Origin of the sequence: Streptomyces uncialis, from assembly GCF_036250755.1 — a bacterium.
In the GTDB taxonomy this organism is placed as follows: Bacteria; Actinomycetota; Actinomycetes; order Streptomycetales; family Streptomycetaceae; genus Streptomyces; species Streptomyces uncialis.
On sequence record NZ_CP109583.1, the window covers coordinates 1,841,523 to 1,898,165 of the forward strand.

The 56,643-nt window shown below is 72.0% G+C and carries 50 protein-coding genes (2 of these 50 running past the window's edge); 13 read left to right on the plus strand and 37 right to left on the minus strand.

The genetic code is table 11. The annotated features are described in order from the left end of the window. From OG711_RS07295 to OG711_RS07305, 3 genes are all read left to right on the plus strand, one after another. Nucleotides 1–360: the 3' portion of a phosphatidylserine decarboxylase gene (locus OG711_RS07295; protein ID WP_266506537.1), read on the plus strand. Its footprint begins 288 nt before the window's first position; only the last 360 of its 648 coding nucleotides appear in the window; its start codon lies beyond the left edge, outside the window; the stop codon is at nt 358–360. A gap of 76 nt (nt 361–436) precedes the next feature. Continuing rightward, nucleotides 437–1,219 (plus strand): CDP-diacylglycerol--serine O-phosphatidyltransferase, encoded by a 783-nt coding sequence (gene pssA, locus OG711_RS07300; protein WP_073790229.1) that lies wholly within the window; start codon nt 437–439, stop codon nt 1,217–1,219. A gap of 654 nt (nt 1,220–1,873) precedes the next feature. Beyond that, nucleotides 1,874–3,586 (plus strand): BCCT family transporter, encoded by a 1,713-nt coding sequence (locus OG711_RS07305; RefSeq protein WP_266506538.1) that lies wholly within the window; start codon nt 1,874–1,876, stop codon nt 3,584–3,586. Between the two features lie 37 nt (nt 3,587–3,623). Here OG711_RS07305 and OG711_RS07310 read toward each other — a convergent pair whose 3' ends face one another. The 14 genes from OG711_RS07310 to OG711_RS07375 form a co-directional block, all read right to left on the minus strand. After that, nucleotides 3,624–4,106, minus strand: coding sequence for a methylated-DNA--[protein]-cysteine S-methyltransferase (locus tag OG711_RS07310; protein WP_073790225.1), 483 nt, complete (start codon nt 4,104–4,106; stop codon nt 3,624–3,626). 48 nt (nt 4,107–4,154) lie between these two features. Next, on the minus strand, nt 4,155–5,642 hold the full coding sequence (locus OG711_RS07315; protein ID WP_073790223.1) for a DNA-3-methyladenine glycosylase 2 family protein: 1,488 nt from the start codon (nt 5,640–5,642) through the stop codon (nt 4,155–4,157). Nucleotides 5,643–5,858: 216 nt separating this feature from the next. Then, a complete protein-coding gene (locus OG711_RS07320; RefSeq protein ID WP_329558794.1) occupies nt 5,859–7,175 on the minus strand; it encodes an MFS transporter in 1,317 nt (438 codons plus the stop codon). 55 nt (nt 7,176–7,230) lie between these two features. Then, nucleotides 7,231–7,743, minus strand: coding sequence for a glycine-rich domain-containing protein (locus OG711_RS07325; RefSeq protein WP_073790219.1), 513 nt, complete (start codon nt 7,741–7,743; stop codon nt 7,231–7,233). Next, entirely contained in the window at nt 7,740–9,002 is a 1,263-nt protein-coding gene (locus OG711_RS07330; protein WP_073790216.1) for a phenylacetate--CoA ligase family protein, read from the minus strand. The genes OG711_RS07325 and OG711_RS07330 overlap by 4 nt, the downstream gene beginning before the upstream one ends. A 139-nt stretch (nt 9,003–9,141) precedes the next feature. Continuing rightward, complete coding sequence (locus tag OG711_RS07335) at nt 9,142–9,297, minus strand: hypothetical protein (protein ID WP_178391063.1); 156 nt, start codon at nt 9,295–9,297, stop codon at nt 9,142–9,144. 627 nt (nt 9,298–9,924) lie between these two features. Then, nucleotides 9,925–11,337: a phytoene desaturase family protein gene (locus OG711_RS07340; RefSeq protein WP_073790538.1), complete on the minus strand. Its 1,413-nt coding sequence runs from the start codon at nt 11,335–11,337 to the stop codon at nt 9,925–9,927. A gap of 98 nt (nt 11,338–11,435) precedes the next feature. After that, entirely contained in the window at nt 11,436–12,263 is an 828-nt protein-coding gene (locus tag OG711_RS07345) for an inositol monophosphatase family protein (protein ID WP_329558795.1), read from the minus strand. 88 nt (nt 12,264–12,351) lie between these two features. Then, on the minus strand, nt 12,352–13,008 hold the full coding sequence (locus OG711_RS07350; protein ID WP_073790211.1) for a DUF4232 domain-containing protein: 657 nt from the start codon (nt 13,006–13,008) through the stop codon (nt 12,352–12,354). 170 nt (nt 13,009–13,178) lie between these two features. Next, entirely contained in the window at nt 13,179–14,177 is a 999-nt protein-coding gene (locus tag OG711_RS07355) for a TIGR03842 family LLM class F420-dependent oxidoreductase (RefSeq protein WP_329558796.1), read from the minus strand. Nucleotides 14,178–14,304: 127 nt separating this feature from the next. After that, nucleotides 14,305–15,708: a dihydropyrimidinase gene (hydA, locus tag OG711_RS07360; RefSeq protein ID WP_073790207.1), complete on the minus strand. Its 1,404-nt coding sequence runs from the start codon at nt 15,706–15,708 to the stop codon at nt 14,305–14,307. Nucleotides 15,709–15,881: 173 nt separating this feature from the next. Further along, nucleotides 15,882–17,165 (minus strand): aspartate aminotransferase family protein, encoded by a 1,284-nt coding sequence (locus OG711_RS07365; RefSeq protein ID WP_073790205.1) that lies wholly within the window; start codon nt 17,163–17,165, stop codon nt 15,882–15,884. Further along, nucleotides 17,162–18,004 (minus strand): nitrilase-related carbon-nitrogen hydrolase, encoded by an 843-nt coding sequence (locus OG711_RS07370; RefSeq protein WP_073790203.1) that lies wholly within the window; start codon nt 18,002–18,004, stop codon nt 17,162–17,164. Before OG711_RS07370 ends, OG711_RS07365 begins: the two co-directional genes overlap by 4 nt. Before the next feature lie 431 nt (nt 18,005–18,435). Then, nucleotides 18,436–19,185: a hypothetical protein gene (locus OG711_RS07375; protein ID WP_329558797.1), complete on the minus strand. Its 750-nt coding sequence runs from the start codon at nt 19,183–19,185 to the stop codon at nt 18,436–18,438. Nucleotides 19,186–20,128: 943 nt separating this feature from the next. On the opposite strand from OG711_RS07375, the gene OG711_RS07380 reads away from it, so the two are divergent. Beyond that, nucleotides 20,129–20,455, plus strand: coding sequence for a hypothetical protein (locus OG711_RS07380; protein WP_329558798.1), 327 nt, complete (start codon nt 20,129–20,131; stop codon nt 20,453–20,455). 601 nt (nt 20,456–21,056) lie between these two features. Here OG711_RS07380 and OG711_RS07385 read toward each other — a convergent pair. Next, nucleotides 21,057–21,308: a helix-turn-helix domain-containing protein gene (locus OG711_RS07385; protein ID WP_073790198.1), complete on the minus strand. Its 252-nt coding sequence runs from the start codon at nt 21,306–21,308 to the stop codon at nt 21,057–21,059. Between the two features lie 51 nt (nt 21,309–21,359). On the opposite strand from OG711_RS07385, the gene map reads away from it, so the two are divergent. Further along, complete coding sequence (gene map / locus OG711_RS07390) at nt 21,360–22,127, plus strand: type I methionyl aminopeptidase (RefSeq protein ID WP_073790196.1); 768 nt, start codon at nt 21,360–21,362, stop codon at nt 22,125–22,127. Between the two features lie 678 nt (nt 22,128–22,805). Here the strand turns inward: map and ggt are convergent. After that, the gene (gene ggt, locus OG711_RS07395; RefSeq protein WP_329558799.1) at nt 22,806–24,632 is read right to left on the minus strand and encodes a gamma-glutamyltransferase; all 1,827 of its coding nucleotides are present in this window, start codon (nt 24,630–24,632) and stop codon (nt 22,806–22,808) included. Nucleotides 24,633–24,799: 167 nt separating this feature from the next. Here ggt and OG711_RS07400 point away from each other — a divergent pair, with 167 nt between their 5' ends. From OG711_RS07400 to OG711_RS07410, 3 genes are all read left to right on the plus strand, one after another. Beyond that, the gene (locus tag OG711_RS07400) at nt 24,800–25,555 is read left to right on the plus strand and encodes a hypothetical protein (protein WP_073790192.1); all 756 of its coding nucleotides are present in this window, start codon (nt 24,800–24,802) and stop codon (nt 25,553–25,555) included. Between the two features lie 149 nt (nt 25,556–25,704). Then, complete coding sequence (locus OG711_RS07405) at nt 25,705–26,943, plus strand: L,D-transpeptidase (RefSeq protein ID WP_079184800.1); 1,239 nt, start codon at nt 25,705–25,707, stop codon at nt 26,941–26,943. 223 nt (nt 26,944–27,166) lie between these two features. After that, nucleotides 27,167–29,800 (plus strand): ATP-dependent Clp protease ATP-binding subunit, encoded by a 2,634-nt coding sequence (locus OG711_RS07410; RefSeq protein WP_329558800.1) that lies wholly within the window; start codon nt 27,167–27,169, stop codon nt 29,798–29,800. Nucleotides 29,801–30,094: 294 nt separating this feature from the next. On the opposite strand, the gene OG711_RS07415 is transcribed toward OG711_RS07410, so the two are convergent. From OG711_RS07415 to OG711_RS07435, 5 genes are all read right to left on the minus strand, one after another. Then, complete coding sequence (locus OG711_RS07415; RefSeq protein WP_385917845.1) at nt 30,095–31,021, minus strand: amino acid ABC transporter permease; 927 nt, start codon at nt 31,019–31,021, stop codon at nt 30,095–30,097. Then, a complete protein-coding gene (locus OG711_RS07420) occupies nt 31,018–31,662 on the minus strand; it encodes an amino acid ABC transporter permease (protein ID WP_073790188.1) in 645 nt (214 codons plus the stop codon). Before OG711_RS07420 ends, OG711_RS07415 begins: the two co-directional genes overlap by 4 nt. A gap of 13 nt (nt 31,663–31,675) precedes the next feature. Further along, on the minus strand, nt 31,676–32,611 hold the full coding sequence (locus tag OG711_RS07425) for a glutamate ABC transporter substrate-binding protein (protein WP_329558801.1): 936 nt from the start codon (nt 32,609–32,611) through the stop codon (nt 31,676–31,678). A gap of 12 nt (nt 32,612–32,623) precedes the next feature. Further along, a complete protein-coding gene (locus OG711_RS07430) occupies nt 32,624–33,367 on the minus strand; it encodes an amino acid ABC transporter ATP-binding protein (RefSeq protein ID WP_073790184.1) in 744 nt (247 codons plus the stop codon). A gap of 202 nt (nt 33,368–33,569) precedes the next feature. Further along, entirely contained in the window at nt 33,570–34,010 is a 441-nt protein-coding gene (locus OG711_RS07435) for a DUF6278 family protein (RefSeq protein WP_073790182.1), read from the minus strand. A gap of 281 nt (nt 34,011–34,291) precedes the next feature. Between OG711_RS07435 and OG711_RS07440 the strand changes: the two genes are divergently transcribed. Continuing rightward, nucleotides 34,292–36,136, plus strand: a complete 1,845-nt coding sequence (locus OG711_RS07440; RefSeq protein WP_329558802.1) for a GDSL-type esterase/lipase family protein — start codon at nt 34,292–34,294, stop codon at nt 36,134–36,136. 64 nt (nt 36,137–36,200) lie between these two features. Here the strand turns inward: OG711_RS07440 and OG711_RS07445 are convergent, their stop codons facing one another. The 11 genes from OG711_RS07445 to OG711_RS07495 all read right to left on the minus strand — a co-directional run bounded on the left by OG711_RS07445 (nt 36,201) and on the right by OG711_RS07495 (nt 46,921). Next, entirely contained in the window at nt 36,201–36,980 is a 780-nt protein-coding gene (locus OG711_RS07445) for an exodeoxyribonuclease III (protein ID WP_329558803.1), read from the minus strand. Nucleotides 36,981–37,038: 58 nt separating this feature from the next. Then, on the minus strand, nt 37,039–37,671 hold the full coding sequence (locus tag OG711_RS07450) for an MBL fold metallo-hydrolase (RefSeq protein ID WP_073790176.1): 633 nt from the start codon (nt 37,669–37,671) through the stop codon (nt 37,039–37,041). A gap of 151 nt (nt 37,672–37,822) precedes the next feature. Beyond that, nucleotides 37,823–39,115, minus strand: a complete 1,293-nt coding sequence (gene pcaDC, locus OG711_RS07455; RefSeq protein WP_329558804.1) for a bifunctional 3-oxoadipate enol-lactonase/4-carboxymuconolactone decarboxylase PcaDC — start codon at nt 39,113–39,115, stop codon at nt 37,823–37,825. Between the two features lie 326 nt (nt 39,116–39,441). Then, complete coding sequence (locus OG711_RS07460; protein WP_329558805.1) at nt 39,442–40,644, minus strand: tyrosine-type recombinase/integrase; 1,203 nt, start codon at nt 40,642–40,644, stop codon at nt 39,442–39,444. Between the two features lie 1,221 nt (nt 40,645–41,865). Next, entirely contained in the window at nt 41,866–43,002 is a 1,137-nt protein-coding gene (locus OG711_RS07465; RefSeq protein WP_329558806.1) for a hypothetical protein, read from the minus strand. A gap of 199 nt (nt 43,003–43,201) precedes the next feature. Beyond that, nucleotides 43,202–43,549 carry a Rossmann-fold NAD(P)-binding domain-containing protein gene (locus tag OG711_RS07470; RefSeq protein WP_329558807.1) on the minus strand — a complete coding sequence of 116 codons (348 nt, stop codon included), beginning with the start codon at nt 43,547–43,549 and terminating at the stop codon, nt 43,202–43,204. Next, nucleotides 43,537–44,076 (minus strand): hypothetical protein, encoded by a 540-nt coding sequence (locus OG711_RS07475; protein ID WP_329558808.1) that lies wholly within the window; start codon nt 44,074–44,076, stop codon nt 43,537–43,539. The genes OG711_RS07470 and OG711_RS07475 overlap by 13 nt, the downstream gene beginning before the upstream one ends. Next, nucleotides 44,076–45,101: an ABC transporter ATP-binding protein gene (locus tag OG711_RS07480; RefSeq protein ID WP_266506582.1), complete on the minus strand. Its 1,026-nt coding sequence runs from the start codon at nt 45,099–45,101 to the stop codon at nt 44,076–44,078. Before OG711_RS07480 ends, OG711_RS07475 begins: the two co-directional genes overlap by 1 nt. After that, nucleotides 45,098–45,529: a hypothetical protein gene (locus tag OG711_RS07485; RefSeq protein WP_266506584.1), complete on the minus strand. Its 432-nt coding sequence runs from the start codon at nt 45,527–45,529 to the stop codon at nt 45,098–45,100. Before OG711_RS07485 ends, OG711_RS07480 begins: the two co-directional genes overlap by 4 nt. Continuing rightward, complete coding sequence (locus OG711_RS07490) at nt 45,522–46,718, minus strand: SPFH domain-containing protein (protein ID WP_266506586.1); 1,197 nt, start codon at nt 46,716–46,718, stop codon at nt 45,522–45,524. Before OG711_RS07490 ends, OG711_RS07485 begins: the two co-directional genes overlap by 8 nt. A 32-nt stretch (nt 46,719–46,750) precedes the next feature. Continuing rightward, nucleotides 46,751–46,921, minus strand: a complete 171-nt coding sequence (locus OG711_RS07495) for a hypothetical protein (RefSeq protein WP_329558809.1) — start codon at nt 46,919–46,921, stop codon at nt 46,751–46,753. A 605-nt stretch (nt 46,922–47,526) separates the two neighbouring features. Here OG711_RS07495 and OG711_RS07500 point away from each other — a divergent pair. Next, the gene (locus OG711_RS07500) at nt 47,527–48,828 is read left to right on the plus strand and encodes a molybdopterin-dependent oxidoreductase (protein WP_405674788.1); all 1,302 of its coding nucleotides are present in this window, start codon (nt 47,527–47,529) and stop codon (nt 48,826–48,828) included. Further along, nucleotides 48,825–49,313 (plus strand): hypothetical protein, encoded by a 489-nt coding sequence (locus tag OG711_RS07505; RefSeq protein ID WP_266506592.1) that lies wholly within the window; start codon nt 48,825–48,827, stop codon nt 49,311–49,313. Before OG711_RS07500 ends, OG711_RS07505 begins: the two co-directional genes overlap by 4 nt. Before the next feature lie 39 nt (nt 49,314–49,352). On the opposite strand, the gene OG711_RS07510 is transcribed toward OG711_RS07505, so the two are convergent. The 5 genes from OG711_RS07510 to OG711_RS07530 all read right to left on the minus strand — a co-directional run bounded on the left by OG711_RS07510 (nt 49,353) and on the right by OG711_RS07530 (nt 54,164). After that, nucleotides 49,353–50,009 (minus strand): class I SAM-dependent methyltransferase, encoded by a 657-nt coding sequence (locus OG711_RS07510; RefSeq protein WP_266506594.1) that lies wholly within the window; start codon nt 50,007–50,009, stop codon nt 49,353–49,355. A 164-nt stretch (nt 50,010–50,173) separates the two neighbouring features. Further along, nucleotides 50,174–51,610 carry a glycosyltransferase family 87 protein gene (locus OG711_RS07515; protein WP_329558810.1) on the minus strand — a complete coding sequence of 479 codons (1,437 nt, stop codon included), beginning with the start codon at nt 51,608–51,610 and terminating at the stop codon, nt 50,174–50,176. 103 nt (nt 51,611–51,713) lie between these two features. After that, a complete protein-coding gene (locus OG711_RS07520; protein WP_266506598.1) occupies nt 51,714–52,352 on the minus strand; it encodes a TIGR04282 family arsenosugar biosynthesis glycosyltransferase in 639 nt (212 codons plus the stop codon). After that, on the minus strand, nt 52,349–53,050 hold the full coding sequence (locus OG711_RS07525) for a glycosyltransferase family 2 protein (RefSeq protein WP_266506600.1): 702 nt from the start codon (nt 53,048–53,050) through the stop codon (nt 52,349–52,351). Before OG711_RS07525 ends, OG711_RS07520 begins: the two co-directional genes overlap by 4 nt. 4 nt (nt 53,051–53,054) lie before the next feature. Next, nucleotides 53,055–54,164 (minus strand): NAD-dependent epimerase/dehydratase family protein, encoded by a 1,110-nt coding sequence (locus tag OG711_RS07530; RefSeq protein WP_266506602.1) that lies wholly within the window; start codon nt 54,162–54,164, stop codon nt 53,055–53,057. Nucleotides 54,165–54,480: 316 nt separating this feature from the next. Here OG711_RS07530 and OG711_RS07535 point away from each other — a divergent pair, with 316 nt between their 5' ends. Together OG711_RS07535 and OG711_RS07540 are read left to right on the plus strand one after the other, a co-directional pair. Then, nucleotides 54,481–54,723: a chaplin gene (locus OG711_RS07535; RefSeq protein WP_266506604.1), complete on the plus strand. Its 243-nt coding sequence runs from the start codon at nt 54,481–54,483 to the stop codon at nt 54,721–54,723. Between the two features lie 671 nt (nt 54,724–55,394). Next, nucleotides 55,395–56,643 carry the 5' portion of a DUF4331 domain-containing protein gene (locus OG711_RS07540; RefSeq protein ID WP_405648144.1) on the plus strand. 254 nt of this gene lie beyond the right edge of the window, so only the first 1,249 of its 1,503 coding nucleotides appear in the window; the start codon lies at nt 55,395–55,397; its stop codon lies off the right edge, out of view.

Below are 56,643 nucleotides of genomic sequence, written 5' to 3' on the forward strand. Positions count from 1 at the left end.
TTCATGAGCCCGCTGAACGTCCACGTCAACCGCGCCCCGCTGGCCGGCACGGTGACCTCCGTCGAGCACATCCCCGGCGGGTTCGTTCCGGCGTTCAACAAGGAGAGCGAGAACAACGAGCGCGTCGTCTGGCACTTCGACACGGAGCTGGGCGACATCGAGATGGTGCAGATCGCCGGAGCGGTCGCCCGCCGTATCGTCCCTTACGTGCCGCAGGGCACGAAGGTCGAGCAGGGCGACCGGATCGGACTGATCCGCTTCGGCTCGCGTGTCGACATCTACCTCCCGGAAGGCGTGGACGTCGCCGTCGAGGTCGGACAGAAGACCACAGCTGGGGTGACTCGCATTGACCGTGATTGAGCCCGAAACCTCACCGCAGACCGGTTGGGCGCCCGAAGCAGAGGGCGCCGACGGTGCGGACGACGACGCGGAGGAAATGCCGCTGTCCCTGAGGTTGTCGATAGCGGACACCCTCACGCTGGGTAACGCCACATGCGGATTCATGGCGGTGTACTTCACCACCACGGGCATCCTCATCCCGCACCTCATGGGCAGCGACGAGTCCGGGATGGCCCGGCACTCCGCCGCCACGGCCGTGATCCTCATGCTCTGCGCGGCCGTCTTCGACCTCTTCGACGGCCTCGTCGCCCGCAAGCTGCGGTCGTCGCCGATGGGGGCGGAGCTCGACAACCTCTCCGACCTCATCAGCTTCGGCCTCGCGCCCGCGTACTTCGTGCTCGTCTACGGCATGGTCGCCCATGACGCGAACGAGCAGGTCGCGGCGGTGGGGGCGATCGTGGTGCTGCTGGCGGTGGTGCTACGGCTGGCCCGGTTCTCGTGCGTGACCCTCCGGGACGGGGTCTTCCAGGGCATGCCGAGCCCCTTCGGGGCGCTCACCGTCGTCTCCATCGTGCTGCTCGGGCTGCCCTTCTTCGCGACGCTGCTCGCGATCGTGGGGACCGCGTGGCTGATGGTGAGCCGGGTCGAGTACCCCAAGCCGCAGGGACGGCTCGCGGTGGCCATGCTGTCGTGGATCGTCCTCAGCATGGGGCTGCTGGCGGCCTGGGCGTTCGACGCGCCCGGGGGGCAGCTGCTCCTCCAGACCGGTTGTGCGCTCCAGGTGGTGCTGGGCGCGGTGATCCCCCTCTTCGCGACGGCCCGCCGGGTGAACAACTTCCGCGACAACCGGCGGGAAGCGCGCGCCGCGCATATGCCCTGACCGGGCGGGTGGCGGTACAGCTCGACGTGGGTCCCAGCCGCGGGTCGGCCGGGGCCCACGGTCATGTCCGGCCCTCGGCCCGGACCCGGCCCCGGCCCCGGCCCCGGCGGTGAGCCTGTGCCTGCGCCTCGCCGTGCGGAATGCTTCGGCCGGGTCGTGCGGTTGCCTGCGGGCCTTGGGTTCCATACCTGGGCGCACTTGTTCCTGTGCGGGTCGTTCGTGGGTGCGCAGTTCCCCGCGCCCCTTTGGTCGCGCTCCTTGCGGTTCCTGTTCGGGTGCGGGTTGCCTGTGGTTGCTCGCGCAGTTCCTCGCGCCCCTTACGGTTCCTGTTCGGCTGCGGGTCCGGCCTCGTCTTTTGCGCAGTTCCCCGCGCCCCTTTGGGGCGCTTCAGCCTCCTGGGGTTGCCCGTCGTCTGCGGAACCACCCTCCTCGCGCACTCGCCGGACTGTCGGATCGAGGACGGAGAATCCCGACCGGTCCCGACCCGAAGAACCGGCGGAAGGCGCCCCCAAGGGGGCGCGGGGAACTGCGCAGCCACGGGCGGCCCGCGCCGGGACGTGTACGGGTACGGGTACCGGGGAGAACCTCGGCGTGAACGACGGTGACGGCGTGCCATGCGTACAAGACGGCACGATCCCCACCATAGTGACCCCGATGAGCGCAGAATCGATTGAGGAGTCAGGCCCCGAGGGGCCGGAGGAACCCCAGGGACCCACCGGACGGGACACCTCCCCCGACGCGGTGGTCGTGGGTGTCGGCGTCACGGTCGTCCTCGCCGTCGTCGCCTGGGCGGCCATCGGCAAGAAGTCCTTCGACAGCGCGTCCAGCAGCGCCCTGGCCTGGGTGCTGGACAACTTCGCCTGGCTGTTCGTGATCGCGGCGGACGCCTTCCTCGTCCTGTGCGTCCTGCTCGCCTTCTCCCGCTACGGCCGGGTCAAGCTCGGCAAGGACGACAGCGAACCCGAGTTCACCAACCTCGCGTGGATCGCGATGATGTTCAGCGCGGGCATGGGCATCGGCCTGATGTTCTACGGCGTCGGTGAACCCCTCACCCACTATCTGGCCCCGCCCCCCGCCAGCGGCGTCGAGCCGCGCACCCCCGCGGCGGCCGGAACCGCGCTGGAGTACTCGTTCTTCCACTGGACCCTGACCCCGTGGGCGATCTACGGGATCGCCGGCCTCGCGCTCGCCTACGCGGGCTTCCGCAAGGGCCGCGGCAACCGTCTCAGTTCGGTGTTCGTCCCGCTGCTCGGGGAACGCCGGGCGAACGGCTGGCCCGGTCGGCTGATCGATCTGCTGGCGGTGTTCGCGACCGTGTTCGGCACCGCGACGAGCCTCGGCGTGGGCACCCTCCAGGTCGCGAAGGGCCTCAACCTCACCGCGGGGGTGGACGACTCGACGACGGTGCAACTGCTCATCGTGGTGGTGCTGTCCGGGGCTTTCGTGGTCTCCGCGTTCACCGGGCTGCACAAGGGCGTGAAATGGCTGAGCACGATGAACATCGTGCTCGCGGCCTGTCTGATGCTGTTCGTGTTCGTGCTCGGGCCGACCGTGTACATCCTGGACGCGATCCCGGCGAGCGTCGGCGGCTATGTCAGCCAGCTTGTCACCATGGCGTCCCGGACCGGCGCCTTCACGGACAGCGCCTGGCTGGGGGCCTGGACGATCTTCTACTGGGCGTGGTGGCTGTCCTGGGCCCCGTTCGTGGGAACGTTCATCGCACGGATCTCCCGGGGCCGGAGCATCCGCGAGTTCCTGATCGGGGTGCTGCTCGTACCGAGCGGGGCCACCGCCGTCTGGTTCTGTGTGATGGGCGGCGCCGGCATCCGGCTGGACTCGACCGGCAAGGTCGACATGGCGGCGAAGCTCAAGGAGGGCGAGGAGGCCTCGCTGTTCGCGATGCTGGACGCGCTGCCGCTCGGCACGGTCACCTCCTGGGTGGCCATGCTGCTGGTGATGACCTACTTCATCACCAGCGCGGACTCCGCGTCGCTGGTGATGGGGTCCCTGACCAGCAGGGGCGCCCTGAACCCCCGGACCTGGCTGGTGGTCGTCTGGGGTGTGCTGATGGCGGCGGTCGCGGCGGTGCTGCTGGTCGCCGGAGGGCTCCAGTCGCTCCAGACGGCGACGATCCTCGTCGCGCTGCCGTTCGTCGTGGTCATGCTGCTGCTGTGCTGGGCGCTGCTGAAGGAACTACGGTCCGACCCCGGCGCGGGTCCCGCGCGGGGCCAGGCGCTGCACGGCGTCCGGGACGCGGTACGGGCGATGGTCGGTGAGGTGATCTCCGAGACGGGCCCCGGACGGCACCAGCGGCTGCGCCGGATCGCCCGGTCCCGCGGCCAGGACAACCCCGAGCGGGACGAGTGAGCCACCCGCCGCGCCCCCTGGGCCGTGGCGCGGCGGCCTAGAACAGGGCGCTGCCCCGTTCGAAGTCGAGCAGCCGCTGCTTGCGGGGCAGTCCGCCGCCGTATCCGGTGAGGTTGCCGTTCGCTCCGATCACCCGGTGGCACGGCACGATCACACTGATCGGGTTCTTGCCGTTGGCGAGCCCCACCGCACGGGACGCGGCGGGATTGCCGAGCGCCTCGGCCAGCTCGCCGTACGTCCGGGTCTCACCGAACGGGATGCGCAGGAGCTGCGCCCAGACGGACCGCTGGAAGGGGGTGCCGTCGAGGGAGAACGGCAGGTCGAAGTCGGTGAGCTCCCCCGCGAAGTACGCGTCGAGCTGGCGTGCCGTCTCGGTGAAGGGGCCGGGGTCGCGGTCCCCGAACGACTCCTCGGGCGGCCGGTGGCGCTGGTCGGTCATATAGACGCCGCAGAGGGTGCCGTCGGTGGCGACGAGGGTGAGCGGGCCGTACGGGCTGTCGATGAGGGTGTGCTGCTTCATGGTGGCGCTCCGGGTGGGGCGGGACGGTCGGACGCACGGCCGGGGAATCTACCCCGGGAGTATGTTGATCGGGTGGTCGTCGGTCGCCCAGAGGTACTGGACGGCGTACGCGCGCCAGGGGCGCCAGGCCGCGGCGCGGGCGGTGAGGGCGGCGGGGGTGGACGGCAGTCCGAGGCCCTGGGCGGCGCGGCGCACCCCGAGGTCGGTGGGCAGGAAGGCGTCCGGGTCGCCCAGCGCCCGCATGGCGACGACCTCCACGGTCCATGGCCCGAAGCCGGGCAGGGCGCGGAGCCGGGCCCGTGCCTCGTTCCAGTCGGACTCGGCGCCGAGCCGCAGGGAGCCGTCCGCGAGCCGCGCCACGAGGGTGGTGAGGGTGGTGCGGCGGCTACGGGGCATCGCCAGGCTCCCGGGGTCCAGTGAGGCGAGGGCCTGCGGGCTGGGGAACAGCCGGGTGAGGCCGCCTTCGGGGTCCTCGACGGATTCGCCGTGGGCGGCGGCCAGCCGGGCCGCGTGGGTGCGGGCGGCGGCGGTCGACACCTGCTGTCCGAGCACGGCCCGTACGGCGAACTCGGCCTCGTCGACGGTCCGCGGCACCCGGCGGCCGGGGGCCTTGTCCACCAGCGGGGCGAGCAGCGGATCACCGCGCAGCTGTTCGTCGACCGCGACGGGGTCGGCGTCCAGGTCCAGCATGCGGCGGCAGCGGCTGATCGCGACGGTGAGATCGCGCAGATCGGTGAGGGTCAGCCGGCAGCCGATGTGGTCGGGCTCGGGGGTGAGGGCGACGATGCCGTGCCCGTAGGGCAGCCGCAGGGTGCGGCGGTACGCGCCGTCGTGCCACTCCTCGACGCCGGGCACCGCCGTGGCGACCAGATGGCCGAAGAGGTTGTCGGGGGTGAGCGGGGCGCGGAACGGCAGCCGCAGACAGAGGGTGCCGGGGGCGGCCGGTGCGGTCCGTCCGGGGTGCGGGCCCCGGGACGCCGCCTTGGTCCGCAGTTCGCTCGGGGACAGCGCGAACACCTCGCGGACGGTGTCGTTGAAGGTGCGGATCGACGCGAAGCCCGCGGCGAAGGCGATCTCCGCCATCGGCAGCGCGGTCGTCTCGATCAGGAGCCGCGCGGTCTGGGCCCGCTGGGCGCGGGCGAGGGCGAGCGGTCCGGCGCCGAGCTCGGCGAGGAGCTGCCGTTCGACCTGGCGGGTGCTGTACCCGAGGTGGTCGGCGAGTCCGGGTACCCCGGCGCGGTCCACGAGTCCGTCCGCGATGAGCCGCATGGCCCGTGCCACGAGGTCGGCGCGCTGGTTCCATTCGGGGGAACCGGGGCTGGTGTCGGGGCGGCAGCGTTTGCAGGCCCGGAACCCGGCCTGCTGGCAGGCCGCGGCGCTGGGGTAGAAGACCATGTTCCGCGGCTTGGGCGGCACCACCGGGCAGCTCGGACGGCAGTAGATCCGGGTGGTGAGCACCGCGGTGTAGAACCATCCGTCGAATCGGCCGTCCTTGGACTGGACGGCTCTCACGCACCGCTCGGTGTCGGAGTGCATCGCGCTTCGCATGACTCCAGCATCGGGGACGCGGGGCCGTCCGGCTGGCGAGAATCCGACATCGAGGTCGTGGTGCGGGGGCGGGTGCCGGGGGCGGGGCATCTGGGACCGGGCGGGGCTCTTCCGGGTACTTCCGGGCTCCCCGGGCTCATGGGTTCCCCGGGCATGCGGGTTCCCCGGGCGCACGGGTTCCGGCGGTCCGGGGCGGTGATCGTGTCAGACGGTGCGGTCCTCGGTCGCCGGGGCGGCGGTGCGCGGCCGGGCGTGGCGGGCGGCGAGGGCGACGGCGGAGACGAGGGCGAGCGCCGCGCCGATACCCGTGAGCAGGCGGAAGCCGCCGGACGCGACGAGCACCCCGGAGGCGAGGCTGCCGCCCGCTCCGGCGATCAGTACACCGACGTCCATGAGCCCCTGGTAGGCGGCGCGGCGGTCGGGGGGCGCGGCGTCGGCGACCATCGTCGTCCCGCTGACGAACCCGAGGTTCCAGCCGATGCCGAGCAGGACGAGGGCCAGGGCCAGGGCGGTGCCGGAAGCGGGCGGCGCGAAGTAGGCGGTGAGGGCGGCGACGGTGAGGACGGCCGCGCCGAGTCCGGCGGTCGGGGTGCGGCCGACGCGGTCGACAAGGTGTCCGGAGAGCGGCGAGGAGAGGTACATGGCGGCCATGTGCAGTCCGATGACGATTCCGGCGGTGCCGGTGCCATGGCCGTGGTCGGTCATATGGATGGGCGTCATGGTCATGATCGCGATCATGACCACCTGGCTGAGCACCATCACGGCGGCACCGGCCGCCATCCGCCGCAGATCCTCCCTCGGCACCCCCTTGAGGCCACCGGCCGCGGGAGCGGGACCGTCGTCGCCGGGGGCCGTGTCCGGTTTCGCGGGGCCGGGCATGTCACGGGCCAGAAGCAGCGGGTCGGGGCGCAGGAACGTGCCCACGAACAGGGAGGCAGACGCGAACGCGGCGAAGGCCAGCAGGAACGGACCGGCGAGCCGGGGGATGTCCCAGGAGTGGGCGAGGTCGCCCATGACCCCGACGAGTCCGGGTCCGGCGACCGCTCCGGCGGCGGTCGCGAACAGGACGGTGCTCACCGCGCGGCCCCGTCGTCCGGGACTGGCGAGGTCGGCCCCGGCATAGCGGGCGAGCATCACGGACGCGGTCCCGGCGCCGTACACGAGCAGCCCGAGGAACAGCAGCGGGACGCTGTCGTACATGGTGGCGGCGACCACGAGAAGGCTGCCGAAGGCCCCTCCCCCGTAGCCGAGGGTGAGGCCGGGCCGTCTGCCCCAGCGCTGACAGGCCCGGCCGATCCCCGCGGCCCCCACTGCCGCGCCTATGGTGAACAGCGCGCTCGGCACCCCGGCGAGGCCGGTGGAACCGAGCATCTCCTCGGCGAGCAGGGCGCCGACGGTGATTCCGGCCGCGAGGGCCGCGCCGCTCAGGATCTGGGTGACGACGAGAACCCGGAGGACCCGCCGCTGCGCGGGGTGTTCCTCGTGGCCCTTCGTGTCGGGTGGTGCGGTACGGGACACCATGCGCTCGCTCCTCGTGGTGCGCGGGGAGGGCGGTGTGCGCCCCGGACGGGGTCGGTTACGCGGCGCGTGCCGAGCGCAGCGCCGCGATGTCCTCCAGGGAGAGGTCCATCCGCTCGTGCAGGAACCGCACGATCGTCCAGTGGGGTACGGCGTCCTCCTCGAAGGGGCCGAACTCCTGGCAGTACAGCGGGATCCAGCGCAGCGCCTCCTCGATGGTCCGCTCGCGTCCGGGTTCCTGCTGGTACTCCTCGTACCCGATGCTGCGGTGCTCGATGAGGACCTTGCCCGGCAGGCGCTCCTCGCACAGGGCCCGGTACTCGCGGGTCTGGAGGATCAGGTAGTGCCAGATCTCGTCGATGTGCTGCTCGACGGGGAGGAAGAGCCCGGCGAGCTGGTCGCGGTGGCGGGAGACGAGGTACAGGTACCGCAGGCATTCGATGACCTGGCGTTCGGCCTCGGGGCCGCTGACGCCGGTGCCGTTCCGCACATACGCGACGACTTCCGCGTACATCTGTTCACCGAGCAGATTCCTGAGATCCTCTTCCGTCGTGAGCTGCTGCGTCTTCATCGTTCTCCATACCGGGGTGTGGGAGTTTCCTTCACGAGCCAGGCGTGTTTTCCGGAGGCGCCTACCGGGATATGGGTCCGGTGTTCGGTGACGCAGCGCAGCCCGGTGAGGTCGCCGACGAGTTTGGTGAGAGCGGAATTCTCGGCCGGTTCGAGCGGGACATCGTCGAAGGTCGTGCAGAGCAGCCGGATTTCCTGAGGACCCGCGGTCCGCAATTGGTACAGGAAGACACGGGGCGAGGCGGCGGCCACGCATTCATCGAGGTCGCCCTGGGAAACGGCGCCGGCCGGGGTGTGCAGGAGTTCCTTCTCCCGGCCGCAGAAGCGGGCGACCTTCGACGGGTCCGGTGTGCCGTCGAGCGTGCGCACACAGTCACCGGACCGGTAGCGGATGAGCGGCATATACGGATTACGCACGCTCGTGACGATCAGACTGAAGAGGGAACTTCCCGGGGTGACGGGGAGGAGTTCCAGGCTCATCCGGTCGAGATAAGGGTGATAGCGGCCGTTTCGGTCGCTGTAGTACAGATACCCGAGTTCGGTGCTGCCGAAGAGGTCGATGACCGGGCGCCCGAGGCGTTCCTCCAGGAACCGGCGGACGTTCAGCGGGGTGTACTCGTACGCCGTGATGACGCTGGCGGGCAGCGGGAAGGAGTCCCAAAGGCCCCACTCGGCCGCTTTGCGCACCAGTTGGGCGAGGTGGTAGCCGGAGCAGTCGAGGTGGTACCAGCCCTGGGGATGGGCCCGCTGCTCGCTCCGGATCTCCTCGGTCATGCGCTCGACGTCGGCGCGTTCCCACAGACCGGGGTCGAGGCCGAGGTTGAGGTAGACCGTGCGGTCGTCCAGCCTGCGGTCCTCCAGCGCCGGCACCGCGTCGGGGGTGGTGCCGCGCTTCTTGGCGTTGACGCGGGCCACGTGTTCGGTGGCGAGCACGGTCGTCAGGGACACCCGGCGGCATCCCGCGTGCCAGGTCTCCGCGATGTCGGGGTGCTCGCTCCACAGCCGGTAGTAGCTCTTCAGCAGGAAGTACGGCGGCCGGATGATCTGCATACGGGCGTGGTTCGTCCCCGTCGAGAGGACGAATTCCGCTTCCCCGGTCTCCAGTGCGGCGGCCAGCCGGGGAGTCATCCAGTTGTCCGGGAATCCGCGGGCCGTATCCGGTTTCTCCAGAATCGGGAAATGACCCTGCTCGATCGATTCCCGGTACAGGGGTATGTCCCTGATCTGGCCGACGACATCGTCGGTGGGCTGGCTTTCCATGTTCACCTTCGGGGCTGCGGAAGCAGGAGAACAACTCGGGACGAACAGTGACGGGGAGGGGAGGGTGGCGTGCGGGCCGGAAATGTCCGGGCGGCGGCCGGCTGTCGCCGCCCGGCAGGTTCACCGGGTCAGCAGCGGGTCAGGAAATACAGCCGGTCTTCGGCGCGGAGCTGACACAGCCGCTCTTGGGCGCCGAGCTGACGCAACCGGTCTTGTCACCGGCACTCGCGGAGTTGAGAGAGTTCCACGCCTGCCAGTTGGCGTCCTGGGCCATCTTCTTGATGAGCTGCTCCATTACGACCTCCGTGGGGGTTGGAGCACGGCATTCACCGCGCTTTCGCTGACTGGAAGCTAGGAGTCCGTGCCTATGCGTGTCAATGGAAGCAGGAATGAGAAAACGTTCATGGAAAGCGGGTTTGCGCGGCGGGAGGCGCACGGCGGGAATGGTTCTCCGGTTGACCGGTTCTCGCCGCACGGTTGCCACACGGGAGAGGACCGGAGGCGATATCCGCATATGTGGGCGGGCTTGGGGCCGGACCGGTGCCGATACCTGCGCGGGTTCGGTGTCGACGCCGGTGCCGGTGGGTAGGGAGTGGCGGGACCGCATGGCAGTGGGTGCGGCCCGGCCGGCCGCATGGCAGTGGGTGCGGCCCGGCCGGCCGCATGGCAGTGGGTGCGGCCCGGCCGGCCGCATGGCAGTGGGTGCGGCCCGGCGCTCAGGCGAGGGTTCCGGCGCGGGGGTGACGGCTCACTCGCGGGTGGCCGGACCCAGGGCGGTGCGGTACGCGGCGGTGGCGCACACGGCGAACCCGGCCCCGCCGACGGCGCGCGCCCATACGGCTGCGGCTACGGTCGGCCGTCGGGGTCGGCGGGCGTGCGACGGGGTCGGCCGGGGTCCGCCGGGCGGTCGTCCGCGGGCCGGTCAGTCCGTGGCGCGCAGCCTGCGCCAGACGGCCTTGGCCGCGTTGTGGCCCGACATACCGTGGACACCGGGTCCGGGCGGGGTCGCGGACGAGCACAGGAACACCGCGGGGTGCGGTGTGCGGTAGGGACGGAGTGTCAGCCGGGGGCGCAACAGCAGTTGGAGCCCCGCGGCGGCGCCGCAGGCGATGTCCCCGCCGACGTAGTTGGCGTTGCGGGCGGCGAGCTCCGGGGGGCCGGCGGTGGCCCGGGCGAGGACCCGGTCGCGGAAGCCGGGGGCGAAGCGTTCGAGCTGGCGCTCGACGGCGTCCGTGAGGTCACCGTCCCAGCCGTTCGGCACATGGCCGTAGGCCCAGAACACATGCTTGCCCTCGGGGGCGCGTGAGGGGTCGACGACGCTGGGCTGCACCGTGATCAGGAACGGCGGGTCGGGGGCGCGGCCCTCACGGGAGACGGCGTTCAGGGCGGCGCCGATCTCCTGGCTGCTCGCGGCGACCTGTACGGTCCCGGCGCGGCGGGCCTCCTCGGCGGTCCAGGGCACGGGGCCGTCGAGGGCGTAGTCGACCTTGAAGACGGAGGCGCCGTAGCGGTAGCGCTCGTAATAGCGCCCCAGGCCCGCGATCCGCGCGAGGGCGTGCGGTGAGGTGTCGAAGACGTACGCGCGGGCGGGCGGCAGATCGTCCAGCCGTTTGACCTCGAAGCCGGTGTGGACGGCGCCGCCGAGGTCCCGGAGGTACGCGGTGAGGGCGTCGGAGACGGACTGGGAGCCGCCGCGGGCGACGGGCCAGCCGCGGGCGTGGGCGGCGAGGGCGAAGACCAGGCCGACGGCGCCGGTGGCGATCCCGCCGAGCGGGGCGATCACATGGGCGACGAGTCCGGCGAACAGCGCCTTGGCCCGGTCGTCGTGGAAGCGGCGGGTCAGCCAGGTCGACGGGGGCAGCCCGGTGAGGCCGAACCGCGCGAGGGTCACCGGGTCGCGCGGCAGCGCGGTCAGCGGCAGGGCCATGAAATCGCGGACGAGGGCGTCCCAGCGGGGGGTGAAGGGGGCGACCAGCCGCCGGTAGGCGCCCGCGTCACGGGGGCCGAACGACGCGGCGGTCTCGGCGACGGAGCGGGACAGCACGGCCGCGCTGCCGTCGAGGAAGGGATGGGCCATGGGCAGCGGGGCGTTCAGCCACTCCAGGCCGTACCGCTCCAGGGGCATCGCGTTGAACGCCGGGGAATTGACACCCAGCGGATGGGCCGCCGCACACGGGTCGTGGCGGAAGCCGGGGAGCGTCAGCTCCTCGGTGCGCGCTCCGCCGCCCACGGTGTCCCGGGCCTCGAAGACGGCCACGGAGAAGCCTCTGCGGGCCAGCTCGACGGCGGCCGTCAGTCCGTTCGGTCCCGCGCCCACCACCACAGCATCGAGCATCGACGGCACCTTCGGACTCCTTCGTCAGCCGATGGCCAGGGGCTTCAGGATATGCCCGGCGGGGCGGCGGCGGGGCTGCGGCCCCGGGCGGGGCGGGGCTACGGCCCCGGGCGCAGCAGGCCGAGGACCCGCTCGACGGTGGCGCTGTCGCGGCCCGCGCTGAAGGGCATGGCGTTGCCCCCGGGGAGCGTGAAGGGGGTGCCGTCGAGGGTGGCGTGCGTACCGCCGGCCTCGGCGACGAGCAGCAGGCCCGCGGCGTGGTCCCACGCGCTCTCCCAGGAGAACGCGATGGCGTCCAGCGCGCCCCTGGCTATGGCGAGGTACTCCAGCCCGGCGGAGCCGCAGGGCCGGGCGGCGACGCCCTCGCTGTCGAGGCCGAGCAGGGCCCGCTTCTGGTCGGGCGTGGTGTAGTCGGGGTGGGACATGGCGACCCGCAGGTCCGTGCCGGGGGCGGGCGATCCGGCGGTGAGCCGGGTGCCGTCGAGGAAGGCGCCGCCGCCGCGCACCGCGACGGCCATCTCGCCTAGCACGGGGGCGTACGTCCATGAGGCGAGCAGTTCGCCGTGGCGGGCGAGGGCCACGAGGGTGCAGAACCCGGGGTCGCCGTGGACGAACTGCCGGGTGCCGTCGACCGGGTCGACGATCCAGACGGGGGCGTCACCGGCGAGCGCGCCGTACGTCGACGGGTCGGCGTGGACGGCTTCCTCGCCGACGACGACCGAGCCGGGCAGCAGCGCGGTCAGCGCGCCGGTCAGATGCTTCTCGGCGAGCTGGTCGGCGATGGTCACCAGATCGTGGGGGCCGGTCTTCTGGACGATCTCGTCCACGGCGAGCTGCCGGAACCGCGGCGTGATCTCGGCCGCGGCGGCCTGGCGGACCGCTTCTTCGACATCGGTCAGGTGATGGGCGAGAAAGTCATCGATCATGCCTCCATCGAAGCACGGGCCTCTGACATTCCGTGCCCGGGTGGTGCAGGGTGGGTGGAATCCGTGTGAACGCGGCCCCCGGCGCCGGTCAGCGCGGGCGCCAGGGCGAGGTGCCGACGACATTGCGGGGGCCGACGTCGAGGTGTTCGTCGGGGGTGACGGTGACGCGCGGGGCGCCCGGCCGTGCGGTGACGTGCAGCGCGGTCGACGGCTCGGTGTTCACGCGCCACATCAGGTCGGCCACGGCGGACTGCCGGGGGGCCACGGTGAACGAGGTGGGATCGGCGGCGGGCGGGGCCTGGAACACGTCGTCGAGACCGCGGACCGCGCGGACACCGGGGAGCGGTGCGCCGTCCTCGCCGAGGACGCGGATCACCGGGTAGCCGTCGAGCACGTACGGCTTCTCGCCGCAGTTGGTGAGGGTCAGCGTCATCGTCCGCAGCCCCATCGCGGCGGCGGAGAAATCGGCCCGCAGCCGTACCCCGTCGGCCGGACAGGGCTGGTCGGCGTCCCGCGCGGCGGGGTCGGACGGGGTGGCCGGGCCCGACGCGGTGGGGGCGGGCGTCGGCGGGCCGCCGGGGGTCGCGGGCGCGGGGGTGTGGCGCTGGGTGGGGGGCGGGGGGCGGCCTTCGGGGTCGAGCTCGCGTTCCAGCTCCGTCGGCAGGCCGCACCCGGACAGCGCGAGCGCCGTCAACACGGTGACGGCCAGGGGCTTCCACGACGGTCGCACTCGTATCCCGCTCATCCGCCCGATCATGGCACGCGGCACGCGCGCGTGCCCGTGGCCCCCGCGCGGTTGGGACGGGCAAGGTCGCGGTCATCATCGCAGCAACGGGCATCCGTTGCCCCCGCGCGGGGAGGCGTCCGGGGCCCGCACCCGTGCACGCGGCTGGTCACCGCTCACGCGGGTCCCGGTCACCGGAAGCGCGGGACGACCTCCGCCCCGTAGGCGTCGATGACTTCCTCGCGCGCGTCGTGCATCGCGTACACGGCGAACTGGTCGACGCCGATCTCCCGCAGCTCCAGCAGCCTCTCGATGTGTGCCTCGACGGGTCCGAGCAGACAGAAGCGGTCGACGATCTCGTCGGGCACGAACGCGGTGTCGGGGTTCCCGGCCCGGCCGTGGTGGCTGTAGTCGTAGCCCGCGCGGGACTTGATGTACGCGGTGAGGGCCTCGGGGACGAGACCGGAGTGCTCGCCGTAGCGGGACACCAGGTCCGCGACATGGTTGCCGACCATGCCGCCGAACCAGCGGCACTGGTCGCGCGCGTGGGCGAGGTCGTCGCCCACATAGGCGGGCGCGGCGACACAGATGGTGATGTCGGCGGGGTCGCGTCCCGCCTCGGTGGCGGCGTCCCGGACCGAGCGGACCATCCACTCGGTGAGGTACGGGTCCGCGAGCTGGAGGATGAAGCCGTCGGCCTTGCGGCCCGCGAGGGCGAGCGCCTTGGGCCCGTAGGCGGCCATCCAGACCGGCAGCCGCCCGTCCCTGACCCAGGGCAGCCGCACGGGCGAGCCGTCGACCAGGGCCTCCCGGCCCTCCGCGAGGTCGCGGATGACGTCGATGGCCTCACCGAGCCGCGCCAGGGTGCTGGGTCCCCGTCCGGCGACCCGCATCGCGGAGTCGCCCCGGCCGATACCGCACACCGTGCGGTTGCCGTACATGTCGTTGAGGGTGGCGAAGGTGGAGGCCGTGACCTCCCAGGTGCGGGTGCCGGGGTTGGTGACCATCGGTCCGACGATCAGCTGCTCGGTGTGCTCCAGCACCCGGCTGTGGATGACGTACGGCTCCTGCCACAGGACCGCCGAGTCGAAGGTCCAGCCGTAGCGGAAGCCGTTGCGTTCGGCGCGGCGCATCAGCCCGACGACGGCCGAGGCGGGCGGATCGGTCTGGAGGACGAGTCCGAAGTCCATGGGTGGGCCTCCTGCTTCGTACGGGGTCTGCGTGCGGGGTCTGCGTACCGGGTGCGGGGTCGTGGTCGGGGTCTACGTACCGGTCTGCGTACGCAGACCGTGTACGGGGTCGCGGCCGGGGCCGGGCTCAGCCGAGGTACTGGCAGGTCCCCCGGGGGGTGTAGCGCCCGTGTCCGGCGCGGCCGGTGTACGCGCGCCCGTCGATGACGACCGTCCCGCGCGAGAGCACGGTCTCGACCTGTCCGGTGATCCGCTTGCCCTCGTACGCGGAGTAGTCGACGTTCATGTGGTGGGTGTCCGCGGACAGCACCTGTTCGGCGTGCGGGTCGTACACCACGATGTCGGCGTCCGCGCCGGGCGCGAGGGTGCCCTTCTTCGGGTAGAGCCCGAACATCCGGGCCGGGGCGGCGCAGGCGATGTCGATCCAGCGGCGGCGGCTGATGCGCCCTTCCACGACGGCCTGGTGGAGCAGGTCCATTCGGTTCTCCACCCCGGGCAGTCCGTTGGGGATCTTGGAGAAGTCGCCGCGGCCGAGTTCCTTCTGGCCGCTGAAGCAGAACGGACAGTGGTCCGTGGACACGACCTGGAGGTCGTCGGTGCGCAGTCCGCGCCACAGCGCCCGCTGGTGCTCCTTGGGGCGCAGCGGGGTGGAGCACACGTACTTGGCGCCCTCGAAGCCGGGCGCGGCGAGGTCGTCCGTGGACAGGAACAGGTACTGGGGGCAGGTCTCGCCGAAGACGGGCAGTCCCTTGTCACGGGCGGCGACGAGTTCGGCGACGGCCTCCTCGGCGGACACATGGACGATGTACAGGGGCGCGTCCGCGACCCGGGCGAGCTGGATGGCCCGGTGGGTCGCCTCGGCCTCCAGCAGGGCCCTGCGGACCTCTCCGTGGTGGCGCGGGGAGGTCTCCCCGCGCGCGAGGGCCTGTTCCACGAGGACGTCGATGGCGATGCCGTTCTCGGCGTGCATCATGATCAGCCCGCCGTTGCCGGAGGCGCGTTGCATCGCGCGCAGGATGCGTCCGTCGTCGCTGTAGAAGACCCCGGGGTAGGCCATGAAGAGCTTGAAGGAGGTGACGCCCTCCGAGACGAGCAGGTCCATCTCCTTCAGGGAGTGCTCGTTCACGTCGGAGAGGATCATATGGAAGCCGTAGTCGACGGCGCAGCGGCCGTCGGCCTTGGCGTGCCAGGCGTCCAGTCCGTCGCGCAGGGAGGTGCCGACGCTCTGGACGGCGAAGTCCACGATGGTGGTGGTGCCGCCCCAGGCGGCGGCCCGGGTGCCCGTCTCGAAGGTGTCGGACGCGGCGGTGCCGCCGAACGGCAGTTCCATATGGGTGTGGGCGTCGACGCCGCCCGGGATGACGTACTTGCCGGTCGCGTCGATGATCCGGTCGGCGGTCCACGCGCGCGCGGCGTCCGTCCCGTGCGCGGCGAGCGCGGCGATCCGGCCGTCCTCGACGAGCACGTCGGCGTGGGTCTCCTCGGCGGCGGTGACGACGAGTCCGCCGCGGATCAGGGTGCGGGTGCTCATGGGGGCGCTCCCTCTCGTACGGGTGCGGCACCGCCCCGCGCCGGGGCGGTGCCGGGATGCTCGGGTTACCGGGACCGGTCGTCCCGGAAGGGCGTGCGGGCCGCCCGGACGGCCGGACGGCCCGGGGTGACACCCCGGAGGCCACCCGGCCACGGGGTGCGGCGACAGGGGCCCTACAGGGCCCGCAGGGCGTCCTCCAGGATCACGGCGCCCTGTTCCGCCTCGGCGACGGTCAGGGACAGCGGGGGCGCGATCCGCAGCACGCTGGTGTTGTACGCGCCGCCCTTGCCGATCAGCAGTCCGCCCGCGCGGGCCGCTTCGAGGACGGCGGTCGCGGCGTCGGGGTCGGCCTCGTCGGTGCCGGGCCTCACGAGTTCGATCCCGATCATCAGGCCCCGCCCGCGTACCTCCCGGACGGCCGGGACGCGCGCGGCGGCGGCGCGCAGCCGTTCGATCAGCAGTCCGCCGACCCGGCGGGCGTTGCCCTGGAGGTCGCGTTCGAGGAGGTAGGTGAGGTTGGCGAGTCCGGCGGCCATGGTGACCGGGGAACCGCCGAACGTGGAGATGGAGTTGGCGTCCAGGCAGTTCATGATCTCGGCGCGGGCGACGACCCCGCCGATGGACATGCCGTTGCCGATGCCCTTGGCGAAGGTGATCAGGTCCGGCGGGCCGTTGCGGTCATGGGCCTGCCAGCCCCAGAAGTGGTCGCCGGTGCGGCCCCAGCCGGTCTGCACCTCGTCGCTGATCCACAGGATGCCGTGCCGCTTCAGCACCTCGCGGAACGCCGCGAACAGCCCGTCCGGCGGGGAGGTGAACCCGCCGACGCCCTGCACGGGTTCGGCGATGAGGGCCGCCGCTCCCCCGCGCGTCTGGCCCAGCAGATCCTCCAGATCGGCGGTGCAGGCGTCGATGAACGCGGCGTCGGACAGCTCCGCGTACGGGCCCCGGGTGCGCACGCCCCCGTGCACGTAGAGGGTCTGGAGCGGTGACAGGCTCGTCGGGGACCAGCCCCGGTTGCCGGTGATGCCGACGGCGCTGAAGGAGCGGCCGTGGTAGCTGTTGCGCAGCGCGAGGATCTGGTTGGAGCGGCGGTACGCGGTCGCCAGCAGGAGGGCCGCGTCGTTCGCCTCGGTGCCGGAGGTCGTGAAGAAGACCCGGGCGTCAGGGATTCCGGAGAGCGCGGCGATCCGTTCCGCGAGTTCGACCATCGGCCGGTCGAGGTACAGCGTCGAGGAGTGGATGATCCGTCCGGCCTGCTCGGCGACGGCCTTGGTGACCTCGGGCAGGGCGTGCGCGGTCATCGTGGTGAGGATGCCGCCGAAGAAGTCGAGGTACTTGGTGCCGTCGGCGGCCCAGACATGACGTCCCTCGCCGTGCGTGAGTTCGAGGGGTTCGCGGTAGTACAGGGCCAGCCACTGCGGCAGCACGGCCCGGTGCCGCTCGTACAGCTCGCTCACGGCTGGACCAGCCCTTCGTAGGCGTCGGGGCGGCGGTCGCGGTAGAACGCCCACTGGGTGCGGACCTCGTCGATCAGTCCGAGGTCGAGGTCCCGGACCAGGAGTTCTTCCGCCTGGTCCCCGGCCGGTTCACCGACGAACTGCCCGCGCGGGTCCACGAAGTAGCTGGTGCCGTAGAAGTCGTTGTCGCCGTACTCCTCCCGTCCGACGCGGTTGATCGCGGCGATGAAGTACTCGTTGGCGACGGCCGCCGCGGGCTGTTCGAGCTGCCACAGATGCGCGGAGAGTCCGCGTGACGTGGCGGACGGGTTGTAGACCAGCTGGGCGCCGTTCAGGCCGAGTTGCCGCCAGCCCTCGGGGAAGTGCCGGTCGTAGCAGATGTACACGCCGACGCGTCCCACGGCCGTGTCGAAGACGGGCCAGCCCAGGTTGCCGGGTTTGAAGTAGTACTTCTCCCAGAACCCCTTGACCTGGGGGATGTGGTGCTTGCGGTACTTGCCGAGGTAGCTGCCGTCGGCGTCGATCACGGCCGCGGTGTTGTAGTAGAAGCCCGCCTGTTCGACCTCGAAGACGGGGACGACCATGACCAGGCGCAGCTCGGCGGCGAGCGCCTTCATCCGGGTGACCGTGGGCCCGTCCGGCACCGGTTCCGCCCACCGGTAGTGCTCGGGCTCCTGCACCTGGCAGAAGTACGGGGCGTTGAACACCTCCTGGAACCCGATGACCTCCGCCCCCTGCCGGGCGGCCTCCCGGGCGTGCTCCTCGTGTTTGGCGATCATGGATTCGCTGTCGCCGGTCCAGGTTGCCTGGACCAGTGCGGCGCGGACGACGGGTGCCAAGAGCTGCTCCTTCGACGGGACGCCAGAGAGCCTCTACGCCCGTAGAAGCGGGCCGTAGGGGGACGAACGTAAGCCTGTCCGACGAGTGGGGCAAGACCATCGTCATGAACCGGGTGAGTCGATCTCGATTCCTACCCGGCTGGACGACGACGGCCCACCGCCCGGGCCGGCAGCCCCCGGCCCGGGAGGGCCCGGGGCACCGCGAGGGGTTCGGGCAGGGGTACACGGCCGGGTACGGGCGGGTACGGGCTGAGGGGTACGTAGCCGGGCGGGGCTTCGGCCGGGCGCCGAGCGGGTACGGACCCGGGTTCGGGTCGTCCCTGTCCGGCGGGCCGGACAGGGACGGAGCGCGCCGCCGACCCCGCCGCGGTCGGCGGATCGCATGCGGCCGGTGGGCGAACCACGGCCGGACCGCGAGCGGATCGGCCCGCTCAGGTGTCGATCCCCGCCACCCGCAGGGCGTGGACGAGGTCCCAGCGCCGCTGGTCGGAGACCTTCTCCGCGGCCGCCAGGAGCAGCGGGACCAGCCGTGCCGGATCGGTACCGGCGCAGCGCGCGATCTCCTCCGGGGTCCGCACCCTGACATACGCCTCGACCAGTGCGCGGACCTCGCGGCGGCGGCCCTCGGCGGTGAGTTCGGTGATCACCTCACCGATCTCGGACGGCGGGCGGCCCACCCCCTGGCGCAGCAGCAGCGCGGCGTCCTGGACGCGCCCTGCGGAGGCGAGCACGTCGGCGATCGCGACGAGCCGTTCCACGGGCAGGGACGCCGCCTCCCACAGCAGGGTGGCCCAGTCGGCGGCGAGCCCGGCGCGGTGGAGTCCGGCGGCGAGCAGCGGGAACCGGTCGGCGGGGCCGTACGCGGCCTCCACCAGCACCCCGTGCGCCTCCCCGCCACGGCCCTCGGACCGCAGCCGCACCAACCGGTCGACGGCCTCGGCGGTGGCCCGCAGGGCGGCGCCGTCCGGCGCCGGTTCGGGCGGGGGCGTGCGCTCGCGGCGGCCGAGGGCCCCCGCGAACCGGGCACCGCGCGGTGCCTTGGTCCCGCTCGGTGGCGTGGGCGCAGCTGCCGGACCCGGGTCGGCGCTGTCGTCCGCCCCGGCGAACCGGGCACCGCGCAGCCGGCTGCCCCGGGCGCTGGCGCGGGGCAGGACGGGAGTCGCCGGGCGGGGCGGGGTCACCGGGGCCGGGCGCGGGGGCCGGGTCGGTCCACGGGCCGGGGGCGGCCGTCGGACCGGGGGCGCCCGGGAAGGCGGGGTCCGGGTACGGGGAGCGGGTACCGCGCCCCGGCCCGGGACCGGACACGGGACCGGCACCGGGGGCCGGGGTCCACGCGGCAGGCCCACCCGCCCCCTGCTGGGCCTGCTGGGCCTGCTGGGCCTGCTGGGCCTGCTGGGCCTGCTGGGCCTGCTGGGCCTGCTGGGCCTGCTGGGGGAAGCGTGGTGGACGGGGGTCCGGGGTGCGGGTACCGGGGGCCGGTGCGCCGGGGACCCGGGGCGGGCGTATCACCGGGGTGCCGGGGCCGGGGGGCGTATGGCGGGGATGCCCGCCGGGAATGCCCCGGTCCGGTGCCGGTCGGCCGCCTCCGGTCCCGTCAGGGGCGGGAAGACCGTCGTACCCGGGCCCGGGGGCACCCGGTGCCCCCGGGGCGCCGGAGCCCTGGGGGGCGTACGGCCCGCCCGTGGCGTACCCCGCGGAGGACGGCTCCCGGCCGGGCGCGGGCTCGGCGGAGGTGCGCTCGCCGTCGGGGCCCGAACGGTACGCGCGGGCCGGGCCCGGCCCGTACGGGTGTTCCGGGGCACCTGCGGCGGGGCCGGACGGGACGGGAGCCGGGGCGGCGGTGCCGGACGCGGGGGTCGGGGTGTGCGGGAAGCGGCGCGGGGAACCGGGGCGGTCCGGTCGGCCGTCCGGTGCGGTGCGGTCGGCGGGCCCAGGCGATCCGGGCGCCCGGGGTGCGGTTCGTTCGGCGGTCCGTTCGGCCGGTCGTCCGGCGGGGTGGTCGGCGTCCGGGCGGCCCACCGGGCCCTGGGCGCCGGTCGGGTACGCGGCACGTTCCGCGGGGCGCGGAAGGGGACCGGTCAACGGGTCGTCGTCCCCGGCGGACCGGCGCTGAACGGGTACGACATGCTCGGACCCGGTGCCGTCCGCACCCGTACCCGTACCCGCTCCGGCACCGGCGGACGGCGTGCCCATGGCGCCCGCGCGCCGTTCCAGCTCCGCCAGCCGGGCCCGCAGTTCACCGCAGCGCGCGGTGGCGCGTTCATGGTCGTCCTGGGCCCAGGCCAGATCGCGGCGGTACTCGTCGGCCTCCTCGGGGGAGGCGGCGGTGCCGATCAGCCGTCCGAGCTCCAGTCGGCGCTCCGCCGCGTACCGCTGCTCCCCGAGCATCACGCCGAGCCGTTCGCCGAGCACGTCACGGCCGCCGGGGCGGGTGTCGAAGACACTCAGTGACGCGGCGTGCAACGCACGGGCGCGGGCCGTCTCGATCCGGGCCACGCGGGCGCCCTGATCCGCCGCGAGGTCCTGGAGCAGGGCCTCGACGACATCCCAGGGCGGCACTTCGCGCCCGTCGAGACAGGCCCGCATGCCGTCGGGGTCCCGTTGCCAGAACACACCGCACCAGCCGGCCGCCTGATCCACGCGCGCCAGCAGGTTGTTGAAATAGACCGCGAACTCCCCGATTTGTTCAGGGAGTTGATGCACACTCATCGAAGCTCGCCCCCGTGCGACTGGAGCCCGGCAGTCCGGTAGCCAACACCCACGGTGTTACAGGATGGCTACGCGCCGTTTCCAAAGCACGTCCACGATTCCCGGGCGAATCCGGCCACTCGCGACAGTTCAGGCAGACCAATGTTGCGTCGACCTCGCCCGCGTACCGTCGGCGGCGCAGCCCGAACACGGCGGCGACAGGAGAGCTCCCGGCCCATCATGCGCAGCACGTCTACGACTTGATCACTAGACGCGACTACGGAAAGAGAGCGGGACACCACGGAAGGTGGCCAGGATCACGGCCACCGCTCCCCGGTTCACCCGACCCGCCACCCGCGCCCGCTCACGCCACGACGAGCGCGCAGCGCACGACCAGCTCGTCCAGCGAGAGCCCCAGCACACGGGCCAGCGCGGCGACCGTGAAGAGCGCCGGGGTCGGCGCCCGGCCCGTCTCGATCTTGCGGAGCGTCTCCGGCGAGAGATCCGCCTCGGCGGCGACCTCCGCCATGCTGCGCGCGCCGCGCGCCTCGCGCAGCAGCCGGCCGAGCCGTTCGCCGCGCTCGCGCTCTTCCTGGGTCAGGGGTGTTCGCACCATGGAAGGCATTCTAGCGCCGAACCCCATTCTTATACCGGTATAGTAATTGGCATGGTGGAACTCAAGACGGATGTATCGATCGACGCGATGCGTGTGCCCGGCCGCGTCGTCGCCCAAGCGCTCACGGCCGTACGGCAGGCGGCCCGGGTGGGGGTCTCCCCCCGGCAGCTCGACGTGGTGGCCCGCGAGGTGCTGCACGAGGCGGGGGCGACCTCGCCGTTCCTCGGCTATCACCCGGCGTTCGCGCCGATGCCCTTCCCCGCGGTGCTCTGTGTCTCCGTGAACGACGCGATCGTGCACGGCATCCCCACGGACGAGCCCCTGCGGGACGGTGACCTGGTCTCCGCGGACTTCGGGGCGGCGCTGGGGGGCTGGGTGGGCGACTCGGCCGTCAGCTTCACGGTGGGTACGCCCCGGGCCGCCGACCTCCGGCTGATCGCGACGGCCGAGCGGGCGCTGGCGGCGGGGATCGAGGCGGCCGTGGTCGGCAATCGCATCGGGGACATCGCGCACGCCGTCGGCACGGTGTGCCGGGACGCCGGATACGGCATCCCGGAGGGGTTCGGGGGGCACGGGATCGGGCGCCGGATGCATGAGGACCCGGCGGTGCCCAACGAAGGCCGTCCGGGGCGGGGGATGCGGCTGCGGCACGGGATGGTGCTCGCGATCGAGCCCATGCTGATCGGTGGTGGGCGGGACGGGTATCGCGAGGCGGCGGACGGGTGGACGCTGGTCACCGGGGACGGGAGCAGGGCGGCGCACGTCGAGCACACTGTCGCGATCACCGACACGGGACCTCGCGTCCTGACCTCCCTCTGACGGTCCGCCTTCGCTTGCGCTTCCAAGTGTGTGCCCCTGAACGCACTTGTCCCTGTGCAGGCCGCCCGTGGGTGCGCAGTTCCCCGCGCCCCTGGGTTTCCTGTGCTGGGCGTACTTGTCCCTGCGCCGTCGCTCGTGGGGTGCGCAGTTCCTCGCGCCCCTGGGTTTCTTGTGCTGGGCGTACTTTTCCCTGTGCGGGTCGTTCGTGGGTGCGCAGTTCCTCGCGCCCCTTAGGTCGCGCCCCTTGCGGTCCCTGTTCGGCTGCGGATGGTTCTTGGTTGCTCGCGCAGTTCCCCGCGCCCCTGAGGGGCGCCCGCCTGAGGCCGCCCTTCGGGTGCGGGACCCCCCTCCTCGCGCAGTCGCGCTGCTGCGGGAGGGGGTGGGCGGGAATCTCTGCCCGCAGACTCCGACGCCACCAGTGCGGCCACTGGACGTCGTACCGAGCGCGTTGGAGCGAGGACGGAGAATCCCGACCGGCACCGACCCGAAGAACCCACCGGGAGCGCCCCAAAGGGGCGCGGGGAACTGCGCAAAAACGAGAACCGGCCCGCACCCGAAGAGCGACGAACAGGGGCAGCATCCAGGGGCGCGGGGAACTGCGCGAAGACGAGGGCCAACCCGCAGCCGCGAAGCGACAGCAAGTGGCAGCCACCTGGGGCGCAAGCGGCGCGGAGCCGCTCAGCCGAGGGGCCCCGGAGAGGCGGGGGAAGGCGACACGACCATCGCCGACCCGCCGCCCCTGCGGCTCCGCTCCGCCGCGGCGACCCACCGCCCGTCCGCCAACCGCTGGACCCCCGTCGCCGCCCCGATCTCCGGATTCTGCCGGAACCCGTGCCCGATGGCCTCAAGCTCGGCCCGCAGCGCGCTGTCCCACAGCGCGGGTTCGAGCTCCGTGGTCGCCTGGTTGCGCTGACTGGCCCGCGGCGCCGCGATCGCGTCGACCAGCGGCAGCCCCCGGTCGACCACCCCGGTCAGCGTCTGGAGCACGGTGGTGACGATCGTCGCACCGCCGGGCGAACCGAGCGCGAGGACGGGCCGCGCGTTCCGGTCGAGGACGATGGTCGGGGCGATCGAGGAGCGCGGACGCTTGCCCGGCCCCGGCAGGTTGGGGTCGTGGACCGCCGGATCGGCGGGCGCGAAGGAGAAGTCGGTCAGCTCGTTGTTGAGCAGGAAGCCCCGGTCCGGGACGGTGATCCCGCTGCCGCCGGTCTGCTCGATGGTGAGGGTGTACGCGACGACGTTGCCCCACTTGTCGGCGGTCGTCAGATGCGTCGTGCTGTCACCCTCGTACGTCGTGGGCGCGGCCTTGCCGCCCGCCGCGCACGGTACCGGCCGGCGGGGGTCGCCGGGGGCGAGGGGGCTGCGCAGGACCGCGTCGTCCTTGATCAGGCAGGCGCGGGAGTCGGCGTACCGCTGGGAGAGGAGTTCCTTCTGCGGTACGTCCTCGAAGGCCGGGTCGCCGACCCAGCGGCCCCGGTCGGCGAAGGCGATCCGGCTGGCCTCGATGAGGCGGTGGAAGTAGGCGGTCCGGCTCGCCTTCGACAGATCCTCGCTCTCCAGGATGTTCAGGGCCTCACCGACCGTCGTCCCGCCGGAGGAGGAGGGCGCGATGGAGTGGATGCCGAGGCCCCGGTACGAGGTCACGGTGGGCTTCTGGAACAGGGCCCGGTAGGAGCGCAGGTCCCGTTCGGTGAGGTCGCCGGGCCGGGCGGTCCGCCCGGACGCGGGGTCGACCGGCGGCCGGGCGACCGTACGGACGATGTCCTCGGCGAGCTTCCCCCGGTACAGGGTGCCGATGCCCTTGCGGGACAGCTCGGCGTAGGTGCGGGCGAGGTCGGGGTTCTTGAAGGTCGAGCCGACCACCGGGAGCCCGCCGCCGGGCAGGAAGAGTTCCGCCGAGGCGGGGAAGTCCTTGAACCGCGCCTGATTGGCCTCGGTCTGGGCGCGGAACGTGGCGTCGACGGTGAATCCGTCGCGGGCCAGCCGCTCGGCGGGCTTCAGCAGGGTGGAGAGCCGTTCGCTGCCCCAGGCGTCGAGCGCGGAGCGCCAGGTGGCGGGTGTCCCGGGGGTGCCGACGGCGAGTCCGCTGGTGACCGCCTGGTCGAAGGGTATGGGCCGGCCGTTCTCCAGGAAGAGCCCGGTGTCCGCCGAGCGGGGCGCGGTCTCCCTGCCGTCCAGGGTGCGCACCGTGCGGGACTTCGCGTCGTAGTGGACGAAGTAGCCGCCGCCGCCGATGCCCGCCGAGTAGGGCTCGGTGACCCCGAGGGCGGCGGCCGTCGCGACGGCCGCGTCGACGGCGTTGCCGCCCTTGCGCAGGATCTCGATCCCGGCGGCGGTCGCGTCCGGGTCGACGCTGGAGACGGCGCCGCCGTGGCCGACGGCGACGGGCACCTTGTCGGGGGTGCGCGGCGGGGCGGCGGCCGTCGGTGGCGCGGTCACCCCGAGGGAGGCGACAGCGGTGGTGACAGCCAGCACGGACAGGTTCCGTGCACGGGAACGACGCATGCGTACCTCCGGTCAACGGGCGTCCGCGCACTGTAACTTCAGCCCTGGCCGGTCGCCAGGACGCCTCGCCCAGGCAGGGCCGGACGGCCGACGGCCGGGTGGCGGGCCGTCCCGCCACCCGGTCCCCCCTCGAACCTCCGTACGGAGGGGCGCTAACATGCGCGCCCATGACCGACGACGTGCTCCTCATCGCCGCCTGGCCGGCCGCCGCGGCTGTCGGTGCCCTGCTCGGGTGGGCCGCGCGGACGCAGCTCTGGCGGCGCAAGCTGCGCCGCAAGCAGGCGTTCCTCGGGCTGCCGGACCACGCCGAGTCGCTGCTCGTCGTCAGCCGGGGGCCGGGCGGGCCCGAGCTCTCGGTGCCGCAACCCGACATGTTCGCCCTGATCGAGCTGTCGGCCCTGGTCAAGGACTGCGGGGCGCACGCGCAGATCGTCCCGCACGACGCGGTGCAGCAGGGATTCGGGGAGCGGACGGAGTTCTGCCTCGGCAACCCGACGGTGAACCGGCGGATGGCGGCCCATATGGCCGGGCTGCTGCCCGGGGTGCGGGTCAACGCCGATCCGGAGCCCGGGCCGGACCGGGGCGCCTTCCAGATCGGCTCCGAGCGGTACCGGCTGGAGCCCGGGCGGACCGAGTACGTGCTGCTGGCCCGGCTCACCGCCGGTCAGGGGGACACGGCGCGGCCGGTGTTCCTGTTCTGCGGCCAGCGCGCGATCACCAACCAGGCGGCGACCCGGTATCTGGCCCGTCATCACGAGCGGCTGGCCCGTAAGCACCGGGGCGGTTCGTTCGTACTGCTGCTGAAGGTCGTGAACTCGCAGGCGTACGGGCCCGATGTGGTCGAGCTGGTGGCGGACGTGACGGGCGCGGCCCAGGAACCGGTCCCGGCCGTCGTGCCCCGTACGTCGCACCGGGCTCCCTGAGGCTGCCCACCGCGGCGGGAATCCGCTGATGAGGCGCTGGAATGTCCCGGTTCTGTGACAGCTGGACGACCAACGCGCACGGGCGGAACCTCACGGCCCGGCCCGCACTCTCTCCGGACGATTCCGAATCGCACGGAGGTACGACACTGATGTCCAGCGCACCGCTGCCCACCGCACCGCACCCGGCCACGGGCGCCGCTGCGAAGCGTTCCCCCGGCCGACGCGGGCGGCTGCTCACCGTGGGGGCCGGGGCCGCCGGTCTCGCCGTCCTGCTGAGCGCCTGCTCCGGCGGCGGTTCCGACGACGGCAAGGGCGGATCGGGCACCCAGGCGGCCGCTCCCGCCCGGGCCGAGATATCCGTGAACCTGAAGGGCCGGCAGGCCGCCGCGGGCAAGCCCGTGACGGTGACCCTCGCCAAGGGCGGTCTGAAGGAGGTGTCCGTCACCGCGGCCAAGGGGGCGGCGCTGACCGGGAAGGTCTCGTCAGACGGCCGTACCTGGACCTCGAAGCGGGTGGCGGCGCCCGGTACCGCGTACCAGGTGAAGGCCACCACGAAGGAGGGCGGTTCGGCCACCGCCGCGTTCACCACCGCCGCCGCGGCCAAGGTCAACAAGCTGACCCTCGCGCCCGGCAAGGGGACGACCGTGGGCGTCGGCCAGCCCCTGTCGATCGTCTTCGACAACCCGGTCACCGACAAGGCCGACGTGGAGCGCGCGCTGAAGGTCAGCACGTCGAACGACACCGTCGGCTCCTGGGGCTGGATCAAGGACTACAGCGGCCGGGACCGGATCGACTGGCGGCCCAAGGACTACTGGCGCTCGGGCACCCAGGTGCGGCTCAAGGCCGACCTGAACGGCATCGACTCCGGCGGCGGCTTCTTCGTCCGTGACTACGACACGAACTTCACCATCGGCGCCGCCCAGATCGTCAAGGTCGACCTCGCGACGAAGAAGCTCCGGCTGGAGCGCGACGGCAAGGTGGTCAACACCGTGCCGATGTCCGCGGGGACGCCCGGCGGCGACAAGCGGTCCTGGGGCGGGACGACCGTGCTGATGGCCAAGGAGGGCACCATCCGGATGAACTCCGAGACGGTCGGCCTGGGCGACGCGTACGACAAGATGGTCGACCACTCGATGCGGCTGACCTGGTCCGGGATGTACGCGCACGCCGCGCCGTGGAACGCCGCGTACTTCGGCAACGCCAACCGCAGCTCCGGCTGCATCGGGATGAGCGACTCGAACGCCTCCTGGCTGTACGGCCAGGTGCGGGCCGGTGACCCCTTCGAGGTGACGGGCCCCGGGCACAAGGGCGTCCCCGACGCGGGCAACGGCTACGGCGCGTGGAACCTGTCCTGGGCGAAGTGGCAGGACCTGAGCGCACTGGACTGACCGGTTCGCCGACCCGTCCGAGGAGCCCCCGTACACCGGGGGCTCCTTCGCGTTCGGGGCCGTCCGGAGCCGTCCGGGGTCGACTCCAGGCCCGCTCCCGGGCCGCTCCCGGACCCGTTCCCCGCCCGCCCCCGGGCCCGGCGGGCCCCGGCGCCCCGATTGCAGGGCGCATCACGCGGTGTTTGTGTGGACTTGTCCCTCACGAACTTCCGCGGAGCGTGCCATGTCGCTGTCCTCCTTCGGGTCTCCCGGCGGCCCGGACCCCTTCTCCGACCTGCTCAACCGCTTCTTCGGGATGTCGCCGGGCTCCGCCCCGCCCGCGGTGCAGCGGGTCCCGATCGGGCGGCTGCTGAGCGACTCGGCCCGGGAGCTGCTGGCCACCGCCTCCGCCAGAGCGGAGCAGGACGGCAGTCCGGATCTGGACACCGAACATCTGCTGTGGGCGGCCACCCGGACCGAGCCCACCCGTTCCCTGATCGAGGAGGCGGGCGCCGACCCGGAGGAGCTGGGCCGACAGATCGCGCGGGCGCTGCCGGGCGAGTCCTCGTCACCCTCGGCCGAGCCGGGGCTCACCCCCGCCGCCAAACGGGTGCTGATCGGCGCCCACGCCCGGTCCCGGGCGGCCGGGTCGTCGTACATCGGTCCGGAGCACATCCTGGGCGCCCTGCTGGACGACCGGAACTCCGGTGCCGCGCGGGCGATCGCCCACCATGTGCCGGACGCCGCCTCGCTGCGGCGGGCCGCCGACACCCCGCCCCGGCGCGGTGAGGCACCGGAGCGGCAGAGCGACACCCCGACCCTCGACCAGTACGGCCTCGATCTGACCGAGGAGGCCAGGGCCGGGCGGCTGGACCCGGTGGTGGGCCGCGCCGAGGAGATCGAGCAGACCGTGGAGGTGCTGTCCCGGCGCACCAAGAACAACCCGGTGCTCATCGGTGAGCCGGGGGTCGGCAAGACCGCGATCGTGGAGGGCCTCGCGCAGCGCGTCGTCGCCGGGGAGGTACCGGCGAGCCTCAAGGACCGGCGGGTGGTGGCCCTCGATCTGCCGGGGCTGGTCGCGGGGTCGAAGTACCGGGGCGAGTTCGAGGAGCGGCTGAAGAATGTGATCGACGAGGTCAGGGCGGCCTCGGAGTCGACCGTCCTGTTCATCGACGAGCTGCACACGGTGGTGGGCGCGGGGTCCGGGGGCGAGGGCGCGATGGACGCGGGCAACATCCTCAAACCGGCGCTGGCCCGCGGTGAGCTCCATGTGGTCGGGGCGACCACGATCGACGAGTACCGCAAGCACATCGAGAAGGACGCGGCCCTGGAGCGCCGTTTCCAGCCGGTCACCGTCCCCGAGCCGACGGTGGCGGAGACGGTCCAGATCCTGGAGGGGCTGCGGGACACCTACGAGGCACACCACCAGGTGCGGTTCAGCGACGAGGCGCTGGTGGCCGCCGCCGAGCTGTCGGACCGCTACATCGCGGACCGGTTCCTGCCGGACAAGGCGATCGACCTGATGGACACGGCGGGCGCCCGGGTCCGGCTGCGGTCGCTGGGCCGGTCCACGGAGGTCGTCGAGCGGGAGGACCGGGTCGCCCGGCTCCAGCGGGAGAAGGACCAGGCGGTGGCCAACGAGGACTTCGAGCGGGCGTCGGAACTCAAACGGCGGATCGCCACGGTCGAGGACGAGGTCGCGGGGGTCGCGGAACGCCGTGAGGGCGTCATGCGGGTCACCACCGACGACATCGCGGACGTGCTGTCCCGGCGGACCGGTATCCCCGTCTCGCAGCTCACGCGGAGCGAGAAGGAGAAACTGCTGAAGCTGGAGGACGCGCTGCACTCCCGGGTGGTGGGCCAGGACGAGGCGGTGGTCGCGGTGTCCGAGGCGGTGCGCCGCAGCCGCGCGGGGATGGGCGACCCGGACCGGCCGGTGGGCTCGTTCCTGTTCCTGGGGCCGACCGGGGTCGGCAAGACGGAGCTGGCGAAGGCCCTCGCGGAGCTGCTGTTCGGGCACGAGAACCGGATGGTCCGGTTCGACATGAGCGAGTTCCAGGAGAAGCACACGGTGTCCCGGCTGGTCGGGGCGCCGCCCGGGTACGTGGGCCACGAGGACGCGGGCCAGCTGACCGAGAAGGTGCGCAGACAGCCGTACAGCGTGCTGCTGTTCGACGAGATCGAGAAGGCGCACCGCGATGTCTTCAACGCGCTGCTCCAGGTGCTGGACGACGGCCGGCTGACGGACGCGCGGGGCAGGACCGTCGACTTCCGGCACACGGTCGTGATCATGACGAGCAACATCGGCGCGCAGCGCATCCTGGCCCGGCGGGGCGAGGTGGACGACGGCAGCGGGGTGCTGAGCGGGCGGCTCAAGGACGAGCTGATGGAGGATCTGCGGGACCGGTTCCTGCCGGAGTTCCTGAACCGCGTGGACGAGATCATCGTGTTCCACGGGCTGGGTCCGGAGGATCTGGCGCGCATCCTGGAGCTGCTGCTGGACCGCAGCGAGCGCCGGGTACGGGCCCAGGGCCTGCGCCTTGAGGTGACCGACGCGGCGAAGAAGCTGCTGGTGGCCCATGGCACCCAGCCCGAGTTCGGGGCCCGGCCGCTGCGCCGGACGATCCAGACGGAGCTGGACAACCGGCTGGCGTCGCTGCTGCTGAGCGGCGAGGCGGACCCGGGCGACACGGTGGTGGCGGATGTCCGGCAGGACTCGCTGGTGTGCACGGTGCGCAAGCCGGAGAAGAACGCCGACGCGGGGGCGCGAGCGGGAGCCGACGAGACCGGGGCCGGGACCGGGTCGGGAGCGTCGGGAGCCGGTTCCCCGGACGCTCCGGACGTTCCGGGCGCGTCGGCACCGCCGGACGCGGGGTAGCCCACCGCCCCGCGCCACGGCGACGGACACCTGAGGTGCGAGTCACGGTGACAGTCACACGAGGTGCGCGTCATGGTGACCGGCCGATGAGGTGCCCGTACGACGGCGGACACCTGAGGTGTGCCAAGGCCCCGCTCCGCGGGAAGCCCGGAGCGCAACCCGTCCGGCGCGCGACTGACCTTCCCCTCGCCCGCGGCCGACCGCCCTGCTCTGTCGGTACCGCCGCGCGAGCGGTGATCTCCGGCCGCCGCCGGGCGGGCCCGGCCCCGCGAACCGCCGCTTCCCTCCCCGGGTTCAGCCCCGGGGAGCGGCGGGGGGATTCCCGCCCGGCAGCAGCGTCCCTGGCTCGGGCGGTGCGATGTCGACGGCCTCCGTCCTGGGATTGCGGCGCTGCCGGCGGGCCACCCAGTGGGCGAACCAGGACAGCAGCATGCACATCCCGATGTAGATCGGTGAGATCACCATCACGACCGGGATGAAGGGCAGATCGTAGTCGAGGTTCGACGCGATCAGCTTCCCGGCGTGGAGGAACTCCTCATAGGTGATCAGATATCCCAGCGAGGTGTCCTTGAGGGCCACCACGAGCTGGCTGATGATCGCGGGCAGCATCGCCCGCGCGGCCTGCGGCACCAGGACGTACGACATGACCTGCGTCTTGCGCATCCCGAGCGCGAACGCCGCCTCCCCCTGGCCGCGTTCGACCGCGTTGACGCCGGAGCGGAAGACCTCCGCGAGCACACTGCCGTTGTACAGGGTGAGCCCGGCGACCAGCGCGGGCAGCGGCTGCACCTTCAGCGCCACGAAGATGAAGAAGATCATCACCAGGACGGGCATCGCGCGGAAGAACTCCACGATCAGCGTGGACAGCCAGCGCACGGGCGCGTGGTCGGAGAGCCGGCCGGTGGCGAGCAGCGCGCCGAGCACCAGGGACAGCACGGCGGCGATCCCGAACGCCTTCAGGGTGTTGCCGAGGCCCCGCAGCAGCAGTTCCTGGATGCCCTTGTACTCGAACGGCGTCCACTTGGTGGCGGTGAACTGTCCGGTGTCGAAGAGGAGGTAGAGGATCCAGCCGATCAGGGCGAGCAGGACGGCCGTCGAGATCAGGCCGTAGATCCGGTGCCGGTGGCGGGTCCGGGGGCCGGGGATGTCGTAGAGGGCGTTCGACTCCCGGGGCGCGTGGTGCGGGGAGCCGCTGTCGGCGGTGGGCAGAGCGACGGTCACCGGACGACCCCCCAGTGGCGTTCCATCAGGTTGAACAGGGCGCTGATGGTGAGTGTGATGATCAGATAGCCGACGGCGATCCAGATGAATGTCCAGACGATGTTGTAGCCGAGTTCGCTGAGCGTCTTGTATGTGCCGAGGAGTTCGGTGACGCTGAAGGCGCCCGCGATCGCGGAGTTCTTGGCGAGGGCGATCAGGGTGGAGCCGACCGGCGGGATCACCGACCGGAACGCCTGCGGCAGCACGACCAGGGTGAGGGTCTGCGCGAAGGTCATCCCCAGGCTGCGGGCGGCCTCGCCCTGCCCCTTGGGCACGGTGTTGATGCCGGAGCGCAGCGCCTCGCAGATGAACGCGGAGGTGTAGCAGCCGAGCGCGAGGACCGCGAACACCTGGAAGGGCAGGACGAGCCCGAAGCGCGGCAGTCCGAGGAGGACCGCGAAGAACAGCAGGGTGAGCGGGGTGTTGCGCAGTACGGCCACCCATACGGTGCCGAAGGCGCGCAGCGATCCGACGGGGGCCACCCGGAACGACGCCATCACGAAGCCGAGCAGCAGGGCGAGCGCGGAGGAGTAGACGGTGAGTTCGACGGTGCCGAGGAATCCCTTGGCGTAGGTGTCGAAATTGCTTGTCAGTACGTTCAACAGGGGGCCTCGTTCAGCTCGCCGGATAGCGGTCGATGGCGGGCGGCTCGGGCGCGGGGACCCCGGACAGACCGAGGGTCGCCTGGTACGCCTTCTTCCAGTCGCCGTTCTTCTCCCGGGCGGCGAGTGCGTCGTCGAGGGCGAAGCGCAGCGCGTTGTCGTTCTTGGGGACGCCGATGCCGTACGGCTCCTGGGAGAAGGGCTTGCCGACGACCTTGAGTTCCTCGGGGACCTTGGCGGCGTAGCCGATGAGGATCGCGTCGTCGGTGGTGACCGCGTCGACCTGGTAGGTCAGCAGGTTGTCGACGCACACCGAGTAGGTGTCGTACGCGACGAGGTCGGCCTTCGGGTAGTCCTTCTGGATGCGCTGGTACGGGGTGGAGCCGGCCGCCGAGCAGACGCGCTTGCCCGCGAGGTCCTGGGGGCCCTTGATGTCGTTCTCGTCGGCGCGGACCAGCAGGCCCTGTCCGGCGAGGTAGTAGGGGCCCGCGAAGCCGACGAGCTTCTTGCGGTTGTCGTTGATGGTGTAGGTGCCGACGTAGAAGTCGATCTGGCCGTTCTGGAGCGCCGTCTCGCGGTTGGCGGAGGCGATGGTGCGAAAGCGGAGGGTGGCGGGGGCGAAGCCGAGGGAGGCGGACATCATCCGTGCGATCTCGATGTCGAAGCCGGAGTACGCGCCGCTCGCCGGGTCCTTCTCGCCGAGGTAGGGCTGGTCCTCCTTGGCGCCGACGGTGAGATATCCGCGTCTCTTGGCGCGTTCCCAGGTCGGTGAGCCGGGCAGGGTGAAGTCCTTGTCGACCTCGTACGTGGGCAGGGCTCCCGCCTCGGGGCCCTTCACGGGCGGGCTGCCGTCCTTGCCGCAGGCGGCGGTGAGGACGGCCAGGGCGGCCAGCAGCAGGAGGAGGACGGCGGTCGGGCGGAGTGCGCGGGGGGTCCCCCGGGGTGTCATGAGGTGTCCCCCTCAGTGCTTCAGGATCTTGGAGAGGAAGTCCTTGGCGCGGTCGCTCTCCGGGTGGGTGAAGAAGTCCTCCGGGGTGCGGTCCTCGACGATCCGGCCGTCGGCCATGAACACGACGCGGTTGGCGGCGGAGCGGGCGAAGCCCATCTCATGGGTGACGACGACCATGGTCATGCCGTCATGGGCGAGCTGGCGCATGACCTCCAGCACTTCGTTGATCATCTCCGGGTCGAGCGCCGAGGTCGGCTCGTCGAACAGGAGCGCCTTGGGGTCCATGGCGAGGGCGCGGGCGATGGCCACGCGCTGCTGCTGGCCGCCGGAGAGCTGGGCGGGGAACTTGTCGGCCTGGTCGGCGAGACCGACCCGGTCCAGCAGTTCCCTGGCCCGCTGCTCGGCCTGTTCCCGGCGGCGTCCGCGCACCTTGATCTGGGCCAGGGCGATGTTCTGGAGGACGGTCTTGTGGGCGAAGAGGTTGAACGACTGGAAGACCATGCCGACCTCGGTCCGGAGCCGCGCGAGGGACTTGCCCTCCTCGGGCAGCGGGCGGCCGTCGAGCCGGATCGAGCCGGACTCGATCGTCTCCAGCCGGTTGATGGTTCTGCACAGCGTGGATTTGCCGGACCCTGACGGGCCGATGACGACGACCACCTCCCCCTTGCCGACGGTCAGGTCGATGTCCTTGAGGACATGCGCCGTCCCGTAGTACTTGTTCACGTCACGCAGTTCGATCAACGGATCGACGGCCATGCCCTGCCCTGCCCACTCTCAGCGGTGTCGGTCCGCGCAAACTATCCACCGCAATATGGGACTTAAGCGACGACACGCACGTATCGTCATTAACCGTATTTGAGGTCAGCGGGCCGGACCACGCGCATTCCCGTGCGGCACGGCGGCCGGGCGGGCGCGCGGCCCGGTCACGGCGCCCGCCCGCGGCGGGGCGCGGGGTGGATCAGAACTCGGCCGCCTCCGCGTAGACCTGCGACAGACCGGGGGCGCCGTGCACCGCCCACTCAAGACCCGCCTCGACGACCGGGATCTCCCGCCCCGACGCGAGCCGCACCACGGGCCGCCCGCCGGGCCACACCCACCAGGAGGCGCCGGGGACCGTACGGATGATGACCGTGCCGAGATACAGACCCGCGTCGTTGCCGAGCCACGGCAGCGCCTCCGGGTCATCGCGCCAGCGCGGCAGCAACTGGTCGAGGTCGGTCAACGACGCCGCCGTGTCGTCCAGTTCGAGTCCGGCGCCGCTCGCCTGCGAGCGCAGCAGCTCGCACTCGGCGAACAGTTCCGCCACCGCCCCGGGATCGTCCTCGAACACCCTCGCGAGCCCCTGGCCGTGTGAGCCGGGCCGCCGATTGCGCCACTTGTCCACGAAAGGGATCTTCATACCTCCAGCCTGGCACTCGTGCCGCCCACCGCACCACAGGCGCGCGGCCGTACGCGCGGCCGTTCGACGGGTGTACGCGCGTCGTGCGTTGACGTAAGGGGGCGCGCTGCCTAGCGTCGGCGGACGGACGGCGTGCGCGCGGACCGGCCTCCGGTGCGTGGACCTGCGGCTTCCGGACCCCGGCCGGGACACGGAAGCCCGGTGGGTACAGGGCCCGGCAAGCCCGTCGTCCCCGTACGACCTGCGCGTGGCCTCCCGCCACCCGAGCGGAAGGAACGGCCATGAGCCCAGTGGAAGGGCCCGGCAGACGGTGGCGGAACCGTACGGCGGCGGTCCTGCTCACCGTGGTGACGGCTGTGACTCCGCTCACCCCGGGCACGATCCCCGGCCCGCCGGGCACCGCCGCCGCGGCCGGCCGGACTCCGGTCCCCGAGGCGTCCCGGGCCCCGCTGCCCCTGGAGCACCTGTTCGACAACCGGGGCATCAGCGACGACGACCGGCCCCAGTACGCGGACCTCGACGGCTCCGGCGCGTCCCTGTCGGCGGGCGATCTCGCGGCGGCGGGCTGGACCCCGGGCCGGACGATGACGGTCGCCGGAGCGCCGCTGACCTGGCCCCGGCCCGTGGACGGCGGATTCGACAACGTCCGGGCGGACGGACAGGCCGTCCGGGTCACCGGGCAGGGCGACGCGCTGGTCCTCCTCGTCACCGGCACCCGGGGCACCGCCACCGGCGACGGCACCGTCCGCTACCGCGACGGGCTGCGCACCCCGTACCGGCTGACCGCCCCCGACTGGCGCGGCGGCCCGCTCGCCACCAAGGCCGTGGCGCTGCCCCATGTGAACAAGCCCTCCGGGCGGCTCACCGAACGCGCCAAGCTGTACGCCGTGACCGTCCCGCTGGTCCCCGGCCGGGAGATCGCCTCGGTCACCCTGCCCCGGGACGGGTCCGGCGCGGACCTCCATGTGTTCGCGATCGGGGTACGGCCCTCGACGACCGGCTGGACCGGCAGCTGGGCGACCTCCACCGGCACCTACGCCAAGGTCGGCCCCTGGACGGACCGCACCCTGCGGCTCGTGGTGCGCACCTCGGCGGGCGGCCCCCGGCTGCGGGTCCGACTCGACAACACGTTCGCCCCGGAGCCGGTACGGATCGGGGCGGCCAGCGTCGCCGTCCGCGACGCCGGGGCGACACCGCGGGACAAGCCCGTCCCGCTGGCCTTCGGCGGCGCGGACGGGACAGAGATCCCGGCGGGCGCCCAGGTCTTCAGCGACCCGCTCCCCTTCGACGTGCCCCCCGGCACGGATCTGCTGGTGAGCTTCCATCTGCCCGGGACGGTCCGGGCCGCTCCCCTGCACCGCGAGTCGGCCCGCACCTCGTACCTCGGCGGGGCGGGCGACCGCACCGGCACGACCGACCCGGCGGCCTTCCCCGAGGAGATCACGACCTGGCCGCTGCTCACCGGGGTCGACGTCGGCGGCGGCCCCGGGTCGGTGGTCGTGATCGGGGACTCCATCACGGACGCGTCGGAGGCGAACCGGGACACCGATCTGCGCTGGACGGACCATCTGACGGCCCGGCTGCACAACCGCCCGCGCGCACCCCGCCACGGCGTCCTCAACCAGGGGATCTCCGCCAACCGCGTCCTCACCGACCGCTACCCCGGCGACGGGGTGTCGAAGGACTCGTCGGGTGTGAGCGTGCTGTCCCGGCTGGACCGCGACGCGCTCGCCCAGACCTCCGCCCGGACCCTGGTGGTCTTCCAGGGCGTCAACGATCTGCGCTGGGGCGCCACGGCCGGGGAGGTGCTGGCGGGGCTGCGGGAGGTCGCCGGCCGGGCACGGGCCCGGGGACTGCGGGTGGTGGTGGCGACGCTCACGCCCTGCGGCGGCGAGAAGCGCTGCACGGCCGCCGTCGACACCGAGCGGCGGGCCGTCAACGACGCGCTGCGCGCCGAGCCGGGGCCGCCCTTCGACGCGGTCCTCGACTTCGACCGGGTGCTGCGCGATCCGGAGCAGCCGTCCCGGATGGCGCCCCGCTACGACAGCGGGGACCATCTGCACCCCGGTGACGCCGGGATGGCCGCGCTGGCGGACTCGGTGGACCTGAGGGAACTGCGCCATTGAGGCCCCACCGCCGGGCGGTACCTCTCAGGCCCGCCCGGCGCCGGGCCACCAGGCCGTCCGGCGCTCAGACGTCCAGGTCGACCACGACGGGAGCGTGGTCGGACGCGCCCTTGCCCTTGCGCTCCTCACGGTCCACGTACGCGTCGGTGACGGCCTTGGTGAAGGGCTCGTTCCCGTACACGAGGTCGATCCGCATGCCCTTGTTCTTCGGGAAGCTGAGCTGGCGGTAGTCCCAGTACGTGTACGGGTGGTCGTACTTCAGGGGGCGCGGGACGACATCGCCGAGGCCCGTGGCGCGCAGGTCGGCGAGCGCGGCCCGCTCCGCGGGGGTGACATGGGTGGCGCCGTCGAAGACGGAGATGTCCCAGACGTCCTCGTCGGCCGGGGCGACGTTGTAGTCACCGAGGACGGCGAACGGGCGGCTGCCCGCCGCGTCGTCCGCGACGGCCGCCCTCAGCGCCTCGAACCAGCGGAGCTTGTACGCGTAGTGCGCGTGCCCGACCTCCCGGCCGTTCGGCACGTACACCGACCAGACCCGGACCGGACCGCAGGTGGCCGCGACGGCGCGGGGCTCCTGGACGTCCTCGTAGCCCGGGTCGCCCGGCAGGCCCTTGACCACGTCCTCCAGACCGACCCGGGAGATCACCGCGACGCCGTTCCACCGGCCGGTCGCGTGGACCGCCGACTCGTACCCCAGCTCGCGCAGCTCGGCGACCGGGAACTGCGCCTCGGTCGTCTTCGCCTCCTGGAGACACAGCACATCGGTGCCGGTGCTCTCCAGCCAGGCCAGCAGACGGGGGGTCCGCGCGGTGATCGAGTTCACGTTCCAGGTGGCGATACGCATGTCCCCCAACCTACCCGGCGGGTGTGACAACCCGGGGCCCCGGACCGCCCGGGGGCGGCTACAGGTCGGCGGTGCCGCCGGGGGCCAGCCGCAGGTGCTCGGCTCCGCCGAGGGACCCGATCTGGCGGTCGTAGAGGGGCCGGGCCAGGTCGGTGAGCAGCGCGTCATGGATGTCGTAGGCGCGGCGCGGCCCGACCTCGCGGACGTAGTCGATCACCTCGGAGATCTTGTTCCAGGGCGCGTGCACCGGCAGCATCAGCGTGTCCACCGGGCGGCCCGGAACGGTGAGCGCGTCGCCCGGGTGGAAGACCGAACCGTCGACCAGGAATCCCACATTGGTGATCCGGGGGATGTCCGGGTGGATCACGGCGTGCAGTTCGCCGTGGACCTCGATGTCGAAGCCCGCGACCGAGAAGGTGTCGCCGTGCCCGACCGTGCGGATCCGTCCCGGGTACGCGGCGGACAGCTGCGCGGCGACCGACCGGAGCGTCCACACGGTGGTGGCCGGGTCGGCGTCCAGCGCGGCCCGCAGACGTTCCTCGCTGAAGTGGTCGGGGTGCTCATGCGTGACGAGGATCGCCGCGGCCCCCCGGGTGGCGTCCTCCTCCGTGTACCCGCCGGGGTCGACCACCAGGGAGCGGCCGTCCTTCTCCAGCCGTACGCACGCGTGTGTCTTCTTGGTGAGCTTCATGGGCACCATCCTCCATCGCGCGGTGCCCGGCGCCCGCGCACACGCCACAGCGGGTCACCCCGGCGACCCGGAAGGGCTGGTCCCGCGTGATCCGGTCCCGGGACGGCTCCGGGGCGGGCCCGGGATGCCCCCGATCCGGTCCCGGGGCGGGTCACTCCTGCGGGGTCGTCTCCTCCCGGATGACCTGCTGGGCGGCACGGAAGGCGCGGTTGGCAGCGGGCACACCGCAGTAGACGGCGGCCTGGAGCAGGATCTCCTTGATCTCCGCGGGGGTGAGCCCGTTGCGCAGCGCGGCCCGGGTGTGGGTGGCCAGTTCCTCGGTGTGGCCGCCCGCCACCAGCGCGCTGAGGGCGGCCGTGCTGCGCAGCCGCCGGTCGAGTCCGGGGCGGTCCCACACCTCGCCCCAGGCGTAGCGGGTCACGAACCGCTGGAAGTCCTCCGAGAAGTCGTCGGCGGCGTCGAGCGTACGGTCCACGTGCGCGTCGCCGAGCACTTCGCGGCGTACCTTCAGCCCCGCCTCGTAGGCGTCGCCCGTGGGCCTGCCGCCGGACTGTTCCGCGGCGGGCGCGATGGCGGCGACGGCGACCGCCGCGGGCGGTGCGGCCGGGGCGGGGACGGTCGCCGTGGTGACGAGCCGGTGCTGTCCGGTCGCGTCGGACTGCGCGGCCCAGGACGTGGAGAAGTGCCGTACGAGCAGATCGGTGACCGCGACGGGCTGTTCCACGGCGGCCAGATGGGAGGCGCCGGGGACGACGGCGAGCCGGGCGTCGGGGATGCCGGCGACAAGGGTCCGTGCCTCGGCGGGCCCGGTGACCTTGTCCTCGGAGCCGACGAGGACCAGCGTCGGCACTCCTATCCGGGCGAGCGCGGCCCGCGCGTCGAAGGTGGCGAGCGCCTCGCAGGCGGCGATGTAGCAGCCCGGGTCGGTGGTGCGCACCATCTGCACGGCCCACTCGGTGATCGCGGGCTGGGCCGCGGCGAACCCGGGGGTGAACCAGCGCTCGGGCGACGACCGCGCGATCGGGTCGAGCCCGTTGGTCCGTACGACGACCCCGCGCTGGCGGAACTCGTCGGGGGTGCCGAACCGGGGCGAGGAGGCGATCAGGGCCAGCGAGGCGACCCGGTGGGGCTGGCGCAGCGCGAGGTCGATCCCTATGGCGCCCGCGAAGGCACAGCCCGCGTAGCCGAAGCGCTGGACACCCAGCTCGTCGAGCAGTGCCACCAGCCGGTCGGACAGTTCCCCGACGGAGGACACCGGGCGGGCGGGGGCGCCTCCGTGGCCGGGCAGATCGAACCGCAGGACGCGCCACTGACCGGCGAGCTCCGGGACCTGGCGGTCCCACATGTGCCATGTGGTACCCAGGGAAGGCCCGATCACCAGGACCGGAGCGTCTTCTGGCCCGTCAAAGCGGTGTTGCAGGGTGTTCGGTGGTGTCTCAGTCACCCGGAAAACCCTCTCATCTGTCACGAGATGTCACATCGCCGGGGTGGACCTGGCCAGTCTCGGCTCTCCCACAATGCCAGCTCCGGCGCCGGGACCCTCAAGCGACCAGGTATGGCTCACCGGCATGTACTCGTGTCCGGGGTCATCCTGGCGTGCCCTTCCCCAGGCGGCTCGGGTTGCGCGCCTTCCCCACGTAGAACGCTTGACTGTAGCCGGATGCCCCTCCCGGACTCCTGCCGTCCACAAGCAGCAGCCGGACTCCGAATCCACCTCGACCTTGCTGGCCATTCGGCTCGGCGAGACGCTCAGCAGGTAGACCGCGTGGCTCACGCTTCCTCCTCCGTAGCCCCGTGCAGGCCGCCCCACGTGGCGGCGGCTCCACGAAGATCCTCTACATCCGGCTTTACATACCACCGCTTGGTCGTCTTGATATTCGTATGCCCGGCCCATCGCGCGAGTATGTGGTCAGGCACGCCGTTGTTGGCGAGGAAGGTGAAGCACGACGAACGTGCGTCGTAGAGCCTGACCCGACGGAGCCCCAGAACCTCCATAAGCCGGTACGCGCGCCGCCGAAGTTGCTTGATCGTGAAGGCATCGCCCGCCTCGTGTACGAGCACGTAGCCGGACACCACGTACGCCTCCCCCAGAATGATTCTCTCCTCGGCTTGGAGAGCCCGAAATGCCTTGAGGGCACCTAGCACCGGAGCTGGCAGCGGCAGAGCACGCTCACCCGAAAGGGATTTGGTGTCCTTCTCCACGACGTACCGGTTGCCCATCATCGTACGTGTGTTGGCAATGATGATGATGGCGTTCTCCAGGTCGACGTCTTCCCATCGAAGGCCGCAGACTTCAGCTGGACGAAGCCCCATCAGCGATAGAAGGAGGCCAGCGTACAGGCGCTCTCCTCTGATGCCATGGATGAACTCCTGAACCTCCTGGACGTTCCAGGGCCGCACTTCCTCCTTAGCTTTCCGCTCCTCCTTACGCGCCCTCCGTGGAATGGTCACGTGTGTAGCGGCATTTACGTACACCAACCGCCGGGTAACGGCTCTTCCCAGCGCTTCCTTCAGCCGTCCGAGGCTCATATCCACACTCGTGACACTGAGTGGCGTCCCGACCCTTTTGCCACGCACACGGCCATGCGAAAGCGCCCAGTCCCTCCACTCTTCCACGTGCTCTTCAGTAAGATCCTGGAGGCGGATGTTTCCTAGCCTCCCCCGAACTCGGTCCAGGGTAATCCGGTAATTGTATATGGTGGTTTCTTCGAGATCCTCCGCCTTCATGGCCAGCCATCGGTCGAGCCACTCATTCACAGTAATCTTGTTGGGCGGCACAAACGATCCCTCATGCCGCCGATTAGCTATGCTCGCATACTCAGCTCTAGCTTCCTTCAACGAGTCAAAGGTGCGCCTCACCTGCTTACGCTTCCCGCTTTCGGGGTCGATTCCTGCGTCGACAACAAAACGGTATCTAATCTTCCCCTTCGAGTTCGGCGGAAGTTTCTTGATGGGATCGGTCAGAACACTCACTCTCCTTAACAGCGGCACATCAACAATGCAGCTTCTACCGATAAGGGTTAGGCGAAATTACGGCATTATCTGCTCCCGCTCCACCGCCAGGCACAGCCGCGAGCGAACTCGATCAATTCTCTTCACGATCCCCGATTTCGGCTACCGGGGATCGTGGCCTATATTCCACCCCAAATTCGAGGCTACGAGGTCAACCGGACAGACCGGAGCGCGGGGTGGGCATCGTCTTCGACCAAGACGACCAGCCCGCCCCCAGTGGGTCGTCTGAGGTTGCGAGTAACGACGCGCTCGGGGCACCGACAACTCGGGCGACAGCACCGGGATGGGCTGTGCCCTGCGAGTACCATCAACTGCTTTGCGATCTCCGTGCTGCACCAAGCCCTTACCGATAGCCCGGCCGCGCAGAGGCAGTCGTAGCCAGGCTTCCGACTGGGCGGTCTACGCGTTTCTGGCGCCAAGCGTCAGAAGGACCGGAGGCAGTGAAGCGGACCGATCGAAGTACGGGCTGCGGGAGGCGGGCCTCCTTCGGAGGGGCCATGGCGCGAGAAAGGGCACGGCGAGCGGCATCGAAACGGCTGGCCTCCTCACTGCATAAATATCTCTGACCTGGTGTTTCCGGGAAGTTATACGTTGACATGGCCTCCGGGGATGGTTCCAGTCCCGTGGGGCTCTTTCTCGTCTGCTGTGGGCGAATACCTTCTCGGCCTGTAGCGGTGAGAGACGCTGCACCGCTACGTGGCCGACCGGACCGCTGGGCACTATGGCCCTGATCGGACCAGCCGCCTGGCTCGGCGCCAAAGCGAGCCACCCTCACGGGCGGTCGGGCCTCATTCCGACTACAGCTCGTGATCAGCCGATCCCAAGTCGACCATGGGCCGAGTGGTGGTGACGACCTGGACTTGGTGAGTGCAGGCCTACAAGGCGACGGCCAGCGACAGCTTTGGCTCAGCGGCGGCATGCCGCACGGCCGGACGTCGCAAGATGGGCCAGCAAGTGCGGCGTGACCCGCAACAGGCCCTGCAGGAACCGCAGAGCACCCGGGCCGCGCTCTTCCACCAGCTTGTGGCACCGGGGCCCGGCTCGGCTTCTCCACAAGTCCGCTCATCGTCTGTGCTGGCCCGTACCCGAGCAGACGACCACCGGTGCTCCCCGCGTCGAAGGGGTGTGGAAAGTACAAACGAGTGTCTGGTCGGGGCCCGAGCTGTCTTGAATTGCTCCCGGTCAGTGCTGCGGTTCGGCCCGCTGGCTGGTGAGGTTCTGGAGGAGACGGGTGTTGGTTGCCGTGTCGTGTCCGAGGGTGAGTCCGTGCCGGGGGAGCCTGGACAGGAGTTTGGTGAGGTCGTCCCGCTGGGCCGGGTGGGGTTCGGTGCTGGCGGGGGCCAGACCGAAGATGTCGGGGTAGCGGTCTTCGGTGCCTGCTGTGAAGAAGTCGTCGGGGGTGAGTTCGCGGCCTTCGCCGGTGACGGCCGGGTCCTGCGCGGTAGTGATGCGGGGGAAGAGGATGTGGGCTGCCGTACCGTCGGCAGCGAGCGGTGCGCCGAGCCAGGTCTGGATCTGGTCGGGGAAGAACTGGGGTTTCAGTTCCTTGCCCTTCTCGTTCCACAGGGGTTCGCGGGTGCCGGAGGTGAGGGCGTCGGTGACGCGCTGGTGCTGGGTGGGGTGCAGGGTTTCGCCCGCGAGGACGCGTGCTCGTACGCCGTCGTACAGTCCGAGGGCGTCGAGCAGGCCGAGTCCGATGGCGGCGGCTGCGGGCCAGGGCAACACCTGGACTCCGCCGTCGGCGGTGGGGCGGACGAAGACGCGGTCGTTGGCCAGCAGGCGCCATCCGGCGCGGGCCAGCAGCAGGGCCGTGGTGCTCTTGCCCGCGCCTTTCCCGCCGAGCGTGAGGACAGCGCGGCCGTCCTTGACGGCAGCTGAGGCGTGGAGGATCTGCCATCCGTCCGCGATGAGCTGGGAGCGGAGCAGTTCGCGGGCGAGGCGTGCGGCCGCGGTGGCGACCGGGGTGGGGGCGCCACCGACGATCCGCAGCCGCCGTTCGGCGGGCTCGTAGTGGTAGGCGAGGTCCTGGCCGGGCTGGGCGGCGGTCACGGTGCCGTCGCTGTGGCGTCGGTGGACCATGACTGTTCCGGCGTAGGGGCTGGTCTGGTGCGGGCGGTCGAGCGCGTTCCGGGTCAGCCGGGAGAGTTCTGCTGCGTCGATGTCGGCGGCCACGACCGGTCCGGTGAGGGGGCCGGTGTGCTCCGTGGCGTTCCACCAGGGACCGAAGTAGCGGCGGGACCATGCGGGGATGGAGTGGGCGTCGCTGGTGACGGTGACGGTGTGGCCGGCAGTGGTGATGCGAGTGATGTTCGGGCTCACGGGGCGGGTGTCTCCTTCGGCGTAGTGCCTGATCTTCTGGTAGGCGGTGCGGACCTTCTGGTCCGCCTCGGCGAACAGTCGTTGTTCCGCGGCGTCGAGGCAGGCAAGGACTACGGTGGCCCTTGCCCGCGGTGAACCTCAGCGGGGTTCCGAGGCAGGACCCGTCCGGGTTGACGACGGGACAGTTCCACCACGTTGTTCACCAGGCCGAGTGCGGCGGTGAGTGCGGTCCGGTGAGGACCGCGCCGGCGGGGCCGGAGCGGGCGCGGCCTAGTCGCGCGTTGATCCGGCAGGGGCGGGCGGTCAGTTCCTTGTGGACGGCCTGCATCGGAACGGCGGTGGGGAGGCCGTTGACGCGGGTGGCGGTGGCGCACACCACGGCGGCGTCGCCGTGCTCCCCGATCACGCGTCCTTCGACGGAGGCGACGGGAACGGCGAGGAGTCGGGCGAGGGTGAGACGGTAGCGGGCGCTGTCGGTGGCCGAGCCGACGCCGAAGACGCGGGTGGCGCCGGAGGTCTCGGTCATCAGGCGGGTCAGGGGGTCCACGGGGTCGTCACCACGACCACAGGCCCGGTGTATCCGGTGAGCTGCTTTCCCATCGCCGCGATGACGGGTGGGTTGGCGGTGAGGCCGGCCATCCGCACATCGCTGTGAGCGGTGTTGGTGAATGGTGCCCGTGGGCAGACCACGACGGCGTGGCAGGACTCGCGCATCTGTGCCGCGTCGGCTCTCGCCACCCGTACCGACTGGATGCCCTGGAACATGATGGCGATGGACACCACGCCGGGTACCAGGGCGGTGGCGAACGCGGACTCCCCCGCCCTGCCCCCGGCGGACCCTACGCCCTGCCCGATGACGGGGAAGACGTAGAGGAACACGAACACCAGCAGGAACGGCTGCATCAGCGTCCGTCCGGCGAACTCGCCGAAGTTCTTGCGCAGCACCGTCAGATCGCGCCGGATCAGGGCGCCCAGGGCGAGCCGGCTCGACGCGGCGGCCGAACGCCGCGGCACGAGGTCGATCCGGTGCGCGGGCGGGACACGGTCGGCGGGGGCCGTACCGGGGGTGGACATCACTCCCTCAGCTCCTTTCCGGTGAGACCGATGAACACCGTTTCCAGGGTGCTCCGGGCGAGCGAGAGGTCGACAAGTTCGACGCCCCCGGCCTCGGCGCTGGTGACGACCCTCGTCAGCAGCCGGTCGTTGCCCTTGACCTGGAGTTCGACTCCGCCGTCGAGGGGCCGGGTGCGGATGATCTCCGGGATGTCCCGGCGGAGCAGCGCCTCCAGCCGGTCCACGGGGCCGTTGGCCATGACCGTGACGGTGGTGTCGGCGCCCAGCCCCCGTTTGAGCGCGTCGGGGGTGTCCAGGGCGAGCACCCGGCCGTGGTCGACGATCGCCACCCGGTCGCAGAGGCGGTCCGCCTCCTCCATGTTGTGCGTGGTGAGCACGATGGTCTGCCCGTCGGCGATCAGCCGCTCCAGCACCTCCCACAAGGCGAGGCGGCCCTGTGGGTCCAGGCCGCCCGTCGGTTCGTCGAGGAACAGGACGGCGGGGCGGTGGAAGATGGCCCGGGCGAGCATCAGGCGCTGGGCCATGCCTCCCGACAGGGCTTGGACGGGTGAGGACGCCCAGCGCGCGAGACGGAACTCGTCGAGGAGCTCGTCCGCCGTCCGGCGTGACTCGCGGCGCGGGAATCCGAAGAGCAGTCCGTGGAAGTAGAGGTTCTCCCGGACCGTCAGCGAGCGGTCGAGGGTGTTCTGCTGGGTTACCACGGCGATGATCTGCTTCGCCCGGGTCGGCTGGGCGACGATGTCGATGTCGCCGATGCGGGCAGAGCCCGCGGTGGGCACCACACGGCCGGTGAGCATCCCGACCGTGGTGGTCTTGCCCGCGCCGTTGGGGCCCAGCAGACCGAAGATCTCGCCCCGCCGCACGGTGAGGTCGATCCCGTCCACAGCCACGACGTTCCCGGCCGGATACACCTTCCTCAGGCCGGTGGTGCGGACCACGACCGGGGCGTCCGGGTCGTGCGCGGCGCGGGCCGGCGCGGGCCGCTCGGCGGGGGCGGTGTCCCCACCCGTTCCGGGCACCGTCATCGTCCGCCCCGCCGGAACCAGTGGGCGCGGCGCTGGTGGCGGGCAGGTGGTGGGGCGTCGGGGTACGGGAGGCCGCCGCCGTCCGGGGGCGCGGGGGCGACCGGTCCGGGAGGGGGCGGGCCGGGTGACGTGTCCGTCGGGGGATGCAGCCCTTCCGTCGAGTAGTTCGTGGTCGCGATGGTGTCCACGAGCTGCTGTTCGGTGAAGTTCTCGGAACCGGGGACATGGGGGACGAAGCCGATGAGGGTGCCCTCGTCGACGATCTCCGCGTCCAGCCCGGCGGCTCCGTCGACGTCCCAGAGCGCTTCGATCCCTCCGTCGATGACCACGCGGATGCCGAATTCGTAGACCCCGGCCTCCACGAGGTGGGCCATCACCTCGCGGGCCCGCAGCTGCTCCACCATGCGGCGGGCGCGTTCCTCATCCATGTCGGTCTTCCTCCGCTTCGCGCCGGGGTGGCTGTCCGAGGGCTCCGCCGGAGGTCGTGGAGCGGAGCGAACGCAGGATGGCCATGCCCTGTCCCACCAGGCCCGCCGCCATGTCGTCGACGCCGTCGGTTCCGTTGAGCACCGTGAGGTTGGCTCCCGACATGCCCTCGGCAGCCGCCTGGGCCAGGACCGGGAGGTTCTCCACCACCCGGTTGGCCGCGAGAAGTTCCTGGTTGCCGTCCCGTAGCGAACGGGCGCGGGCCGAGTTCGCGTCCGCCTGGGCCTGCGCCAGGGTCCGCTCCGTGTAGGCCGTGCCGTCGGCCTCGAACTTGGCCCGGTCCCGGCCCGCCTCGGCAAGGGTGCGCTGCCGGTACGCCTCCGCGTCCGCCGGGCGTCGCACCTCCGCCTCCAGGTGCTGGGCCGCCAGTGACGCCTGGCGCTGGGCGAGCGCGGTCTGTTCCTCGATGACCTCCTGGGACGCCCGGGCCAGTGCCAGAGGTCCGGCCTGTGCGGCGCGGGCGTTGGACTGCTCCGTCTCGGCGGTGAACCCCGCGCGTTTGATCGCCGTGTCCCGTTCGTACTCGGCCTTGAGCGCGGCGGCCTGCTGTTCGCGTTCCGAGGCTTCCTGATCGGCCTTGGCCCGCGCGATCCGGGCCTGGCCGGCCACCGCGGCGGCATGGGGAGCGGCGAGGTTGTCGATGTATCCGGTGGCGTCCTCGATCTCCTGGATCTGAAGAGCGTCCACGACGATGCCCAGCTTCTCCATCTCGCCGTGGCTTCCCGCCATCACCTCCTGTGCGACCCTGCTGCGCTCACGGATGATCTGCTCCACCGTGAGTCCGCCGATGATCGAGCGCAGATGTCCGGCGAAGATCCGTCCGACCAGTTCCTCCATCCGGCTCTGTTCCGACAGGAAGCGGCGGGCCGCGTTGGCGATCGACACGGCGTCGTCCCCGACCTTGAAGACGCACACGGCCCGGACCGTGAGCCGGATGCCCTGCTGAGTGACGCAGTCCTCGGCGATCTCCGCCTCCCGCAGGGCGAGCGAGAGCATGCGGGCCTTCTGCTTGATCGGCAGGACGAAGCTGCCGTGTCCGGTGACGATCCGGAACTGCGTGTCCTGTGCCTGCCGTTTGGAACCGGAGATCAGCATCGCCTCGTTGGGCGCTGGAACCTGCCAGAACAGCATGTGACCACCTCGTGTCCGTCGGACGCGGAACTTCAGGGGGGCAGTGCCTCCACGAGCACGGAGCGTGCGGACAGGGAGTCCACGACCAGGACGCGCACATCCTTGCCGATCGCCACCGCCGACCACGCCGCGTAGGATTCCGAGCCGCCCCGCACGGCCACCAGCACCTCTCCGGGGCCGTCGGCCGGGATGGGCACCGTCACCCTCCCCACCGCGCCCACGGGGCTCTGCGAGGATTCATCCGCTCCGTACACCTGCCCCTTCGGCACGCGCATCCATTCGGGTCGCCATGTGACCGGGCCGCGGACGCCGAGGGAGGTCACCTCCGTGAGCGCCCCTCGTGTGCCCGAGCACCACCAGGACGACCGGGGCGTCCCGGTCGCCCGCCTTCCTCTTCGACGGTACTCCGCCCCCGCTCGGTCGGCGCCCCGCACCGGGCGGAGCACGGCATGCAGGGAACGTCGTGGGGGCCGTCACTGCCAGGGGAACACCCGAGCGCGGATGATCCGGTCCACCTCGTAGTTGCCTGGCCACACAGCCGCTGGGCCAGGTTCTGCGTCCGCCCGGGTCGAAGGGTTCCGGGAGCGGCCGGCTGTGGAGCGGGGCCGTCACCCGGGGACGGACGGGTGACACCGGGCGCAGGAGGAGCGAACGCGCCGGTCGCCTGCGCCGACCCGGAGCACTGATGGGCCAGTGTGGGCCCCGCCGGTGTCGACCGCCTCGCCGTGACCGCCCGAGGGGACTGCGGGAGGCCGACGCGGTCGCAGGAGGGGGACGGACTCATATGAGGTGAAGGGACCCGGTGGACGTGAGGAAGGACGGGAAGCACCGACGGCGGTTCCGGGTCAGGTCTCCAGGGGGACCTCCACCGGGTCCGGCGCGCCCCGGGTTCTGGCGCAGCCCGTTGCGGGGTCCGTGGCTGACGGCGGTGTTCGGGCTGGTCCTGCTGGTCGGGGTGCCGGTCATGTTCGTGACCGGGCTGCTGTCGTACGCCGCGTACAACCCGGACCTGGCGAGGATCAACGATGAGACACCCGGCAAAGGGGTGCTCGGCTTCTATCTGTTCTCCTGGCCGACCTCGCCCTACTGGATCTACCGGGTGACCCAGGGCATTCACGTCACGCTGGGGATCGTGCTCGTACCGGTCCTCCTTGCGAAGCTGTGGTCCGTCGTGCCCCGGCTGTTCGCCTGGCCGCCGCTGCGCTCGCCCGCCCACGCGCTGGAACGGCTGTCGCTGCTCCTCCTCGTGGGCGGTGTCCTGTTCCAGTTCGCGACCGGCATTCTCAACATCCAGCTCGAATACCTCTTCCCCGGCTCGTTCTACACGCTGCACTTCTACGGCGCGTGGGTGCTGATGGGGGCGTTCACGGTCCATGTGGCACTCCGGCTGCCCGCCGCGCTGCGCGCGGTACGGGGCCGCCGGGCGGAGACCGGGCCCCCGCCCGCCGGGGAATCCGCCGCCGTGCTGGTGACGCCCCGTCCGGCGGCACCGACGATGTCGCGCCGCGGAGCGGTCGCGCTGGTGGGGGTGGGGTCCGGGACGCTGCTGGCCGTCACCGTGGGTCAGAGCGTCGGCGGCCCCTTCCGCCGGACGGCTGTCCTGGCTCCGCACGGCCAGGAGCCCGGTACGGGACCGAACGGCTTCCAGATCAACAAGACGGCGGCCTCGCTCGGCATCCGGCCGAGCGACACCGGCCCCGGCTGGCGTCTCACGGTCGACGGCGGCGGACGCCGGGTGGTGCTGACCCTCGACGAGCTGCGCGCCATGCGTCAGCACGAGTCGGCGCTGCCGATCGCCTGTGTGGAGGGCTGGTCCACGCCGGACCAGTTGTGGCGGGGGGTGCGGCTCACCGATCTCGCCGCGCTGGTCGGACTGGCTGCGGACCCGCCGCACGTCCTGGTGCAGTCGGTGCAGCGGGGAGGGTCGTTCGCGTCGGCCGTGCTGCGGGACAACCAGGTGCGGGACGGACGCACCCTGCTGGCGCTGCGTGTCAACGGTGCCGTGCTCTCGGCCGATCACGGCTATCCGGCCCGCACCATCGTCCCGGGGGCTCCCGGCGTCCACAACACCAAATGGGTCACCCGTCTCGGCTTCGGGGAGCTGTCATGAGCGGCTTCCGTGACCGGTACGGGGCGTCACCCCTGCATCTGCTGCTGGTGCTGACCTCGTTCGCGGTGGCCCTGTACGCGGGGTTGAGGCTGCTTCGCGGTGACACCCTGGGAGTGCTGATCTGGTTCGTGGGGGCGGCGCTCGTCCACGACCTCCTCTTCCTGCCGGTGTACTCCCTCACCGACCGGGTCGTGCAGCGGTGGTGCGGGCCACCTGCGGTCCGGTCCGGGCATGACGCGACGCCCGTCCCCGCGGTGGCGACCGTCAACCATCTGCGGGTGCCTTTCTTCCTCTCCGGACTGCTGCTGCTGGTCTGGTGGCCACTGATCCTGCGGCAGGTACCCCACTACACGGCAACGACCGGCCTGCCCGCCGATGTGTTCCTGGGCAGATGGCTGCTGATCACCGCGAGCCTGCTCGCGGTGTCGGCCGTGTGTCTGCTGGTGCGGATGCGACGGGCGGGCAGGGCGGCACCACCGCGGTGACCCCGGGGGCCGGGCTCACCCTCCGCTCCGCTCCCCCGCTCAGGTCTGGGCCGTCAGCGCGGAGAAGTGCCGTCCGCGTGAGGTCGTCCAGCACTCCGTCACCCTCCAGCCCCGCGCGACGGCATGACCGTGCAGCGCCCGACGTCCGACGACGGCCCAGGGGAAGAGCGCACCCCGGTTGCCCAGCCCGTCGTCGATACGGACGCGGTAGCGGGCGTCCGCGTCCGTATCGGCCGTCTCGACCAGCAGCAGGCCACCCGGACGGACCACCTGACGTGTCCGGCCGAGGAGGGCGGTCGGGTCGCCGCCGATGCCGATGTTCCCGTCGAGGAGCAGGGCCGTGCCCCACAGTCCTTCTCCGGGAAGGGCGTCGAAGACGGACACCCGGCGGGCCGGTCCGCCGCGCTGGAGCGTGGAGACGACGGCGGCGGAGCAGACGTCGATGCCCAGGACCCGTTGACCTCGCCGGGACAGGGCTTCGACCAGGCGTCCGGCCCCGCAGCCGATGTCCAGCACCGGCCCGTCGCAGCGACGCAGCACGGCGAGATCGCACGCGTCGGCCCGTGCGCACCACCGGTCGATGTCCATGCGCAGCAACCGGCCGTTCGTCACACGCAGGAACAGCCGGCCGCGGCCCGTCGTCAGCGCGGCACCGTAGAGGTCGTCGCTCCATGAGCCCGCCCGCGCGCCTGTCATGACGTATTCCACGCCGACGGACACCGGAAGGGTCCGCACAGCGTGCCGGGCGGGGCGCAGTCGGGGTAGTGGCACATCGTCGTCAGTGTGCGTACACCGGAGTGCTTCGGCTACACGGTCCGGGCCGTTCGGGTGGATTCCCGCCGTGGCCCGGGAGGGGCGCGCTACTCGTCGTGACGGACGGGCCAGGGCCGTCCGTCACGACGGTTCCCGGAGCCGTTGCCCCTCCCTGTCGGCCGTTCGCTCCCGGCGCGGTGGCGGCGCACGGCCCAGCCGAGGAGGACCGCGCCCGCCGCGCCGGCGTACGCGGTGGTGCCCACCGTGTATCCGTCACCGATGACCGGGCTCAGGAGGTAGGTCGCCGCCCCCGCCAGGGCGACCCCCAGCCACTCCCAGCGGCCGTCCATGCCCACCAGGGCGACGAGCAGCAGCGCGTACCAGGAGTATCCGGGCGTCAGCAGCAGGAACACGGTGCCGGTGACGACCAGGGCGCCGCTCCAGGGCCGTTCCGGGGAACCTCGCCGCACCACCCACCACACCACGGCCGACAGCACGACGGCGAGGGCGGGCAGGGTCCAGCTGTCCGGCAGGACCAGGCGGAGCAGGGCGAAGCGGCTCATCCGGGAGGACGTGTCGTCGTATCCCTCCTCAGCCAGGTACCCGCGCAGATAGCCGAGGACCGAGCCGTGGGACACCAGCGCGTACGGGAGGTAGACGGCGGCGGTCACGGCCGCGCCGGACAGCAGTACCGCGGCCGCCGTCCGGATACGCCGTACTCCGCCGAGCGCGCCCGGCACGGCCAGCACGGGCAGCAGCTTTGTCGTGACCGCCAGGCCCAGCAGCGCTCCGCCCCAGCAGCGGTGCGAGGTGACGATACCGAGGGCCACGACGGTGAGCAGCGCGCCGAGCGCGTCCACATGGGCGTTGTTGACCGCCTCGATCGGCACCGCCGGGCACCAGGCCCAGTACGCCGCCCACCGGACCTCACCGCGCCCGCGCAGTACGAGGAGCAGCGCCACCGTAGTGCCGAGGGAGAACAACGCCCCGCCGAGCTGGAACGGCTTGTGCCGGGAGCCGTCCGGCGACAGGACGTCGACCAGGAGGAAGTAGCCCTCGGCGACGGGCGGATAGATGGTAAGCACCGCGGGCCGGTTGATCCGGGTGCAGCGGATCTCCCCGGCGGGGGCGGGCACGCGCACCCTGTCGGCCCCGGCGCATCCCGCGCCGGAGGGGAAGAGCCAGTCGTCGCGCAGCGGTGCGAGTGCCGGATCACGCGGCGGGTGGTCGTAGGGCGAGATCCCGGCGGCCTGTACCCGGCCGTCCCAGGCGTACCGGTAGGAGTCGGTGCTGGTACGCGGTTGTGCGGTCAGTCCGGTGGCCGTCACCACGATGCCGCCGAGGAGCACCACGGCGGCCGTCCGCCGGACAGGGACCCGGCGCAGTGACCAGACGGCGGCCGCGAAGAGCAGCCAGCACACCGCGTACCGGCCGAACAGCCCCGCGGGATCGCGGTGGTAGTCGCCGTCGCGGAAGGCCAGGACCAGGGTGACGGTCAGCGCGGCGACCAGGAGGGCGGTGGGGGCGGTTCGCGTACCGGTCACCACGCGCGTTCCTGCCGCCGGGCCGCGGCTTCGTGGACGTGCCCCTCCCGCCGGGCGGTCGCTCCGGTGTGCGGGGACGCGCGTCCCGTGCCCGGGGGCGGACTCATCCCGGTTCGCCTCCGGCGGGTGTCATCCGGGCCAGGAGTGCGGCGAAACGTGTGTGCGGGGCTTGTGCCGCCACCGCCAGCGCGTCCTCGGCGGTGTCGACGTCGCGCAGTGTCGCCAGCTCCCGCACCCTCAGTCCGGCGTCGAGGAGCCGCTGGCGCTGCAACGCGCCGGTGTCCGGCCGCGACATCGGCACGCCGCTCAGCAGCGCGGGCTCGGGTACGGCCAGCCCCAGCGCCCAGAATCCGCCGTCCGCCGCAGGCCCGAACCAGGCGTCGCAGGTGTGCCAGGCGTCGTCCCTGAGCGCGGGGGCGAGCAGGGCGGGGGTGAGCTGCGGGGTGTCCATACCGATCAGGACGGCGGGCCCCGCACAGCCGGCGAACGCGGCGGCCAGCCGGGCGTCGAGCGGTCCGGCGCACTGGGCCACCACGTCGATGCCGTCGGGCAGCCAGCGGCCGGGCTGTCCGTCGAGCACCAGCACCCGCCGCCCGGCCGGGGCCTGGGCCACGACCGCCAGCGAGTCCGAGAGGGCCGCTTCGGCGAGGGCGGCCGCCTGGGAGAGGGAGTACGGCGGGCTGAGCCTGGTCTTCACCCGACCGGGTACGGGCTCCTTGGCGAGCACCAGCACGGTGGTCACCGGACACCCGCCCGGCCGGTCCCGGGCGGTGGTACGGCGAGCACCGACCGCATGTCCCGCACGGCCTGCCAGGTGCCCCGCCAGGTGCCCGTGACCTTCGACTTCCCGTGCCTCGCCAGGTACGGGACGTCGGCCTCCCGCACTCGCCAGCCCGCGTCGGCCGCGCGGACCACCATCTCCAGCGGGTAGCCGTTGCGGCGGTCCGTCAGTCGCAGCCCGACGAGGGCTTCCCGGCGGGCGGCCCGCATCGGCCCGAGGTCCAGCAGCCGCAGTCCTGTCCGGCGGTACAGCATCCGGGAGAGCGCGAGGTTTCCCGCGCGGGCGTGCACGGGCCAGACGCCCGGGCGGGTCGGGCGGCGCCGTCCGAGCATCAGATCCGCCCGCCCTTGTGCCACTTCACGCACCAGTGCGGCCAGCAGTCCCGGGTCGAGCGAGCCGTCGCAGTCGCAGAAGCAGACGATTTCGGCGGTGGCCGCCTCCAGTCCGGCATGGCAGGCCGCTCCGAAGCCGCGCCGGGGCTCGCGCACCACGGTCGCGCCGCGGGCCGCGGCGATCCCGGCGGAACCGTCCGACGAGCCGTTGTCGACGACGATCGCGCGCCACCCTGCCGGGATTCGCGCCAGAACCCACGGCAGCGCGGTGGCTTCGTCCAGGCAGGGCAGGACGACGTCCACTGAGGCGGGGCTCGGCTCGGTCATCTGTTCACCCTAGGAGCCGTCGGTCGTTTCCTCCCTTTCTGTCCTGCGCTCGGGTGACGGCGCCCTGCCCCGGATCACGGGGGCCGTCGCGCGCGAACTCCGTGATTCCCTCCTCGAAGCCGACCGTTGCCCGCCACCCCAGCTCCTCCGTCAGCCGGTGCGAGGAGGCGGTGATGTGCCGTACGTCGCCCAACCGGTACTCGCCGGTGACCACCGGTTCGGGTCCGCCGTGCACGCGGGCCAGCGCGCACGCCATCTCCCCGACCGTGCGCGGCCGGCCGCTGCCGGTGTTGAAGACGGCCAGCGTCCCGGGCTCCCGCCCGGTCAGCCCCTCCAGGGCGGTCGCCCCCGCGGCGGCCACGTCCCGCACATGGACGAAGTCCCTCCGCTGCCCGCCGTCCTCGAACACCCGCGGCGGCTCCCCCCTCGCCAGCGCCGACCGGAAGAACGAGGCCACACCCGCGTACGGGGTGTCCCGGGGCATCCCTGGCCCGTACACGTTGTGGTAGCGCAACGAGATCGCCCGTCCCCCGGTGGCCCGGGCCCAGGCAGCGCTCAGATGCTCCTGCGCGAGCTTGGTCGTGGCGTACACATTGCGTGGATCGGTCGGCGCGTCCTCGTCGACCAGGCCGGGGACCAGCTCCGCACCGCACCGCGGGCAGCGGGGTTCGAAACGGCCCGCGTCCAGGTCCACCCGCGTACGGGGGCCCGGCCGCACCGCTCCGTGCCGCGGGCACTCGTAACGTCCCTCCCCGTACACGACCATCGACCCGGCGAGCACGAGATCGCCCACCCCCGCCTCGGCCATCGCCGTCAGCAGCACCGCCGTCCCCAGGTCGTTGCAGGCGACGTACTCGGGGGCGTCCGCGAACCCGTTCCCCAGCCCCACCATGGCCGCCTGATGACTCACCGAGTCCACTCCGCGCAGCACCCCGGCCAGCGCGTCCCGGTCCCGTACATCCACCCGCACCAGCTCCGTGCCGCCCACGGGCGCCGCGCCGTGGGCCGACGGCAGAAGAGCGTCCAGGACCACCGTCTCGTGACCACGGGCGGTCAGTGCCGCGACGATATGCGAGCCGATGAAGCCCGCGCCCCCGGTGACCAGTACACGCATGCGCAGGACTCTAGGGCGCGGCCGACCGGAAGGTCACGAACCGGCGCCGTCCTGTTCGGCGCCCCGCCCGGCGAACCGGGCACGATGCCGGCCCCGGCGGGCCGCGTGCCGCGAACCCGCGCCGCGCCGCAGCCGATGCCGCCGGGACGCGCTCTCCACCCGCCCGGCCGGCACCGGGGTTGCCCCGTCCGGGGGAACAGTGCCGCTCCGGCCCATCCGGCCGGGCGTCGGCGACGAACCGTCAGTGCGGGGCTCGGCAGGCCCGTACGGTGTGCGCGCTCGGCCGCATCGTTGGAAGCGAGAAGGAGTGACGTTCATGAAGCGTTTCCTGAGGACGGCCGCGCTGGCTATGGCGCTGAGCGGTGCGATGGCGGCCGGCGGGGCGTCAGCCGCTTCGGCCGACGCCGGCGCCCAGGGCTTCGCCGTGGGATCGCCAGGGGTGGCTTCGGGCAACCTGATCCAGATTCCCGTGCACATCCCGGTCAACGCCTGCGGCAACACCGTCAGCGTCATCGGGCTGCTCAACCCCGCGTTCGGGAACACCTGCGTCAACCACTGACGGGTACACCGGGTCCCCGGCTCCGCGCTGACATCGGGGAAGCGCGGGCCGGCTGACCTCTCCGCATGGCAGAAGGAGCGCACGTGCTCCTTCTCCGGAGATCCTGCGGAGGGGTCCACGGCGGGTGGCGGATGTCGGCAGCCGCCACCCGCACCGTGTTCTCCACGACCGAGGGGGCGGTGCCGCTGGTCCGGCCCATGCCCCGAACGAGGGACTCGGCAGTCTTCCATCCACCCGCCTCCTTATTGCACAACGCTTGCAACAGAAGGGTTTCGCCCCGTTCGGCTCAACCGGTCCGCGTCGTGTCGCACGCAGTTTCCCGGCACGTTTCAGCAGCGGCGCGACCCACCTCACCAGTGGTTTCCAGGAAATCGCGACGGCAAGAGAGGCACACCGGGCCACCGGGGCGCCCGCTGGAACCCGGCACGGCGTGCTTGTCTGCCGCTTGCGCAGAGATGCGTGGTGTGTCCCGGACCGGTGACCCCGTTGCTCCACCCGCCGTCCGGGACAAGTGCGAGTCGTTTCTCGCCGCGGTGCCGACCGCCATCCCCCACCGATCTTCCTCGCGGTATGCCCCCGTGGCCGCCGCCTGGATCTCGCACACCGGAGACTCAGACGTGAAGGCAATCCCCGCCGGGCCCCGCTCCCGGCGCGTACTGGACCATTCCCTGATGGTGCTCGGCGCCGGAGCCCTGGCCACCGCACTCGGCGCGCTGACCCTCGCCCCCGTGACGGCGACCGCCTCCAGCCACCGTGAGGCGCCGCTGATCGCGGGCGACCCCCGGGCCGACAACACCGACGTGTACGCGTTCACCAGCCCCGACAAGTCCGACACGGTCACCCTGCTCGCGAACTGGCTCCCGTTCGAGGAGCCCAACGGAGGCCCGAACTTCTACGCCTTCGCCGAGGACGCCCGCTACCACATCAAGATCGACAACACCGGCGACGGAGTAGCCGATGTCACCTACACCTGGCGGTTCCGCAACAAGATCCGCGACGCGGCCGACCAGTTCCTCTACAACACCGGCCCCGTCACCTCGCTGACCGACCCGGACCTGAACTTCCGGCAGGTCTACGACCTGGTACGCACCAGCAAGGGCAGGAGCACGGTCCTGCTCGCCGGCGCGACCGCGGCGCCGTCCAGGACCGGCAACGCGTCCATGCCCGACTACGGCGCCCTGCGCTCGCAGGCGGTACGCGGCCTGCCCGGCGGCGGAAAGGCGTTCGCCGGACAGTCGGACGACCCGTTCTTCGCCGATCTTCGGGTCTTCGACCTCCTGTACGGCGGGGACCTCAGCGAACGCGGACAGGACACGCTGGCGGGCTACAACGTCAACTCGGTCGCCCTGCAGATCCCCAAGAAGGACCTCGCACTGGCCGGGAACACCACCCGCAACCCGGTGGTCGGCGTCTGGTCCACCACCGACCGCAAGGGGGTGGCCCTCACCGACTCCCGGGCCGCGAAGTGGCAGCAGGTGTCCCGTCTGGGCAACCCGCTGGTCAACGAAGTCGTCGTCCCGCTCAAGTACAAGGACGCCTTCAACACCCTCAACCCCTCGCAGGACCGCACGGTGCAGCCGGTGGTGGACAAGGTCCTGGACCCGATCCTGCCCGAGCTCATCCAGCGGGTCTACGGAGTACCGGCCCCGGCCACCCCCCGCAACGACCTCGCCGAGATCTACCTGACAGGCATCTGCAAGGCGTGCGGACCGATCAAGGCCGACCTCAACTCGCAGCGCCTCAACAAGGACGCCGTCCTCAAGAAGATCGTCCCGGCCGAGGAGCTGCGCCTCAACATGAACGTGCCGCCCACGGCCCGGCCGCAGCGTCTGGGAGTGCTCGCCGGTGACCTGGCGGGCTTCCCCAACGGACGGCGCCTGACGGACGACGCCATCGACATCTCCCTCCAGGCCGTCGAGG

What these genes read in the sequence shown, in the direction of transcription:
- pssA (WP_073790229.1), top strand. Translation starts at nt 437, where the DNA reads ATGCCGCTGTCCCTGAGGTTGTCGATAGCGGACACCCTCACGCTGGGT.
- OG711_RS07305 (WP_266506538.1), top strand. Translation starts at nt 1,874, where the DNA reads ATGAGCGCAGAATCGATTGAGGAGTCAGGCCCCGAGGGGCCGGAGGAA.
- OG711_RS07310 (WP_073790225.1), bottom strand. Translation starts at nt 4,106, where the DNA reads ATGAAGCAGCACACCCTCATCGACAGCCCGTACGGCCCGCTCACCCTC.
- OG711_RS07315 (WP_073790223.1), bottom strand. Translation starts at nt 5,642, where the DNA reads ATGCACTCCGACACCGAGCGGTGCGTGAGAGCCGTCCAGTCCAAGGAC.
- OG711_RS07320 (WP_329558794.1), bottom strand. Translation starts at nt 7,175, where the DNA reads ATGGTGTCCCGTACCGCACCACCCGACACGAAGGGCCACGAGGAACAC.
- OG711_RS07325 (WP_073790219.1), bottom strand. Translation starts at nt 7,743, where the DNA reads ATGAAGACGCAGCAGCTCACGACGGAAGAGGATCTCAGGAATCTGCTC.
- OG711_RS07330 (WP_073790216.1), bottom strand. Translation starts at nt 9,002, where the DNA reads ATGGAAAGCCAGCCCACCGACGATGTCGTCGGCCAGATCAGGGACATA.
- OG711_RS07335 (WP_178391063.1), bottom strand. Translation starts at nt 9,297, where the DNA reads ATGGAGCAGCTCATCAAGAAGATGGCCCAGGACGCCAACTGGCAGGCG.
- OG711_RS07340 (WP_073790538.1), bottom strand. Translation starts at nt 11,337, where the DNA reads ATGCTCGATGCTGTGGTGGTGGGCGCGGGACCGAACGGACTGACGGCC.
- OG711_RS07345 (WP_329558795.1), bottom strand. Translation starts at nt 12,263, where the DNA reads ATGATCGATGACTTTCTCGCCCATCACCTGACCGATGTCGAAGAAGCG.
- OG711_RS07350 (WP_073790211.1), bottom strand. Translation starts at nt 13,008, where the DNA reads ATGAGCGGGATACGAGTGCGACCGTCGTGGAAGCCCCTGGCCGTCACC.
- OG711_RS07355 (WP_329558796.1), bottom strand. Translation starts at nt 14,177, where the DNA reads ATGGACTTCGGACTCGTCCTCCAGACCGATCCGCCCGCCTCGGCCGTC.
- hydA (WP_073790207.1), bottom strand. Translation starts at nt 15,708, where the DNA reads ATGAGCACCCGCACCCTGATCCGCGGCGGACTCGTCGTCACCGCCGCC.
- OG711_RS07380 (WP_329558798.1), top strand. Translation starts at nt 20,129, where the DNA reads ATGCTCGGACCCGGTGCCGTCCGCACCCGTACCCGTACCCGCTCCGGC.
- OG711_RS07385 (WP_073790198.1), bottom strand. Translation starts at nt 21,308, where the DNA reads ATGGTGCGAACACCCCTGACCCAGGAAGAGCGCGAGCGCGGCGAACGG.
- map (WP_073790196.1), top strand. Translation starts at nt 21,360, where the DNA reads ATGGTGGAACTCAAGACGGATGTATCGATCGACGCGATGCGTGTGCCC.
- ggt (WP_329558799.1), bottom strand. Translation starts at nt 24,632, where the DNA reads ATGCGTCGTTCCCGTGCACGGAACCTGTCCGTGCTGGCTGTCACCACC.
- OG711_RS07400 (WP_073790192.1), top strand. Translation starts at nt 24,800, where the DNA reads ATGACCGACGACGTGCTCCTCATCGCCGCCTGGCCGGCCGCCGCGGCT.
- OG711_RS07405 (WP_079184800.1), top strand. Translation starts at nt 25,705, where the DNA reads ATGTCCAGCGCACCGCTGCCCACCGCACCGCACCCGGCCACGGGCGCC.
- OG711_RS07410 (WP_329558800.1), top strand. Translation starts at nt 27,167, where the DNA reads ATGTCGCTGTCCTCCTTCGGGTCTCCCGGCGGCCCGGACCCCTTCTCC.
- OG711_RS07425 (WP_329558801.1), bottom strand. Translation starts at nt 32,611, where the DNA reads ATGACACCCCGGGGGACCCCCCGCGCACTCCGCCCGACCGCCGTCCTC.
- OG711_RS07430 (WP_073790184.1), bottom strand. Translation starts at nt 33,367, where the DNA reads ATGGCCGTCGATCCGTTGATCGAACTGCGTGACGTGAACAAGTACTAC.
- OG711_RS07435 (WP_073790182.1), bottom strand. Translation starts at nt 34,010, where the DNA reads ATGAAGATCCCTTTCGTGGACAAGTGGCGCAATCGGCGGCCCGGCTCA.
- OG711_RS07440 (WP_329558802.1), top strand. Translation starts at nt 34,292, where the DNA reads ATGAGCCCAGTGGAAGGGCCCGGCAGACGGTGGCGGAACCGTACGGCG.
- OG711_RS07445 (WP_329558803.1), bottom strand. Translation starts at nt 36,980, where the DNA reads ATGCGTATCGCCACCTGGAACGTGAACTCGATCACCGCGCGGACCCCC.
- OG711_RS07450 (WP_073790176.1), bottom strand. Translation starts at nt 37,671, where the DNA reads ATGAAGCTCACCAAGAAGACACACGCGTGCGTACGGCTGGAGAAGGAC.
- OG711_RS07475 (WP_329558808.1), bottom strand. Translation starts at nt 44,076, where the DNA reads ATGTCCACCCCCGGTACGGCCCCCGCCGACCGTGTCCCGCCCGCGCAC.
- OG711_RS07480 (WP_266506582.1), bottom strand. Translation starts at nt 45,101, where the DNA reads ATGACGGTGCCCGGAACGGGTGGGGACACCGCCCCCGCCGAGCGGCCC.
- OG711_RS07485 (WP_266506584.1), bottom strand. Translation starts at nt 45,529, where the DNA reads ATGGATGAGGAACGCGCCCGCCGCATGGTGGAGCAGCTGCGGGCCCGC.
- OG711_RS07490 (WP_266506586.1), bottom strand. Translation starts at nt 46,718, where the DNA reads ATGCTGTTCTGGCAGGTTCCAGCGCCCAACGAGGCGATGCTGATCTCC.
- OG711_RS07505 (WP_266506592.1), top strand. Translation starts at nt 48,825, where the DNA reads ATGAGCGGCTTCCGTGACCGGTACGGGGCGTCACCCCTGCATCTGCTG.
- OG711_RS07510 (WP_266506594.1), bottom strand. Translation starts at nt 50,009, where the DNA reads ATGACAGGCGCGCGGGCGGGCTCATGGAGCGACGACCTCTACGGTGCC.
- OG711_RS07525 (WP_266506600.1), bottom strand. Translation starts at nt 53,050, where the DNA reads ATGACCGAGCCGAGCCCCGCCTCAGTGGACGTCGTCCTGCCCTGCCTG.
- OG711_RS07530 (WP_266506602.1), bottom strand. Translation starts at nt 54,164, where the DNA reads ATGCGTGTACTGGTCACCGGGGGCGCGGGCTTCATCGGCTCGCATATC.
- OG711_RS07535 (WP_266506604.1), top strand. Translation starts at nt 54,481, where the DNA reads ATGAAGCGTTTCCTGAGGACGGCCGCGCTGGCTATGGCGCTGAGCGGT.